The 57,671-nt window shown below is 32.3% G+C and carries 65 protein-coding genes (2 of these 65 cut by a window edge); 6 read left to right on the plus strand and 59 right to left on the minus strand.

Annotation, left to right across the window (positions count from 1 at the left end; all coding sequences use genetic code 11):
• The 4 genes from bioD to CKA54_RS07845 all read right to left on the minus strand — a co-directional run.
• Positions 1-24, minus strand: the 5' portion of a protein-coding gene (gene bioD, locus CKA54_RS03685) for a dethiobiotin synthase (protein WP_120760092.1). Its footprint begins 549 nt before the window's first position; the window shows 24 of its 573 coding nt (coding positions 1-24); the start codon lies at positions 22-24; its stop codon lies off the left edge, out of view.
• Between the two features lie 6 nt (positions 25-30).
• Positions 31-345 (minus strand): multidrug efflux SMR transporter, encoded by a 315-nt coding sequence (locus tag CKA54_RS03690; protein ID WP_120760094.1) that lies wholly within the window; start codon positions 343-345, stop codon positions 31-33.
• A complete protein-coding gene (locus tag CKA54_RS03695) occupies positions 345-692 on the minus strand; it encodes a multidrug efflux SMR transporter (protein WP_120760096.1) in 348 nt (115 codons plus the stop codon). The genes CKA54_RS03690 and CKA54_RS03695 overlap by 1 nt, the downstream gene beginning before the upstream one ends.
• Before the next feature lie 62 nt (positions 693-754).
• On the minus strand, positions 755-2,746 hold the full coding sequence (locus tag CKA54_RS07845; protein WP_120760097.1) for a methyl-accepting chemotaxis protein: 1,992 nt from the start codon (positions 2,744-2,746) through the stop codon (positions 755-757).
• A gap of 189 nt (positions 2,747-2,935) precedes the next feature.
• Here CKA54_RS07845 and CKA54_RS03705 point away from each other — a divergent pair, with 189 nt between their 5' ends.
• The gene (locus tag CKA54_RS03705) at positions 2,936-3,970 is read left to right on the plus strand and encodes an isoaspartyl peptidase/L-asparaginase family protein (protein ID WP_120760099.1); all 1,035 of its coding nucleotides are present in this window, start codon (positions 2,936-2,938) and stop codon (positions 3,968-3,970) included.
• A 1-nt stretch (position 3,971) separates the two neighbouring features.
• Here CKA54_RS03705 and CKA54_RS03710 read toward each other — a convergent pair whose 3' ends face one another.
• The 11 genes from CKA54_RS03710 to CKA54_RS03760 form a co-directional block, all read right to left on the minus strand.
• Positions 3,972-4,394 carry a Sua5 YciO YrdC YwlC family protein gene (locus CKA54_RS03710; RefSeq protein ID WP_120760101.1) on the minus strand — a complete coding sequence of 141 codons (423 nt, stop codon included), beginning with the start codon at positions 4,392-4,394 and terminating at the stop codon, positions 3,972-3,974.
• Positions 4,391-7,654: a carbamoyl-phosphate synthase large subunit gene (gene carB, locus CKA54_RS03715; protein WP_120760102.1), complete on the minus strand. Its 3,264-nt coding sequence runs from the start codon at positions 7,652-7,654 to the stop codon at positions 4,391-4,393. The genes CKA54_RS03710 and carB overlap by 4 nt, the downstream gene beginning before the upstream one ends.
• Before the next feature lie 96 nt (positions 7,655-7,750).
• Entirely contained in the window at positions 7,751-8,722 is a 972-nt protein-coding gene (locus CKA54_RS03720) for a catalase (RefSeq protein WP_120760104.1), read from the minus strand.
• A gap of 85 nt (positions 8,723-8,807) precedes the next feature.
• Entirely contained in the window at positions 8,808-9,551 is a 744-nt protein-coding gene (gene mreC / locus CKA54_RS03725; RefSeq protein ID WP_120760106.1) for a rod shape-determining protein MreC, read from the minus strand.
• Complete coding sequence (locus tag CKA54_RS03730) at positions 9,541-10,578, minus strand: rod shape-determining protein (protein WP_039664565.1); 1,038 nt, start codon at positions 10,576-10,578, stop codon at positions 9,541-9,543. Before CKA54_RS03730 ends, mreC begins: the two co-directional genes overlap by 11 nt.
• A gap of 2 nt (positions 10,579-10,580) precedes the next feature.
• Positions 10,581-11,810, minus strand: coding sequence for an ATP-dependent Clp protease ATP-binding subunit ClpX (gene clpX, locus CKA54_RS03735; protein ID WP_039664566.1), 1,230 nt, complete (start codon positions 11,808-11,810; stop codon positions 10,581-10,583).
• Complete coding sequence (lpxA, locus tag CKA54_RS03740) at positions 11,803-12,594, minus strand: acyl-ACP--UDP-N-acetylglucosamine O-acyltransferase (protein ID WP_043020211.1); 792 nt, start codon at positions 12,592-12,594, stop codon at positions 11,803-11,805. Before lpxA ends, clpX begins: the two co-directional genes overlap by 8 nt.
• Positions 12,594-13,034 carry a 3-hydroxyacyl-ACP dehydratase FabZ gene (fabZ, locus tag CKA54_RS03745; protein ID WP_039664568.1) on the minus strand — a complete coding sequence of 147 codons (441 nt, stop codon included), beginning with the start codon at positions 13,032-13,034 and terminating at the stop codon, positions 12,594-12,596. The genes lpxA and fabZ overlap by 1 nt, the downstream gene beginning before the upstream one ends.
• A 68-nt stretch (positions 13,035-13,102) precedes the next feature.
• The gene (locus CKA54_RS03750; protein ID WP_120760108.1) at positions 13,103-14,176 is read right to left on the minus strand and encodes an epoxyqueuosine reductase QueH; all 1,074 of its coding nucleotides are present in this window, start codon (positions 14,174-14,176) and stop codon (positions 13,103-13,105) included.
• The gene (bcp, locus tag CKA54_RS03755) at positions 14,170-14,631 is read right to left on the minus strand and encodes a thioredoxin-dependent thiol peroxidase (RefSeq protein ID WP_043020213.1); all 462 of its coding nucleotides are present in this window, start codon (positions 14,629-14,631) and stop codon (positions 14,170-14,172) included. The genes CKA54_RS03750 and bcp overlap by 7 nt, the downstream gene beginning before the upstream one ends.
• On the minus strand, positions 14,628-14,834 hold the full coding sequence (locus CKA54_RS03760) for a 4-oxalocrotonate tautomerase family protein (protein ID WP_043020214.1): 207 nt from the start codon (positions 14,832-14,834) through the stop codon (positions 14,628-14,630). The genes bcp and CKA54_RS03760 overlap by 4 nt, the downstream gene beginning before the upstream one ends.
• A gap of 99 nt (positions 14,835-14,933) precedes the next feature.
• Here CKA54_RS03760 and ilvE point away from each other — a divergent pair, with 99 nt between their 5' ends.
• Genes ilvE through CKA54_RS03780 form a run of 4 tightly spaced genes read left to right on the plus strand, consistent with a single transcriptional unit; the run spans position 14,934 to position 18,019 of the window.
• A complete protein-coding gene (gene ilvE, locus CKA54_RS03765; protein ID WP_120760110.1) occupies positions 14,934-15,848 on the plus strand; it encodes a branched-chain-amino-acid transaminase in 915 nt (304 codons plus the stop codon).
• Positions 15,849-15,860: 12 nt separating this feature from the next.
• Positions 15,861-16,931: a prohibitin family protein gene (locus CKA54_RS03770; protein WP_120760112.1), complete on the plus strand. Its 1,071-nt coding sequence runs from the start codon at positions 15,861-15,863 to the stop codon at positions 16,929-16,931.
• A 15-nt stretch (positions 16,932-16,946) separates the two neighbouring features.
• Positions 16,947-17,489: a DUF2393 family protein gene (locus CKA54_RS03775; RefSeq protein ID WP_120760114.1), complete on the plus strand. Its 543-nt coding sequence runs from the start codon at positions 16,947-16,949 to the stop codon at positions 17,487-17,489.
• Positions 17,489-18,019, plus strand: a complete 531-nt coding sequence (locus CKA54_RS03780; RefSeq protein WP_120760115.1) for a DUF2393 family protein — start codon at positions 17,489-17,491, stop codon at positions 18,017-18,019. The genes CKA54_RS03775 and CKA54_RS03780 overlap by 1 nt, the downstream gene beginning before the upstream one ends.
• A gap of 3 nt (positions 18,020-18,022) precedes the next feature.
• Here the strand turns inward: CKA54_RS03780 and purF are convergent, their stop codons facing one another.
• From purF to mqnP, 22 genes are all read right to left on the minus strand, one after another.
• Positions 18,023-19,363 (minus strand): amidophosphoribosyltransferase, encoded by a 1,341-nt coding sequence (gene purF, locus CKA54_RS03785; protein WP_120760117.1) that lies wholly within the window; start codon positions 19,361-19,363, stop codon positions 18,023-18,025.
• Positions 19,364-20,092, minus strand: coding sequence for a 4-hydroxy-tetrahydrodipicolinate reductase (dapB, locus tag CKA54_RS03790; RefSeq protein ID WP_070255348.1), 729 nt, complete (start codon positions 20,090-20,092; stop codon positions 19,364-19,366).
• A 70-nt stretch (positions 20,093-20,162) separates the two neighbouring features.
• Positions 20,163-20,459, minus strand: a complete 297-nt coding sequence (locus tag CKA54_RS03795; protein ID WP_039664578.1) for a DUF2874 domain-containing protein — start codon at positions 20,457-20,459, stop codon at positions 20,163-20,165.
• 66 nt (positions 20,460-20,525) lie between these two features.
• Positions 20,526-21,464 (minus strand): thioredoxin-disulfide reductase, encoded by a 939-nt coding sequence (gene trxB / locus CKA54_RS03800; RefSeq protein WP_120760119.1) that lies wholly within the window; start codon positions 21,462-21,464, stop codon positions 20,526-20,528.
• Between the two features lie 118 nt (positions 21,465-21,582).
• The gene (trxA, locus tag CKA54_RS03805) at positions 21,583-21,897 is read right to left on the minus strand and encodes a thioredoxin (RefSeq protein WP_039664580.1); all 315 of its coding nucleotides are present in this window, start codon (positions 21,895-21,897) and stop codon (positions 21,583-21,585) included.
• Between the two features lie 50 nt (positions 21,898-21,947).
• Entirely contained in the window at positions 21,948-22,286 is a 339-nt protein-coding gene (locus CKA54_RS03810) for a YraN family protein (protein WP_120760121.1), read from the minus strand.
• A complete protein-coding gene (locus CKA54_RS03815; RefSeq protein WP_120760122.1) occupies positions 22,287-23,540 on the minus strand; it encodes a homoserine dehydrogenase in 1,254 nt (417 codons plus the stop codon). It lies immediately after the preceding gene.
• Between the two features lies 1 nt (position 23,541).
• Positions 23,542-24,744 carry an LL-diaminopimelate aminotransferase gene (locus CKA54_RS03820; protein WP_120760125.1) on the minus strand — a complete coding sequence of 401 codons (1,203 nt, stop codon included), beginning with the start codon at positions 24,742-24,744 and terminating at the stop codon, positions 23,542-23,544.
• A gap of 12 nt (positions 24,745-24,756) precedes the next feature.
• Complete coding sequence (locus CKA54_RS03825) at positions 24,757-25,563, minus strand: hypothetical protein (RefSeq protein ID WP_120760126.1); 807 nt, start codon at positions 25,561-25,563, stop codon at positions 24,757-24,759.
• A complete protein-coding gene (locus CKA54_RS03830; protein WP_120760128.1) occupies positions 25,557-26,450 on the minus strand; it encodes a hypothetical protein in 894 nt (297 codons plus the stop codon). The genes CKA54_RS03825 and CKA54_RS03830 overlap by 7 nt, the downstream gene beginning before the upstream one ends.
• Positions 26,443-27,123, minus strand: coding sequence for a 23S rRNA (guanosine(2251)-2'-O)-methyltransferase RlmB (rlmB, locus tag CKA54_RS03835; protein WP_120760130.1), 681 nt, complete (start codon positions 27,121-27,123; stop codon positions 26,443-26,445). Before rlmB ends, CKA54_RS03830 begins: the two co-directional genes overlap by 8 nt.
• Positions 27,124-27,142: 19 nt before the next feature.
• Positions 27,143-27,961, minus strand: a complete 819-nt coding sequence (gene rsmI / locus CKA54_RS03840; RefSeq protein ID WP_120760132.1) for a 16S rRNA (cytidine(1402)-2'-O)-methyltransferase — start codon at positions 27,959-27,961, stop codon at positions 27,143-27,145.
• Entirely contained in the window at positions 27,961-28,161 is a 201-nt protein-coding gene (gene rpmE, locus CKA54_RS03845) for a 50S ribosomal protein L31 (RefSeq protein ID WP_039666086.1), read from the minus strand. The genes rsmI and rpmE overlap by 1 nt, the downstream gene beginning before the upstream one ends.
• 77 nt (positions 28,162-28,238) lie before the next feature.
• Positions 28,239-28,901 (minus strand): 16S rRNA (uracil(1498)-N(3))-methyltransferase, encoded by a 663-nt coding sequence (locus CKA54_RS03850; protein WP_120760134.1) that lies wholly within the window; start codon positions 28,899-28,901, stop codon positions 28,239-28,241.
• Positions 28,902-29,312 carry a hypothetical protein gene (locus CKA54_RS03855; RefSeq protein ID WP_120760136.1) on the minus strand — a complete coding sequence of 137 codons (411 nt, stop codon included), beginning with the start codon at positions 29,310-29,312 and terminating at the stop codon, positions 28,902-28,904.
• Between the two features lie 2 nt (positions 29,313-29,314).
• Entirely contained in the window at positions 29,315-29,512 is a 198-nt protein-coding gene (locus CKA54_RS03860; protein ID WP_120760137.1) for a cytochrome C, read from the minus strand.
• Complete coding sequence (locus CKA54_RS03865; protein WP_120760139.1) at positions 29,512-30,096, minus strand: 6-carboxytetrahydropterin synthase; 585 nt, start codon at positions 30,094-30,096, stop codon at positions 29,512-29,514. The genes CKA54_RS03860 and CKA54_RS03865 overlap by 1 nt, the downstream gene beginning before the upstream one ends.
• Positions 30,093-30,842: a 7-carboxy-7-deazaguanine synthase QueE gene (locus CKA54_RS03870; protein WP_120760141.1), complete on the minus strand. Its 750-nt coding sequence runs from the start codon at positions 30,840-30,842 to the stop codon at positions 30,093-30,095. Before CKA54_RS03870 ends, CKA54_RS03865 begins: the two co-directional genes overlap by 4 nt.
• A complete protein-coding gene (gene moaA, locus CKA54_RS03875; RefSeq protein ID WP_120760143.1) occupies positions 30,842-31,810 on the minus strand; it encodes a GTP 3',8-cyclase MoaA in 969 nt (322 codons plus the stop codon). The genes CKA54_RS03870 and moaA overlap by 1 nt, the downstream gene beginning before the upstream one ends.
• 9 nt (positions 31,811-31,819) lie before the next feature.
• Positions 31,820-32,341, minus strand: a complete 522-nt coding sequence (locus CKA54_RS03880; protein WP_120760145.1) for a hypothetical protein — start codon at positions 32,339-32,341, stop codon at positions 31,820-31,822.
• Positions 32,334-32,837 (minus strand): hypothetical protein, encoded by a 504-nt coding sequence (locus tag CKA54_RS03885; RefSeq protein WP_120760146.1) that lies wholly within the window; start codon positions 32,835-32,837, stop codon positions 32,334-32,336. Before CKA54_RS03885 ends, CKA54_RS03880 begins: the two co-directional genes overlap by 8 nt.
• Positions 32,828-33,703 (minus strand): menaquinone biosynthesis prenyltransferase MqnP, encoded by an 876-nt coding sequence (gene mqnP, locus CKA54_RS03890; RefSeq protein ID WP_120760148.1) that lies wholly within the window; start codon positions 33,701-33,703, stop codon positions 32,828-32,830. The genes CKA54_RS03885 and mqnP overlap by 10 nt, the downstream gene beginning before the upstream one ends.
• Positions 33,704-33,772: 69 nt before the next feature.
• Here mqnP and miaA point away from each other — a divergent pair, with 69 nt between their 5' ends.
• On the plus strand, positions 33,773-34,648 hold the full coding sequence (miaA, locus tag CKA54_RS03895) for a tRNA (adenosine(37)-N6)-dimethylallyltransferase MiaA (RefSeq protein ID WP_120760150.1): 876 nt from the start codon (positions 33,773-33,775) through the stop codon (positions 34,646-34,648).
• On the opposite strand, the gene CKA54_RS03900 is transcribed toward miaA, so the two are convergent.
• The 22 genes from CKA54_RS03900 to CKA54_RS04005 all read right to left on the minus strand — a co-directional run.
• Positions 34,639-37,002, minus strand: a complete 2,364-nt coding sequence (locus tag CKA54_RS03900; RefSeq protein WP_120760152.1) for a tetratricopeptide repeat protein — start codon at positions 37,000-37,002, stop codon at positions 34,639-34,641. The genes miaA and CKA54_RS03900 overlap by 10 nt on opposite strands.
• Positions 37,003-37,026: 24 nt before the next feature.
• Positions 37,027-38,424: an NADH-quinone oxidoreductase subunit N gene (locus CKA54_RS03905; protein ID WP_120760154.1), complete on the minus strand. Its 1,398-nt coding sequence runs from the start codon at positions 38,422-38,424 to the stop codon at positions 37,027-37,029.
• Positions 38,424-39,893 carry a NuoM family protein gene (locus tag CKA54_RS03910; protein WP_120760156.1) on the minus strand — a complete coding sequence of 490 codons (1,470 nt, stop codon included), beginning with the start codon at positions 39,891-39,893 and terminating at the stop codon, positions 38,424-38,426. The genes CKA54_RS03905 and CKA54_RS03910 overlap by 1 nt, the downstream gene beginning before the upstream one ends.
• 1 nt (position 39,894) lies before the next feature.
• On the minus strand, positions 39,895-41,697 hold the full coding sequence (nuoL, locus tag CKA54_RS03915) for an NADH-quinone oxidoreductase subunit L (protein WP_120760158.1): 1,803 nt from the start codon (positions 41,695-41,697) through the stop codon (positions 39,895-39,897).
• A complete protein-coding gene (nuoK, locus tag CKA54_RS03920; RefSeq protein WP_039664868.1) occupies positions 41,685-41,996 on the minus strand; it encodes an NADH-quinone oxidoreductase subunit NuoK in 312 nt (103 codons plus the stop codon). The genes nuoL and nuoK overlap by 13 nt, the downstream gene beginning before the upstream one ends.
• Positions 41,996-42,502, minus strand: coding sequence for an NADH-quinone oxidoreductase subunit J (locus CKA54_RS03925; protein ID WP_120760160.1), 507 nt, complete (start codon positions 42,500-42,502; stop codon positions 41,996-41,998). Before CKA54_RS03925 ends, nuoK begins: the two co-directional genes overlap by 1 nt.
• Positions 42,495-43,127: an NADH-quinone oxidoreductase subunit NuoI gene (nuoI, locus tag CKA54_RS03930; RefSeq protein WP_039664604.1), complete on the minus strand. Its 633-nt coding sequence runs from the start codon at positions 43,125-43,127 to the stop codon at positions 42,495-42,497. The genes CKA54_RS03925 and nuoI overlap by 8 nt, the downstream gene beginning before the upstream one ends.
• Positions 43,128-43,136: 9 nt before the next feature.
• On the minus strand, positions 43,137-44,135 hold the full coding sequence (gene nuoH, locus CKA54_RS03935) for an NADH-quinone oxidoreductase subunit NuoH (RefSeq protein WP_120760162.1): 999 nt from the start codon (positions 44,133-44,135) through the stop codon (positions 43,137-43,139).
• On the minus strand, positions 44,132-46,579 hold the full coding sequence (locus tag CKA54_RS03940; RefSeq protein WP_120760163.1) for an NADH-quinone oxidoreductase subunit G: 2,448 nt from the start codon (positions 46,577-46,579) through the stop codon (positions 44,132-44,134). The genes nuoH and CKA54_RS03940 overlap by 4 nt, the downstream gene beginning before the upstream one ends.
• On the minus strand, positions 46,576-47,292 hold the full coding sequence (locus CKA54_RS03945; RefSeq protein WP_120760165.1) for a hypothetical protein: 717 nt from the start codon (positions 47,290-47,292) through the stop codon (positions 46,576-46,578). The genes CKA54_RS03940 and CKA54_RS03945 overlap by 4 nt, the downstream gene beginning before the upstream one ends.
• Complete coding sequence (locus tag CKA54_RS03950; protein ID WP_043020234.1) at positions 47,289-47,516, minus strand: NADH-ubiquinone oxidoreductase subunit E family protein; 228 nt, start codon at positions 47,514-47,516, stop codon at positions 47,289-47,291. Before CKA54_RS03950 ends, CKA54_RS03945 begins: the two co-directional genes overlap by 4 nt.
• Entirely contained in the window at positions 47,513-48,739 is a 1,227-nt protein-coding gene (gene nuoD / locus CKA54_RS03955; protein ID WP_120760167.1) for an NADH dehydrogenase (quinone) subunit D, read from the minus strand. Before nuoD ends, CKA54_RS03950 begins: the two co-directional genes overlap by 4 nt.
• Position 48,740: 1 nt before the next feature.
• Positions 48,741-49,532, minus strand: a complete 792-nt coding sequence (locus tag CKA54_RS03960; protein ID WP_120760169.1) for an NADH-quinone oxidoreductase subunit C — start codon at positions 49,530-49,532, stop codon at positions 48,741-48,743.
• Positions 49,532-50,029, minus strand: coding sequence for an NADH-quinone oxidoreductase subunit B family protein (locus CKA54_RS03965; RefSeq protein ID WP_039619352.1), 498 nt, complete (start codon positions 50,027-50,029; stop codon positions 49,532-49,534). Before CKA54_RS03965 ends, CKA54_RS03960 begins: the two co-directional genes overlap by 1 nt.
• Positions 50,008-50,427 (minus strand): NAD(P)H-quinone oxidoreductase subunit 3, encoded by a 420-nt coding sequence (locus tag CKA54_RS03970; protein ID WP_120760171.1) that lies wholly within the window; start codon positions 50,425-50,427, stop codon positions 50,008-50,010. The genes CKA54_RS03965 and CKA54_RS03970 overlap by 22 nt, the downstream gene beginning before the upstream one ends.
• A 119-nt stretch (positions 50,428-50,546) precedes the next feature.
• The gene (locus CKA54_RS03975) at positions 50,547-51,215 is read right to left on the minus strand and encodes an ATP-binding cassette domain-containing protein (RefSeq protein WP_120760193.1); all 669 of its coding nucleotides are present in this window, start codon (positions 51,213-51,215) and stop codon (positions 50,547-50,549) included.
• The gene (locus tag CKA54_RS03980; RefSeq protein ID WP_120760173.1) at positions 51,199-51,972 is read right to left on the minus strand and encodes an ATP-binding cassette domain-containing protein; all 774 of its coding nucleotides are present in this window, start codon (positions 51,970-51,972) and stop codon (positions 51,199-51,201) included. The genes CKA54_RS03975 and CKA54_RS03980 overlap by 17 nt, the downstream gene beginning before the upstream one ends.
• Entirely contained in the window at positions 51,969-52,745 is a 777-nt protein-coding gene (locus CKA54_RS03985) for an ABC transporter permease (RefSeq protein WP_120760175.1), read from the minus strand. The genes CKA54_RS03980 and CKA54_RS03985 overlap by 4 nt, the downstream gene beginning before the upstream one ends.
• Entirely contained in the window at positions 52,738-53,676 is a 939-nt protein-coding gene (locus tag CKA54_RS03990) for an ABC transporter permease (protein ID WP_172586668.1), read from the minus strand. The genes CKA54_RS03985 and CKA54_RS03990 overlap by 8 nt, the downstream gene beginning before the upstream one ends.
• A gap of 11 nt (positions 53,677-53,687) precedes the next feature.
• Positions 53,688-55,223, minus strand: a complete 1,536-nt coding sequence (locus CKA54_RS03995; RefSeq protein ID WP_120760177.1) for an ABC transporter substrate-binding protein — start codon at positions 55,221-55,223, stop codon at positions 53,688-53,690.
• Between the two features lie 45 nt (positions 55,224-55,268).
• Positions 55,269-57,212, minus strand: a complete 1,944-nt coding sequence (locus CKA54_RS04000) for a BCCT family transporter (protein ID WP_120760179.1) — start codon at positions 57,210-57,212, stop codon at positions 55,269-55,271.
• Between the two features lie 205 nt (positions 57,213-57,417).
• Positions 57,418-57,671, minus strand: the end of a protein-coding gene (locus tag CKA54_RS04005) for a lactate utilization protein C (RefSeq protein ID WP_120760181.1). It continues 397 nt past the right edge of the window; 254 of the gene's 651 nt are visible here — the last part of the coding sequence; its start codon lies off the right edge, out of view; it ends in the stop codon at positions 57,418-57,420.

Raw genomic sequence — 57,671 nt, forward strand, 5'->3', positions numbered from 1 at the left:
TATACCACTAATGTATATTTTCATTTTAAACTATGAGAGTATTTTTAAACCCACAGTGCAAGCAATGATGAGAGCGATCAAAAAAAGCTTTAAAAAGCTTTTACTTTCTTTGTAAAAAAGTACTCCTATGATGACCCCACCTGCTGTTCCTGCACCTGTCCATATAGAATAAGCCACGCTCATAGCAATGTTTTGCATACTAAGGCTTAAAAAACCAAATGAAAAACCAAAACACACTATCAAAGCTAAAAGATAAAGCTTGTTTTTAGTGCTTACAAGCTGTTTCATGATAATCACACCAAAAATTTCAAAAGCAGTCGCTAAGAATAAAAAAAACCATTCCATTACTTAGTTTCCTTGCTGATGATCTTAAGGCCTATAATGCTTAAAAGCAAAATGGCTATTAAAGCAAGCTTGGTAATGGAAGTTGGTTCATTAAAAATAAACATCTCATTAAGCACCACTCCAACTGTACCAATACCCACAAAAACACTATAAGCAATACTCACTTCAAGTCTCTCGCAAGCTTTTAAAAAACATGTAAAAGATATACACACCCCAATGGCTGTTAAAGCATAATGCCAAATTTCAGTTGAGTATTTTAGCCCACTTACCCAAAAACACTCAACCAAGCCACCCAAAATCACCATAAACCAACCAAAATTAGAGCTTATTTTTGTTCGTTCTATCATAATCTACCTTTTTTCAAAACTGCAAATTATAACTAAAATTACAAAACATAAGCTCTTTGGAGTTAAATTTTTTTACTTTCAACCTCTTTGAGTATAGATTGAGAGATGTTTCCAACTGCTTTGGTAGCTTCATTTGTGAAATTTGCAATTTCTACATTTTCTTTTGTCACACTTTCTAAATTGACAATTGCATCATTAATCTGTGTAATACTTTGAGTTTGTTCTTGCATTGAACTAGATACATCATTCACACTTTGCACTAAAATATTTACATTAGCTTCAATCTCTCCTAAACTTTTTTCAGTTTTTTCGGCTAAATGACGCACCTCATCAGCTACTACCGCAAAACCTCGACCATGCTCACCCGCACGCGCAGCTTCAATAGCAGCATTTAAAGCAAGCAAATTAGTTTGATCTGCTATATCTTTAATCACATTAACAATTTCTTTGATATTATCTGCTTGTGTTGCAACCTCTTTGGTTTTATCGCCTACATTTTGCATAGAGATGTTGATCTGATCTACCGCGTGAATGGATTTTTCAAGCGACTGTGACTGAGAGTGTGTCCCATCTACTAGTTTTTGCATTGATTCTTCTAATTTTACACTTTGTAAAGTTAGTTCTTTTGCAAACGTAGAAGATGAAACAAGCATTTTTTTAATCTCTTCGCCCAGTACATTAGTAGTAACCTCTACATTACCTTTTGCGTTTTGAACCTGTGTAGAAAAATCTAACGCCTTGTAGCTATCAAGCACTCGATCAAGCTCATTGATATTTGATCCTATTTTCTCTTCTAGAATATCAAGTAATTCATTTAACACGTTTTTCAATTCCATTAGCTGAGGATTTATAGGATTATTATCAATTCTAACAGATAAATCTCCAAGCTCTATTTCTTTTAATTTTTGAACACTTTCAGCAACTGCCTCTTGATCTTTATGCAAGTTGTTTTGAGTGTTTACAATGCTTTGACTGATTTCACGCGCTATAACTGAAAATTCATCATTGCCTTTGAGACTAATTTCCATCAAATCCATTTTCTTTTTATAATTTAGACTATCAAAAAAGCTTTTTAATGTATTTTGTATAATGATGATTTTTTTTAGAAAATGATCTATCATACCACCCAAAATAGCAATAATAACGATCACAAATATCACTCCAAAAATAATCTGCGTAACAAGCAATTTATCAAAAACATCATCATAATCTTTTAAAGAATTTGCAGAACACAACATCATTTCATTGGCTGTATTTAAACACACCGCAACGCGTTGATCACCTTTTAAGGTGTATTTTATTAAATCAGTTGGTGTGTTAGGTGCTGCTTTAACTTCTTTTACAAAAGATTTAATCGCATCTGCCATTTCTTTTTCTTTATTTAAATCAATATCCCCCGAAGAATGAGCGATCAAATTTCCATTATTATTGATTAAAAAAACACTATTGCTTGGAGTTATTTTTAACCCCTCAAAAGCTTTACGCATATCATCAAGAAAAACCTCTCCTGCCAACACTCCTACAAATTTTCCATCTATTTCAAGAGGCGCAGTGATCGAAACGACCATCTTTTTTGTAACTACATCTAAAAAAGGATCAGAGATATTTATCATTTTGGTATCTTTTGTAAGTTTATACCACGCTCTTGTTCTAGCATCAAAACCATCTTTTTCTTGATTTAAAATAAAATATTTACCTTTAGAATTCATATCTACATCAATCAAGCTTCCATCTTTTTCATAACCTACATAAATAGCCGTAAAAGAATACAAGGTAAAAACATGCTCTAAAAACTTGGCAAGACCTTCCTCTCCAACATCTTTACTAGCAACAATAGCTTTTGCTATTTTATCTATATTTTCTTTTCTTGAATTAAAATAAAGCTCGATGAAACTTTTACCATTTTTCACACTTTCTTGTTTTCCGTGAGTAATGCTTTGTAAAATATCTCTTTTAGAAGAATGATAATTTATTCCTACAAAAATCCCAAAGCCTATACACAAGATCAAAGCTGTAAGCATAGAAATTCTTCTTGCGATAATCGTTTTAAACATTAAAAAACCTCCATAAAATGTAATAATTGATAAACATTGTAATGTAATTATTAAAAATTTCTTGATTTATATTAATAAAACAGAAAAAATATAAATATTTTGTTTTAAATTTTCACATTTTATTATATAAATTAATTTATATTTAATTTATATTTAATATAATAGACAGTTTTAATATAAGGAGATAATATGATTTTTTTTACATATGACAAAAAAGTACTATTAATGCTAATTAGCTTGGTATTTTTTTCATGTGTTAATATTTATGCAAAAGATTTTAAACCTATTATAGTAATTCATGGTGGAACTAGTGGCCTAGGACTCACAAAAGAAGAATTTAACAAAAGAGAAAAAGTAATGAAAGAGTCTTTAAAAGCTGGTCAAACTATACTAGAACAAGGTGGGAGTTCTGTTGATGCGGTTATAGCCGCCATTAAAGTAATGGAAGATAGCCCTGAATTTAATGCTGGCAAAGGTGCAGTTTTTACCGCTGATGGATTTAATGAGCTTGATGCATCTTTAATGGATGGAAAAAATTTAAAAGCCGGTGCTATAGCAATGGCTAGAACCATTAAAAATCCTATCGAGGCAGCAAAACTTGTCATGGAAAAAACACCCCATACTTTAATAGCCGGAGAAGGAGCTGATAAGTTAGCCAAAAAGCACGGCTTAGAAATAGTAGGACAAAAATACTTCTTTACAGAGCACAGATACAAACAACTCCAAGAAGCAAAAAAAAGCAAAGAAGTGTTGCTTGATAGCGACAAAGCTAAAGCGCACCTTGGCATAAACACTGAACCGTATTTAGGTACAGTTGGCGCGATAGCTTTAGATAAAAACGGTAACCTAGCAGCAGGCACAAGCACAGGTGGAACTACAAATAAAATGACAGGACGCATTGGAGATTCCCCTATTATAGGAGCTGGCAACTATGCAAATAACGATTCGGTTGCGATTTCTTGCACAGGAACGGGCGATATTTATATAAGAGTAGCTGCAGCCCATGAAGTTGCGGCTTTATACAAATACAAAAAACTTTCCATACAAGAAGCAGTTGAGGAAACCATCAAGCAAATAGCAAAACTTGGTGGAACAGGTGGGATCATCTCCATAGATAAAAATGGAAAAGTCGGCTATGCTTGGACTAAAGATAAACTTGGAATGTACCACGGAGAAGCAAAAATCGGTGAAGAACCAAAAGTTTTTTGGCCTTTAAAAAATTAAACTAACGCAATTTAATCTTTTTGGTGCCTCTAATTTTAAAAATTTTTGAGGCACTACTTTCAAAAAAAAACTCATCTACTTTTACATCTGCATTGCTGATAGCCCATTGATAATTAAAGCTTTTTCCATGTTCGTTTGCAGAAGTAGAATAAAGCCAGTCAAAATTTTTTAAAAAATTTGCATGGCTACAATCTTTCACAACACGTATTGCTTTAGAATTAGGATACAAAAAAGTAGTTTTTTTGGATTTTCTTACAGTATTTTTAAAGTGATTTGGCACTCTAGTGAGTTTTGCTAACTCACTCAATTTAGCCGTAGCAACCAAACAAGCTTGGTCTAGAGGCCTTTTTTTTAAAGCATTAAGGGCTTTTAAGTCTTTACTTAAAAGCCCTGCTGTTGTATCAGTTTGAGCAAGATAAATCATGCTTTTAAGTATTCTTGTAAGCTCTTTACTTCAAGACATGATTTATTTTGTATAGCTTTAATCGCTTTTGCACCTGCATAAGCCGCTCTTAAATTTGTAAAATATGGGGTTTTAAAACGCAATATATTTGCTCTAATTTTTTTAGTATCACCCTTAAAACTATGCTCATCGCTAGTATTAATAGCAAGTTGAATTTGAGAATTTTTAAATTTATCCTCTACATTTGGACGCCCTTCTGAAATTTTATGCACAAACTCACATTCCAAACCTGCTTCTTGTAAAATCTTAAAAGTTCCACTTGTAGCAATAATTTTAAATCCTAGTTTAATGTATTCACTTGCTAAATCAACTGCGTATTTTTTATCTTGTTCTCTTAAAGACAAAAAGACGTTTCCATTTTCTGGTAAGAAGTTAGATGATGCAAGCTGACTTTTTGCATAAGAATTTTCAAAATCTTTGCTAATACCCATAACTTCACCGGTTGAACGCATTTCAGGCCCAAGCTCAAGATCACTTCCGTTAAGCTTTGCAAAAGGAAATACCACTGATTTTACGCTAATGTGTTTTGGTTTTTTAGCTCTTAAAATTCCATTTTTTTCTTCTACTACTTTAAAGGTATCATAAAATTTCAAACTTTCTCTTAAATTTCCTTGCCACATCACGCGTGTTGCTACCTTAGCTAAAGGAATTCCCGTAGCCTTGCTTACAAAAGGCACAGTTCTACTAGCTCTTGGATTGACTTCTATCATATATAGCTTATTATTATGGATGGCAAATTGTATATTTAAAAGTCCTACTACACCTAAATTTAAAGCAATATCTTTTGTTTTTTGCTCAATCATCTCAAGCATAGCTTCATCGATATTTACAGCAGGTAAAGAACAAGCACTATCACCCGAGTGAATTCCCGCTTCTTCAATGTGCTCCATAATACCTGCCACATACACTTCTTTTCCATCGCTTATTGCATCCACATCAAGTTCGGTAGCATTGTCTAAAAACTGATCAATCAAAACCGGAGATTTATCACTAACATCTACTGCTTCTTGCATATATAATCTAAGCTCATTCTCATCATGTACTACACGCATTGCACGACCGCCTAAAACATAACTTGGTCTAACAAGCACAGGATAACCTATTTCTTTTGCTTTTAAAATCGCCTCTTCTACACTTACTACTGTGCCATTTTTAGGCTGATCTATGCCTAAATCTTCAATAAATTTAGCAAATTTCTTTCTATCTTCGGCTAGATCTATCACTCTTGCACTAGTTCCTATGATCTTTGCTCCAAAAGCACTCAAGCGTTTTGCAAATTTAAGCGGAGTTTGCCCACCAAAATGCACTATCACCCCATCTGGCCTTTCTTTATCAATCACCGCTCTTAAATGCTCAAAATCGATCGGTTCAAAATACAAAATATCACTGGTATCATAATCTGTTGAAACTGTCTCTGGATTACAATTATACATTATCGTTTTTACACCCATATCTTTTAAAGCAAAAGATGCATGCACGCACGCATAATCAAATTCAATACCTTGTCCTATACGATTTGGCCCACCGCCTATAATCATTACTTTTTTGTCTTTTTTGTCTTTACCATCTTTAACTTGTGTAGCTTCACTTGCATTAATACTTGAGTATAAATACGGAGTTAGTGCTTCAAATTCTCCTGCACATGTATCTACTTCGCTATATTGAGCAATGATTTTATGTTTAATTCTTGCGTAATAAATATCGTTTTGGCTTAATTCAAGATTATCTTTTTGATTTATCAAACTAGCAATTTTTTTATCCGAAAAACCTAAAGTTTTAGCCTTTCTTAATAATTGCTTGTTACTTAAGATGTCCATATCTATTTGATCTTCAAAATCCACTATTGCTTTAATTTGATTTAAAAACCAAGGATCTATTTTGCAAAGCTCATAAAGCTCTTGAGTGCTAAAACCTTCTCTGAATGCTTGTGCTATATAAAGCAAACGTTTTTCATTCGCGTGGCGAATTTTTGTCACAAGTTCGTTTTTGTCACACTCTATCACATCAAAACCACTTAAATTTCTCTCAAGCGAGCAAAGTGCTTTTTGAATACTTTCTTTAAAAGTTCTTCCTATAGCCATAACCTCGCCTACGCTCTTCATCGCAGTGCCAAGCTCGGTGCTTGCGTTTGGAAATTTTTCAAAAGTAAAACGAGGAATTTTAGTTACAATATAATCGATCACCGGCTCAAAAGAAGCAGGAGTGCCTGTGATGTCGTTTTTGATTTCATCTAAACTAAATCCAACCGCTAAAAGTGTAGCAACTTTAGCGATAGGGTATCCTGTTGCTTTACTAGCTAAAGCCGAAGATCTTGAAACACGAGGATTCATTTCAATAACTATCATTCTTCCATTGACCGGATTGATAGCAAATTGGACATTTGATCCACCTGTATCCACTCCGATTTCTCTTAAAATCGCAAAAGAAGCATTACGCATTGCTTGATATTCTTTATCAGTAAGTGTTAATGCCGGAGCTATGGTGATAGAATCTCCCGTATGAACCCCCATAGGATCAACATTTTCAATAGAACAAACGATAATGCAATTATCGTTTTTATCTCTAATAACCTCCATTTCATATTCTTTCCAACCAAGCAAACTTTCTTCGATCAAAATTTCATGGATTGGACTAAGCGCTAAAGCAGTATTTGCTAGTTCTCTAAACTCATCCATATTATACACTACACCGCTTCCTGCACCACCAAGGGTAAAAGAAGCTCTTATCATTAAAGGAAAGCCGATTTCTTCTACCGCTTTTAAAGCCTCATCATAATTGTATGCATACATAGATTTTGGCAAATCCATGCCGATTTTTTTCATACTTTCTTTAAAAATCTGTCTATCTTCACCTTTTTTTATCGCTTCAGGATTTGCACCTAAAAATTTAACCTCTCCAAGCTCACCACTTTCATAAACTTCCATAGCTACATTTAACGCCACTTGTCCACCCATAGTAGGTAAGATCGCATCGATTTTTTCTTTTTTGATTATGCTTAAAATACTTTCTTTGGTAATTGGCTCTATATAAGTTGCATCAGCAAATTCTGGATCTGTCATAATGGTAGCTGGATTGGAATTGATTAAAACCACTCTATAACCCAACTCTTTTAAGGTTTTTGCTGCTTGAGTTCCTGAGTAATCAAACTCACAAGCTTGACCTATAACGATAGGCCCACTGCCTATTAATAGTATATTTTTGATATCCGTTCTTTTTGGCATATGATTTCCTAAGCTGAATTTTTAGCCAAATTATAACAAATATAAGTTTTTTAAAAGTTGAAATTCGTAAAGAATTTAGCCCTTTAAGGGCTAAAATTACTGACGATTGCCAAAAGTTATAGCATAAGCTTCATTTCTTACATCAAACAAAGGATCTTTTGGCGGATTAACTCCTTGAGGTATATCTGAAGGAAAAAACACATCAAAATTACAATCTTCATCGCTTAATGCATCTACCTTAAAAGTTCCAACTAAACTTTCTTTATGATTACCACTCCACAATGCTGTTGTTTCATCAGTAATATCATCTTGATTTGCATATACCAAGTACATTTTATATTCTACTGGTTGGTTTAATTTTACACGATTTTGAAAATCTTCTTTTAAAAAATCACTACTTGCATTTTTTATCTGCATTTCGTTTAAGTATTTTACACCCTCACTTGGAACTAATTTCCATCTTGCTGGCAAATAATCTTCACTCCCTGCTTGTTTAAAATAAAAAGTATGTATGCTAAAAAACGGAGTATTTGCAACACTCTTGCTAATGCCTATTTTATCAGTATATGCAACAAAATTTCTATATGAATCGACTTCTTGTATCATTTTACTTATTTTTTCTTGATCAACTCTACCATTAACCGGAAGTCTCATTTCAAAAAACTGACCAAATTCTTTAGGATTTTTTGCAAAATTTATTTCTGTATTTAACATTACCATAGTCCAAGAGGCAGAGTCTTTGGGACTAGTAATTCTAATAGCCATACCTCTTGTTTTGCTTTTATCATCTTTAAAAGCTCCGCCCAAAGAATACCTTACTTGAATTGGTAATTTTTTCTGCATCAACAAAGGCACGTCAATTTCTCTATTGATTGATTGAGCTGGTTCAAAAGACCCCATAGCACAAAAACCCTTTGCGTGGTTAACTTTTGCTTTTGGATTTTTAGGATCTGCATTGAGTTGGTAAAAAATGTCTGCTATTTTTTGCGCATCATACTCTACATCATTTGCATAAACAACGCCACTTAAGCAACAAGCCACTAAACAGGTGTTAATATATTTTTTCATTAAAGCTCCTAATTTTAACTTAGGAGATATTGTAATACCCAATTATAAATAATAATTTATATCAATTAAAATAAATAATGCTTTGCTATAAATTTTCCACCATATAAAAATAACTCGGCACTTTCATTTTTACATATGGCTTAACATAAGCATTTTGGTAAGCACCCTCTTCCTCTACTTTATAAATTTCCCCCACGGGTATTCCTGAAAAGAAAATCTCATCTAAACCACTTGTATAAACTTTATCTCCGATTTTAAGCTCAAGCCATTTAGGGATATACTTAACCAAAACATAATTATTTCTACCATGAGCTATACCTGGTGCTTGCTCTTTGCCTATATACACAGAAAAAATACATTCCTCATCACCTTGCAAAAGCCCCAAAGCTCTGCCATTTTTTTCTATCACGATACCCGCTGTATAGCCATTATAAATCAAACCTTTGATTTTTCCCTTATAGTCAATATCAAGCCAAACCTTATGATAATCACTAATTTGCGCATAAGAAGTTGCCTTAACTAAACTCACATTAGGATAATAAAAACTTGAGTTTTTATCACTTAAAATATTATTTAATTCATTGGCAAAATTTTTCATATAAATGTTGTTTTTTTCAAGCTCAGCATTTCTTTCTCTTAAATGTCTAATCTCTTGAGCTTGATTGAAATGTTCATTAAATTTATTTTTTAGAAGTTCAAGACTTTGAGAGAATTGATTAACAATAGCAATATTTAAATCTAAAACATTTCGCTTTATTACATCACCATAATAAAACGAAATGAATACCAAAAAAGATAAGATTAATACGCTAAGAATTTTACTCTTCATTCGTTAGTTGATGCAATAATGAAATTTCTTCTAAAGCCTTACCCGTTCCTTTTGCAACTGCTAAAAGTGGTTCATCAGCTACATAAACTGGAAGTTTTACAATTTCTGATAGATACTTATCAAGTCCGCGTATCAAAGCTCCACCGCCAGTTAAAACAACACCATTTTCAACAATATCTGCCGCAAGATCAGGTGGCATCATTTCAAGAACAATTTTTAACGCATCAGCAATTTCTTTTAAGTGCTCACGCATTGCCTCTCTTACATCTTCACTTGTTAATTCAATCCTATTTAATAAACCTGTTACTTGATCGCGTCCTTTAACTACCATAGAAAGTTCTTTTGGAAGTTGCACTGCTGAACCTATGGCGATTTTAATCTCTTCGCCTGTTCTTTCACCTATAACAAGGTTATATTTTTCTTTTACATAATTTACTATACTAGTATCAAGTTTATCTCCTGCTGTGCGGATTGATTTTGATATTACAAGTCCGCCCAAAGAAGTTACTCCAATCTCTGTTGTACCCCCGCCAATATCAACCACCAAGCTTCCTTGAGGCTCTCTAACTGGTAAATTTGCACCAATAGCTGCAGCCATAGGTTCTTCGATCAAAAACACCTCTCTAGCGCCCGCACTTAAAGCACTTTCTCTTACAGCTTTTCTCTCAACCTGAGTTAGACCATAAGGCACTGAAATGATAATTCTAGGTCTTAAGAAAGATTTTCTTCTATGAGTTTTTTCTATAAAATAACGGATCATTTTTTCAGTCATATCAAAATCAGCAATCACACCATCTTTCATAGGACGGATCGCTTCGATATTACCCGGTGTTTTACCCACCATTTCTTTAGCTTCTTTTCCCACTGCTAAAATTTTTACTCTACCATATCTTTCACGCTCTACCGCAACCACCGATGGCTCATCAATAACTATACCTTTATCTTTTACCAAAACCAAAGTATTTGCAGTACCTAAGTCAATACCCATATCACTTGAAAAAAATCCAATTATTTGATCTAAAATCATTCTCAGCCTTTAATTTTTTTATTTTTTATAAATAAAGGTTTAGCACCCTCTTTGATCACTTCTTTTGTAATGACTATGCTATATCCATGATATTCTGGCAAGTCAAACATCAAATCCACCATCATTTCTTCAATAATACTTCTTAAGCCTCTAGCACCTGTTTTACGCTCTAGCGATAGCTTAGCAATTTCTCTTAAAGCATCATCTTCAAATTTTAATTCCACATTATCAATAGCAAAAAGCTTTTGATACTGTTTAATAATGGCATTTTTTGGCTCTGTTAAAATACGCACCATACTCTCTTCATCAAGCTCTTCCAAAGAAGCTAATACATGCAATCTTCCTATAAGTTCAGGAATAAGTCCAAAATGTACCAAATCATCAGGTTCTAGTCTTTGCAGTAAGGCTTCTTTTGTATCTTTTTTATCATCAGTAAAAAAACCCATGACATTATCACCTAGTTTTCTTTTAATGATATCACCAATACCATCAAAAGCACCCCCGCAAACAAATAAAATATTGGTCGTATCAATTTGTATAAAATCTTGATTAGGATGTTTTCTACCACCCTTTGGCGGGATATTCACCAAAGAACCTTCAATGATTTTAAGTAAAGCTTGTTGCACACCTTCTCCGCTTACATCTCTTGTAATAGAGCGGTTTTCTCCCATTCTTGCAATTTTATCAATTTCATCAATAAATATAATTCCTTTTTGAGCTCTTTGTACATCACCATCTGCAGCCTGCAAAAGACGCGTTAAGATATTTTCAACATCTTCCCCTACATAACCTGCTTCTGTTAAAGAAGTTGCATCACAAATTGCAATAGGCACATCTAAAAATCTTGCCAAAGTTTGTGCTAGTAAAGTTTTCCCACTTCCAGTTGGACCCACTAGCAAGATATTAGACTTGGCTAATTCTGTATCATCATCTTCCAAATCTGATTTAAAAAGTCTTTTATAGTGATTATACACCCCTACACTAAAGATTTTTTTAGCCCTATCTTGTCCGATGACATATTTATCTAAATACGCTTTCAACTCCTTAGGGGTTATATCTTTAAAATTCTCTTTATCTACTTCTTTGTTTTTTAGTTCTTTTTCTTCTCCAAAGAAAATATTACAAGCACTTTCAGCACAGTACTCACAAATGAAAGCATTATTATAGTCATTGACCAAAATTCTTCTTTCACTTGTTTCTATTTCGTTGCAAAAACTACATCTTTTAACCATGGTTTTTTTCCTTATATATAGGAATTCCTCTTTTTGTTTCTAAAATAAAATTGCACATTTTTTTAACATTTTCACTCGAGGTATTTTCCAATAAATTTAAAGCATTGTCTTTTAAATTTCCTTGTCTGAATAAAAATTTAAAGGCCCTACTTAATACATCCACTTCATCTTTATCAAAACGTCTTCTTATACCCACCAAATTCAAGCTTCTAATACTTGCACGGTTGCCCTCAGCTAGACAAAATGGCACCACATCTTGAGAAAGCGCACTAGCGCCTGCTATCATACAACCCTCGCCCACTTTAACAAACTGATGAATAGGGGTAAGTCCACCCACTACAGTATAATCACCAAGTTCTACATGTCCTGCTAAAGTGGCATTATTTGCTAAAATAATATGATCTCCCAAAATACAATCATGTGCAATATGCGAATAAGCCATGATAAAAGCATTATCACCTATTCTTGTAAAACCATCGCCTTTAGCTGTACCCGAATTAATAGTCACAAACTCTCTAATAACCGCATTTTTTCCTATAATAACACCTGAATTAATTTCATCTTTATAGGAAATATCTTGCGGAATATCTCCCACTATAGCATAAGAAAAAACTTTTGAATTCTCACCTATAGTCACATTAGGCAAAATTCTCGCACCTTGCTTAATAACACTGTTTGCACCTATATTGGCATTTTTTCCAACATAAGCATAGGCTTCTACCACCACATCATCTGCTATAATAGCCCCATCTTCTATAACTGCACTTGGATGTATTTTGCTCATTATTTATCTACTATCATGGCTTTAAGTTCAGCTTCTGCAACTAATTGTCCATCTACAAAAGCTTTTCCTTGAAAAATCCACATATTTCCACGATTTTTAACAACACTCATTTCATAATCAAGTCTATCACCAGGACGCACAGGATTTCTGAATTTAGCATTATCAATTCCTGTAAAATAAACCACTTTTTCGCTTGGATCCACTTTATCGTCCATACTTTCAAAAGCCAATACTCCACCAGTTTGCGCCATACCTTCTAAAATCAGTACTCCTGGATAAATTGGATGGCCTGGAAAATGCCCCATAAAAACATGATCACTGATACTAATATTTTTATAACCTCTAACAACTTCTTTGTTTTTTAATTCCACGATTTTATCAACAAGTAAAAATGGATACCTATGTGGTAAAATTTTTTGAATTTGCATTACATCTATCATAAATTTAGCCTTAAAATATATTCAAAATTCAGATTTTACAAAAAAAATATTAATAAACTAATTAAGTTTTATAACTTCACTATCTTTTCTCTACTGTCAAAATAAATTTCACTTTTAGCTATAAATTCATATGACCCTTTGTTGATTTTTTCCACAATCACAAGCGGAGAAAGATCATAAGCTCCAAAGTGCTTTTGTCTTATTTTAATTTCTTGTTCCACTTTTAAGGGGTTTTGCAAAAAGTCTTCAAAATCCCTAAAACGCATTTTACACAAACTATTTAGGTAATCAAAACTCCATAGATTAATCTCATCTTTTACACTTTTATAATGCTTCAATCCTTCTTCTAAAATACTGAATTTAGTATATGAATTTTTAAAGTGCGAATAAAATAAAACATGGGCTTTTATAACTTGTTTGTTTTGTTTTATCAAAGCTCTTAACAAACGATAATTTAAAAATTTCTCTCTTTGGATTGCAAACTGAATGCCTTTTTTTTCTAAATTTTTAACTTGATTGTATAATTTGATTTTTTCTTCTATACTTGAGGGCAATACTTGTTTGTTAATAGGACTCATAAGCTCATCGATAAAAGCTTTTTGGCTTTTTTGCTTCGCAAGCGCATAAATACAACCACAATAATTTTGATGATAAAGCATATCTTGCTTAGCTAAGGCAAATTGTCTTTGCGTGCCTCCATTTTTTCTAAAATCAGGGGCTAAAAACTCTATGCCAAATTTATCACATTCTTTCTGTAGTGCTAGCTTTAATTGCTCCAAATCTTTTTTTGGAGAAGTTAAAAGGGTTGTAGTAAGCCTTTTTTCTCCTATTTTTTGAGCAAATTCAACGCTTTTTTGCATTCTAAAATCAAAACAAATTTGACATCTAGCGCCTTTTTCGGGCTCATCTTCATAACCTTTTACACTCTCAAGCCATTTTTCATATTCATACTCGCCTTTATATAGCTTAATACCTAATTTATCACAACTACGCTTAACATCTAAAAATCTAAGCTCATGCTCGCTATAAGGATGAATATTTGGATCATAAAAATATCCGATGATCTTCTCATCAGGATAAGCTTTACTTAATTCTTGTATAAAATAATGACTATCAACACTACAACAAATATGAACTAACATAATTCTTGTAACACCTTAAAAGCATGATCTTTAGCTCTTACATTTTTATATATTTTTGCAATATTTCCATCTACATCGATCACAAAAGTAGATCTTATAAGTCCTTCATATTCTTTGCCATAATTTTTCTTTAAACCCCACGCTCCATAAAGTTTGCAGATTTCTTTTTCGCTATCGCTTAATAAAATATGTTTTAAATCATATTTTTTTATAAAATTTTCATGCGACTTCACACTATCAGGACTAACACCTATAATCACAGCATTTTGTTCCAAAAAAACTTCATAATGCTGACTAAACTCGCAAGCTTGTGTAGTGCAACCTGGGGTGTTATCTTTTGGATAAAAATACAAAACAACCTTTTTTCCTAAAAAATCACTTAATGAAATTTTCACACCATCTTGATTTAAAAGCTCAAAAACCGGTGCCTTATCTCCTACTTGCAACTCTTTCATTTGTTACCTTTTGATCTTAATTTTTCTACGCTTTCTCCTCCAAAAGCAATATCATAAGGCTCAATACTTTCAAGCATAATCACTATATTTTGTTTTGGCTTATTGTATTTTGTATGCAAAAGCTCTGTGATATCTGCTATTAATTCTTCCTTTTGCTCTTTACTAAATTCTGGCTTAGCTAGCTTGATATTAATAATTGGCATACTTTTTCCTTTTTTATAAAATAAAGAATTTTACTATATTCTAGCAATTATTAGTATATTTTTGATAAAATTGATTTTATTTTCAAGAAGGACCAACTTATGATTAGGGCAAAAAAAATTTGGATGGATGGAAAAATCATTGATTTTGAAGATGCAAAAATTCATGTTTTAACACATTCATTACATTATGGAAACGCAGTTTTTGAAGGAACAAGAGCTTATAAAACGCAAAATGGATTGGCGATTTTTAGACTAAAAGAACATACCAAAAGACTTTTAGAATCCGCAAAAATCACTTTAATCAACTCTCCTTATTCGCAAGAAGAACTTGAAAATGCTCAAATTGAACTTTTAAAAGCAAATAACTTTCAAAGCAATGTATATTTGCGTCCTTTGATTTTTTTAGGAGATGGCACTATGGGAGTCTACCATGCCAATGCACCTGTTAGGGTGGCTATTGCTGCATGGGAATGGGATGCATATTTGGGCGAGGAAGGTTTAGAAAAAGGTATTAAAGTAAAAATTTCATCTTTTGCAAGAAATAGTGTAAAATCTAGCCTAGGTAAAGCAAAAGCAAGCGCAAATTACTTAAATTCCCAAATGGCTAAATTTGAAGCTATTGAAGCAGGATATGAAGAAGCTTTAATGCTAGATGAGGAAGGTTTTATAGCAGAAGGAACAGGTGAGTGTTTCTTTATGATAAAAGATGGAAAACTAATCACTCCTCCAAATGATTTTTCTTTAAAAAGCATTACGCAAGATACGGTTTTAAAAATTGCGCATGATTTAGGTATAAGCATAGTGCGTCAAAGAATTTCAAGAGATGAAGTTTATGTTGCTGATGAAGCATTTTTTACAGGAACTGCAGCAGAAATCACTCCAATTAATAATATAGACGCAAGAATTATAGGAAACGGAAAAAGAGGTGAGCTAACAACAAAGCTCCAAAATGCGTATTTTGATGTAGTTTATGGACGCAATGAAAAATACGCTTCAATGCTAACTTACATTTAATAAAGGAACTTAATGCCAGCTGATTTGAATGATTATTTTAACAAAAAAAACAATCAAAACAATAATAAGCAAAACTTGAATTTCAAAGCACCTGAATTTAACTTCAAAGGCTTTGGAAAATTTTCTCCACTTATTTATAGTGCAATTGCTATAATTTTAATTTTTGCGCTTTTTAAACCTTTTGCCATTGTTAATTCAGGTGAAATGGGGATCAAATCTACCACCGGTAAATACAGCCCTACTCCTTTAGAACCAGGACTTCACTTTTTTATGCCTATATTGCAAAAAATTACCATCGTAGACACTAGAGTTCGACAAATCAATTACGCTTCAATTGAAGGTGTAAACGAAAATTTACATATAGGCTCAGGTGTGGTTAATAAAAACAGTATTTCTGTGCTTGATTCAAGAGGTTTACCTGTATCTATTGATGTAACTGTACAATATAGACTAAACCCTTTACAAGTGCCTCAAACTATTGCAACTTGGGGATTAAACTGGGAAAATAAAATCATCGATCCAGTAGTTAGGGATGTAGTAAGAAATGTTGTAGGACAATACACCGCTGAAGAACTACCAACTAATCGTAACACCATAGCAGTGCAAATTGATCAAGGTATTAGAAAAACCATAGAAAGTCAACCAAACGAACCAGCAGAACTCCAAGCAGTACAACTTAGAGAGATTATTTTACCTATCAAAGTAAAAGAACAAATTGAAAGAGTTCAAATTGCCAAACAAGAGGCTGAAAGAACTAAATATGAAGTTGAAAGAGCCAACCAAGAAGCACTCAAAAAAGCCGCTTTAGCCGAAGGGGAAGCAAATGCTACCATTATTAGCGCTAAAGGTAGAGCAAGTGCTGTAAAAATAGAAGCCGATGCACAAGCATATTCTAATAGAGAAATCGCAAAAAGCTTAAATGCTCCTTTGCTTAGCTTAAAACAAATCGAAACTCAAAAACAATTCAACGAAGCACTTAAAGTTAACCAAGATGCTAAAATCTTCTTAACACCTGGTGGAGCAGTGCCAAATATTTGGGTTGATAGCAAAGATAGCAAAAAAACAAGCTCAATGGCAAACTAAATTAAAAGAGTGATAATGAACGTTCAACACATTCGAGAGCAAATGATTTTCTATACCACTCATTTGCACTTGATTGATTTTTTACTAATGGTTTTAGTTATATTTTTTTTCATTATCACTCTATTTATTGCTTTAATCATTAGAAATAAACCTGCTTTTGCTTTTACGGTAATTTTTTTAGGTTTTTTGTGCTCTAGTGCTATTGCATATTTAGGATATTTTTTAATCGACACCAAAGTAAGATCTAGAATCACTCATTTAGACAACGCACAATTTTTTGTGTATGATAATTCTTTAAGTGTAGATTATAGTTTAACCAATACTTCTAAAAATAATTTTAATTATTGTAAGTTAAAAGTAGAGGTATTTAAAAAAATTGATGATAATCATTCAAATTCTATAGAAAAAATTATACACACCATCAAACCACTAAGAAGTAAATCTAGCATCATAGAAAAAACAATAAAACCAGAACAAACTATCAACTTAAAAACTAAATTTTCCGATTTTAATGAAGGTCAAGATTTTGACATTCAACTTCATTCAAAGTGCTTTTAATGGGATATTTTACTATTTTTCATATTCTGGTTATTTTCATGATGCTAGCTTCCACTGCTTTGGTTTGGATCTTACTTTACATTAAAGTGCAAAACAAAAAACATATGATTATTTTTTGTGTAATTAGTTTTGTTTTAGCCTTGATTTTAACAATTTCTTTATCATTGACTATAGACCAATACACCAAAAAAGCGAGCTTAAGCAACTTTTCAACCTATAGACGCTTAGCATCTGAAAGTATTATTGTCAAAGGTAGGGTAACCAACGACACCAACTTTAAAATTTCAGAATGCTTTTTAGAGCTTAGAATTATTGATGATTATAGAAAAAAAGAGGTTGGTGGAGAAATTTTTAATCAGCAAAATTTTGACAGTATCAAAAAAGCTAACCAAGAGCAAAGAGATGTATCTTACAATATAAACATTGTTAAGTATCTTCCAGGCAATACATACAAAGACTTTTCATTTGAAGTGGCATTGCCACCCCAATTTCAAAGCTATAAAGTATTTAAACAGCTAAAATGTCGATAAGGATTATTGAATAAAATAATCCCCATCAAAACTGATCAATGAATACTTTCTTTCATTACCTATACTTGAAACCAACTCATTGATATCTAAGAAAGTTAAACTATCTGCACCTGTATACTCTCTAACTTCTTCAACATTTTTATTAGCAGAGATTAACTCTTCAAATGTTGGAGTGTCAATACCATAAATATCAGGAAATTTGATTTCTGGACATGCTATGGCTAGATGAATTTTTCTTGCTCCTGCCTGCCTTAAAAGAGCAATAATTTTTTTAGAAGTTGTACCTCTTACAACACTATCATCAATCACTACTATATCTTTACCTTCTAAAACTTTTTTCATAGGATTGAGTTTTAATTTAACTTTTAAATTTCTCATTTCTTGAGTTGGCTCTATAAAGGTTCTTCCTACATAGTGATTTCTAACTATCGCCATTTCAAGCGGGATCTTTAAATACTGTGCAAATCCTATCGCAGCGCTCACGCCACTATCTGGTACAGGCACTACAAAATCCACTTTCTCTTTAAACTTTTTAGCCAAGGCTTCACCCATTTTTTTACGTACTTCATATACGCTTTTACCTTCTATAATACTATCAGGTCTAGCAAAATAAATATACTCAAACGCACAAATTCTCGGATCAACTTGATCAAAAACCTGAATGCTTTCAATCTCATCACTACCTTGAGTAAAAATCAACATTTCGCCTGGTTTTACATCACGAATAAATTCAGCTTCTATTAAATCAAAAGCACATGTTTCACTTGCTACGATATACCCTCCATCTTTTAATCTACCTAAAGACAAAGGTCTAACCCCATAAGGATCTCTTACTACAAAAAGTTGATTTTTACTAGCCAACATAAAGCAATATGCACCTTTGCTTTGCGCTAAACTTTCTATAAATCTATCTTTTAGAGTTTCTTTTTTACTTTTGGCGATCAAATGTACTACATTTTCTGTATCCATATTAGAATGAAAAATCGCACCATTATCAATAAGCTCTTTTCTTACCGCTTCTTTGTTGATTAAATTTCCATTATGCACCAAAGAAATATCACCCAAAGAACAAGTAGCAGCAACAGGTTGTGCATCATGCAAAGAAGAATTTCCAGCCGTAGAATAACGATTATGCCCAATAGCAATGCTACCTTTGAGCTCTGCTAAAATTTGCGTGTTAAAAATTTGCCCAACCTCGCCTTTAGCTTTATGTGTTTGAATATTTAAACCATCACTTACACTAATCCCGCTTGCCTCTTGCCCACGATGTTGCATCGCAAATAAAGCATAGTAAGCCACCGTACTTGCATTTTTTGAATTAATTACTCCAACTACTGCACACATTTAAATTCCTAAACAATCATCTATATCATACAAGCCATTTTCTTGAGAAACTAGCCATTTTGCACATTTTATTGCACCTTTTGCGAAAGTAGCTCGTGATGTTGCGGTATGATTTAATTCTATAAATTCGCCTTCATTATAAAAACCAACCCTATGCGAGCCAACTATATCACCACCTCTTAAACTCATTACTGCTATCTCATCTTTACTTCTTTGTCCGATGATTCCATCTCTCCCACTCACTCTGACCTTTTCTAAGTCTAAATTTCTAGCCTTTGCAACACTTTGTGCTAAAGTCATAGCAGTACCACTAGGAGCGTCTTTTTTCTTATTATGATGCATTTCTAGTATTTCTATATCAAAATCCCTTAAGGCTTCGCTTGCCAAATAAGAAAGTTTTTTTAAAATTGCAACACCTAAAGACATGTTGGTAGCATAAAGAATAGGCATGGTAATGCTCGCACTTTGCATCAATTCATTTTGTTTAGCATCTAATCCTGTTGTGCCTATTACCAAAGGCTTGGGATTGCTTCTTGCATATAAAAGCAAATCCTCACAACCTTTTGGGGTAGAAAAGTCAATTATCACATCACATTTTGCGAAAAAATCCTCATAACTTGAGCCTTGATCAAACAAGGCACTTGACTTTGCAAACTCATCGCCTTCTAAGCAAAGCCTTATTTGTGTACCCATACGCCCACTACTTCCATGAATTCCGATATTTATCATTTAAAATCTACCTTTTTAGAATTTGGAAAATTGTAGCGTTTATTTATTTAAAAGCAAATAACACTTTTGATTAATCATCCCATTTTTGACCTAGAAAATTTCCATTCCTATCAAAAAACATTTCCATATTATTACTAAGTTTGATTTCATATCCAAAATCTTCCCAATCTACATCAACGATAAACGCACCTGGAAAAGAACTTTGAATTTTATCCATGATAGGTTTAGATAGACCATAATAATTTTGCGCATAAGGATATGCTTGTTGCATAGGCTCTTGATAATATTGCGCGTTAGGTTGATTTTGCATTGTATTTGCACTTAAAAAAGTAGCCAAAGTAGCACTTATGATTAATATTTTTTTCATTTTAGATTCTCCTTATATTTTTTTGTAGGAGAATCTTAGTTAGTTTATGTGAAATTTATGTGAAGACTAATGTAAACTTTCAATATAAGCTAAAGCACTGAGTGCTGCAACTGCACCATCACCTGCGGCGCATATTACTTGCTTAGGAGCATCTTTTCTCAAATCTCCTGCTGCGAACAATCCTGCAATATTAGTTTGCATTTTAAGATCCACATTTACTTGTCCACCTTCTTCCATTGTACATAAAAATTCACCATTATCTTGCTTTAAAATTTCATTTCTTACATTTAAACCCACAAAGGTGAAAATTCCAGGCACATCAAGTTCTCTTTTGCTGCCATCTTTCATTCCTATTTTGATCTTATTAACACCCATATTATCACCACAAACTTCATCTACTACTGCATTGGTGATTAATTCGATCTTATTGTTGTTTTTAACTTTTTCCACGGTAGAAGGAGCAGCTCTAAATTCATCTCTTCTGTGTATTAAATACACTTTTGAGCATATATTTGCTAAATACAATGCCTCTTCTAAAGCGGTATCCCCACCGCCTAAAACAGCAACTTCTTTATTTTTATAAAAAAAGCCATCGCATGTTGCACAAGTACTTACACCTTTTCCAAAAAATTCATCTTCACCTTTAAAACCCGCACGACGTGGTGTAGAACCTGTACACACAATCACAGCTTTTGCCTGCTCACTTTTTCCACCTTCTAACTTTATAGTAAAACTACCATCATCATTTCTGCTAACTTGCTCAACTCCCACCATTTCATGTTTCAAGCCAAAACGCATACATTGTTCATTCCATGGAGCCATAAAAGAAATTCCATCTAAAACCTGTGCAACACCGGGATAATTTTCGATTTCAGAGCTAGAAGTAATTTGCCCCCCAGGCATACCTTTTTCAAACATAACAACGTTTTTTAATCCACCTCTAGTAGCGTACAAACCAGCGCTTAAGCCCGCAGGACCACCACCTATAATAGCTAAGTCTAACATATTATCTTCCTTATAATTTATATTTATAAGTATTATACAAATTTTTCTTTAATTATAAATAATAAAAATTATTAAATAGTAAAAAATGTGAGAAAAAGCCACAAAAAGTGGCTTGAGATTATAAAAGTGAGTTTAGTTTATCTGCTAATGCTTGTTTTGATTGAGCGCCCACTAGCTGATCTACTACTTCGCCATCTTTAAAGAAAATAATAGTCGGGATAGATCTTACACCAAATTGAGCAGCCAAATCACCTTGCTCATCTGTATTAACTTTGCAAATTTTAGCTTTGCCATCAAAATCATTTGCAAGTTCATCAATAACTGGAGCTAGCATTCTACAAGGTCCACACCATGGAGCCCAAAAGTCTACTAACGCAACACCTTCTTTTGCTTGTGCAAAATTTTCTGCTGTTAAATCAATATATTTTCCCATTTTTTCTCCTTTATTTTTTTAAATTCTATTGAATTAGAATAAATATTCTCTTAATAGCTAATGTTCTCTAGTAGTTTTATATCATCTTTGTATACACAAAGTAAATCTAATTGAAAATTTTCTTCTCCTTTGTGTTTCATAAAGTAATATTGTATTGTTTTTACAAGTTTATGATATTTTTTCACATCTAGTCGATATGCCACTTCATAATTACCTTGTGTACTTTTTACTTCAATAAAATGTAAAATTTCATCTTTTTTAGCAATGATATCAACTTCTCCAAATTTAGAATGAAAATTTCTTTGAAGAATTTCAAAACCATGTTTTTTTAAATATTCACAAGCTAAATCTTCACCTTTTTTCCCAAAAAGATAGTGCAATAAAGCCATCTAATCTTCAATTCCCATCATAAAAACATCGCCTTGGACAAATTCTTGCTCTTGCAATTTTTGAATAAGTACTTGTATATTTTTCTCATAAGTTTGATGAGTGATGAAAAACAAAGTGCTGTAATCTTGCCTTTCTTTTTTTGGTTTTTGCAAAAAAGTATCGATGGAAATTTGGTGCTCACTCATTAATTGTGTGATTTTTGACAAAACCCCTATTTTATCCAACACTTTTAATCTTAAATAATATCTTGTATAAATTGAATCTTTTTCTAAAAGTTCATAAGAAGTATCGTTTAAATATCCAAAAATGGCACTATTTTTTTCTTTTCTTGCAATGTCAATTAAATCTGCTATAACCGCACTTGCAGTTGCTTTGCCACCAGCACCTGGGCCATAATACAAACTTTCACCTAAAATATCCCCATAAACGCTAATAGCATTCATCACACCATCAACTTTAGCTAACATTCTATCTTTGCTTAACATAGCAGGATGAGCTCTTAGCTCTATTTTTCCCTCTTTAATTTTAGCAATACCCAAATGTTTTATAGTATATTCAAATTCTTTTGCAAAATAAATATCCTCATCACCAACCTTGCTAATACCTTCGATCAAAATATCTTCAGGTTTTACTCTTAAGCCATAAGCGATATTAGCCAAAATCAAAAGTTTATGCGCTGCATCAAAACCTTCGATATCAAAAGTTGGATCCGCTTCAGCATATCCTAATTCTTGAGCTTTTTTCAAAACCTCATCAAATTGGGCATCATTTTCAGCCATTTTACTTAAAATGTAATTGCTAGTCCCATTTAAAATACCCTGAATTGAAACGATATTATTAGCGCTTAAACCCTCTTTTAAAATTTTAATGATAGGAATTCCGCCTGCCACACTAGCTTCATAACCAAAAGCTGTGTTTTGTGCTAATTTCTCAAGCTCATAGCGATGATAAGCAAGCAAAGCTTTATTGGCAGTCACAACCGCTTTTTTTCTCTGTAAAATCTTTGAAATTAATTCAAAAGGTAGCTCTATACCACCCATTAATTCTACAAAAACATCAATATCATCACGATTTAAAATTTCATCAATATCATTTACCACAGGAATTAAGGCATTTGGTTTTGCACTTCTTGCTAAAGCGACCACCGGAATAATTTCCTCATCACATCTTGCTTTGATTAATTCTTGATTTTTTAATAATGTTTCAACAACAGCACTTCCAACTGTCCCATAGCCTAAAATTGCGATTTTCATTTTATTCTCTTAAATATTTTTTGATATTTCTAGCAGCCTGACGAATGCGATTTTCATTTTCTATTAAAGCGATTCTAACATACTCATTACCTGCCTCACCAAAACCTACTCCTGGACTTACTGCAACATTTGCCTTTTGTAAAAGTTGTTTAGAAAATTCCATACTACCAAGATGAGCTTTGCTTTGCGGAAGTTTTGCCCATACAAACATACTTGCATTTGGTCTTTTTAATTCCCAACCTGCTTGATAAAATGATTCTAGCAATACTTCCAACCTTTTTGCATAAGTTGCTTTGATCTCTTCAACACAAGTTTGATCTCCATCTAAAGCAATAGTTGCGGCAACTTGTATTGGAGTATACATACCATAATCAAACCATGATTTAATTTTCTTCAAAGCACTGATTAAGCGTTTGTTTCCCACAACAAAACCTACACGCCAACCCGCCATATTATAAGATTTTGAAAGTGTATAAGTCTCTACTGCTACATCTTTAGCACCTTCAACTTCAAAAATAGAAGGGGTCTTATAAGAACCAAAAGTCAAGTCCGCATAAGCAATATCAGAAATAATATAAAATCTTTCTTTTTTTGCCATAGCTACTAATCTTTCATAAAAGCTCTTTTCCACAGTAACAGTTGTAGGATTGTGTGGAAAATTTACCACCACATATTTTGGACGTGGAATACTCTCATGCAGAGTTTTTTGCAAATTTTCAAAAAAAGTATTTTCATTTAACTCATAATTCTCATTAAAATCAAAATTCATTGTCGCTACATTGCCACCTGCAATGATAAAAGCCTGGGTATGAATAGGATAAGCAGGTGTAGGTACAATAGCCACATCGCCCGGATTAATCACTGCTCTTGCTAAATTTACAAAGCCTTCTTTAGAACCCATCGTTGCAACCACTTCACTTTCAGGATCTAAATCAACATTGTATTTTCTTTTATACCAGTTGCAAATCGCGAGTCTTAGTTTATAAATTCCACTCGAAGCAGAATAACCTGAAGTTTTGTCTTTATTTGCACTTTCACAAAGCTTATCTATGATATGCTGCGGGGTTTTTCCATCAGGATTTCCCATAGAAAAATCTATTATATCCTCCCCTGCTCTTCTTGCCGCCATTTTAATTGCATTAACTTCAGCAAAAACATAATTTGGAAGTCTTTCTATGGTATTAAAATGAATTTCATCAAACATTGTCCGTCCTTTTTAGCGTCTTAAGTAAATTTTTAAACCCCTTTTAATATTATCAAGGCTAAACATATCCCCTATAATAGCATATTTTGCTCCTAATGGGATATTAACATTAATTTCGTTTTGTTTATGTGTATTTTCTACGCCTTGAATAAAATTTAAGTTTTTATCTAAAAATTGAATTTTACAAAACCAAGAATCAAGATTATGCGCACTTAATTCCATGCTTTTTGCACCTTGTAAATCAACAATATATTCTCTCAAAGGTTTACTAAGCTGAATGATGGTATTAAGAGGAATTTGGGTATTGATTTTAGGCTTTGCTTTTGAAAAATCTAGCTCGTATTCATAGTTTAATTCAGAAATTTTAAAAATATCCTTAATAAAAACAGAACTTGATAATAAAGCTTTATAAAAAACCCCTGGATCAAGCATATATTGAGAATCTACTGCTAGTTTATAAGTGATATAATTTTCTCTTAAAGTCAACTCTGTAGGTATAAAATATACATAACCTAGCTCATTTAAAGTGTCGTTGATAGTTTTAAAAAATAAAACCGAATCAGCCTGTGCCTTAAAACTAAAGGTGAGAGTTTTTGGCTCATTTAAAATAAAATTAGCCAAAGAATTGGTTTTTAAAATTTGCGATATGGTGTAAATATCAACATTGCCATACTCATCTTTATAATCATTTCTTGCAAACAAAAGCTCCAACTGTGCGTTTTTAGAGTCATCATTAACAATATGTTGCGCTACTTCTAAGGCACTTAGCGCAAAAGCATTAAGCGTTAAAACTATAGAAAATATGAAAATTTTTACCATAATTTTCCTCTATTTTCTTTAATAAATTCAGCTTTAGTGATTTGTTTGATTTTTCCATCTTTAATCATTAAAAACTTAGATACTCCGTTTTTAAATTCTAAAGTTTTATTGTTTTCATCATTCAAGCTAAATGCAGCGTGTCCTGTAGTAATAAGCATATCCTTATCTAAAGACAATACATAATCATTTTTTATCGTCAATGAAGTTTTTCTATAGTTTTTTAAATCTATCATTCCAAGCCAAAGTTCTGCGCTAGGCTTTATCACACTTTCATTCAACAAAACTACTTCTTTATTTATTAAAGTTGAATTATCTTCAGTGCTTTTGGTGCTTTCAATTAATTTTGTATGATTTTGATCAATATCCAAATTAATAGCATTAGTTTCATTGCTTTCGTTGTTTTCTTTTGGAATAGAAATTTCATCTAAAAAGAAATTAGGCGCATGGCTTTCATTTTCATCTATTTTTTCTTCTAATATGATTTGTTCTTGGTTTAAAACATTAGTAGTATTTTCATCAAGAATGGAACTTTGAAAAAATCTCGAAACACCCCAAGCCAAAGCTACTATCAAAAGCACCACCACAATGATAACAACATACCAAACACTTGAACTTTCTTTGGTGTATGAGTTCATTCTCGGTGAAATATGTACTTGGTTTTTTCTTTCTATGCCATTTTCTTCTAAATAAGCATGATATTCTTCTAAAAAAGTGGAAAAATCAAGCTCATATTCTCTTTGTAAAATTTTTATAAAACCATTAACATTAAAACGTGATAAAGATTTAAAATCTTTATTGATGATGTACTCAAGACAAGTTAATTCTATCTGGGTTCTTTTTTGAACTTCTAATAAATTTAAATCTTCTAATTTTTTCCAACTATCCATTTTTCATCCTATCGCAAAGTATTGCAAATGCTGCACTTACATTTAAACTATCAAAATCATTGTGCATTTTTATACCCACACACTCATCACACTTTTTAAGCACCTTAGGAGCTATACCAAAACCCTCGCTCCCCATAATTAAAACCTTTTTTTCTTTTGCTTTGATGGTATGTATATCACTGCCCCCACTTGCACTAGCATAAATATAAAAGCCTTTTTGTTTTAATTCATTGATCATACTTAAAACATCATCATTTAAAACTATCTTCATATCCAACGCTGCACCGCTGCTTGCGCGAATAACCCCATCAATGGCCACACTTTTTGCCACTAAAATTACACCATCAGCACCAAGCGCATAAGCACTACGGACAATAGCACCGATATTTCCCACGTCGCTAATATTGTATAAAATAACTATAAAGTCTTTGTCTTTTAAACTTTCAAAAGAACTAAACTCATACTCGCTAATATCCATTAAAAAACCCTGATGATTTCCACCTCTTGCTAAACTTTGAGCAGTTTTAAAATCAAGTTTTTTGATTTTTTTAGATGCTTTAGCTATTTTGGAAAACTCAGCTTTTTCACATTCTTTTGCTAAATAAATTTCGTTAATTTTTTCCTTGTGTTTTTCTAAAATATAAAAAAACACTTGCTTACCATAAACTATCATTCTTCAATGATAGCTAATTTCAACTTAAAAGCAGTTTTTGATAATTTTCTTTAGGTGATTTTGCATTGATTTTTGAAAGTAATTTTGCTTTTGCTTTTAAAGGCAAATCAAGCTCATAAATATCTTGCTCACACAAGGTATTTTCATGAAATTGTTTTTCTTTAGCATTTACAACCACACACCATTCACCACGCAAATCCATTGTTTTTAAGCATTTTAAAACATCTAAAGCGCTAGATCTTAACTTGGTTTCAAATTTTTTTGTTGCTTCTTTTATGATAAAAATTTCTCGTAAAGAGTCAATTTTACTAATTTCTTCTACCAAATTTAATATTCTTGTAGGCGCTTCATATACTATACTAGGATAAGGATTAAGCATTAATCTTTCGATATCTTTTTGTCTTTGTGGATTCTTGTTGGCCAAAAAACCCATAAAAATAAATTCTTTTTGACAAAGTGCACTTGAAACCAAAGCAAGCAAGGCAGCATTAGAGCCTGGTAAAACCTCATACTGAATATGGTGTTTTATCGCATAATCGACAAGAAACTGTCCCGGGTCACTAATACCTGGCATACCCGCATCACTTAAATACGCGATATCTTGATCAAAAAAATTCTCATCTATCTTTGCTAAAAAGTCTTTCTCATTATGAGTATGCAAGGCGATATATTTATCGGGTTTAATTTCTAAACTAAATTTTTCGTTAAGAAGATGGATTAAAGATTTGCAAACTCTTGTATCTTCGCACAAAAAGAGTTTGCATTTTTGTAAAATTTCTAAAGAATGAAAAGAAATATCGTTTAAATTTCCTATGGGCGTAGGAATAAAATATAACATTATTGCATTGCGTATTTTTTCTTAAATTTCTCTACACGACCCGCAGCATCAACAATTTTTTCACTACCTGTAAAGAATGGATGGCAGTTTGAACAAATATCAACTTTAATTTCTGATTTATTTGACTTAGTAGTAAAAGAATTTCCACAAGCACAACTAACTTTGCATTCTACATATTCTGGATGAATTTCTTTTTTCATTGTTTATCCTTTTTCAAAACATTAAGGCGTAATTATATAAATATTTATATAAAAAATAGCTAAATTTAAGCGTGTTTTTAAATTATAAACTTAGAAGCAACCCCGATTAATGCTGTTTGTGCTTTAAGGATAAAATTTGCTTGCAATTTTGCCTTTTTGACTTTTTCCTCTCTTTCTTGCTGCGAAAATCCTCCTTCAGCACCCACTAAAAAAACCCATTCTTTAGGATCAAAACTCATCAAATCTTCACCATCAAAATCAATCAAAACGATATTATCATAAGCTTGCTTGAATGTTTTAAAATCATCAAAGCATTCAAGCTGCATCAAAGAAGCACGTCCACACTGCTGAGAGGATTCTATTAAAATTTTTTCCATTCTTTTAAAATCTAACTTGAAATTTTTTTGCGAGAAGTCCATATAAACCAAAGAAAGTTTCGCAACTCCAAGTTCATTTAAAAAAGGTAAGGTTTTTTCTATGGTTTTTGGATCAATCACTGCTAAAGCTAGATGAAGATAAGACTTTAGCTCCTGCTTATCTTCTTTTTTATCTTGCAAGCTTAATACACAAGATCGTCTAGAAAGCTCGATACACTGATAAGTATAAGCAAACTCATCTTTTAAATTTTTTAATGTGATACACTCACTAAGCTTTATTCTTCTAGCTTTTAAATGTAAAAAAGCTTCGTTATTTAATTCTATTTTGTCAGCACCGCTTTGTGAGTGAAATAAAAACTGCATTTAAAGATAAAACCTTTGAAGCAAATAAGGCACAAAAAGTAAGCATATACCCAAACACAAGATAAAAAAACTTAAAAATCTAAATTTGGCATAACGCTTAAATAACCTTGCTTTTTTAAATAGCACAAACTGATAAATAGCTAAAGCAAAAACTAAAATCCAACAAAGCCACATGGAAAGTATATATAAACTCAATTCAAAATGTTTTAAAGCCCAAAGCAAACTTCCAGTAAAAAGCGTGATTGCTAAAAATAAATAATAAATTGGTAAAAACAAACGAATTCTTTTTATAAATATAAACTCTTGTGAAAAGCTACTTTGAGTTAAATACAAATAAAACAACATCAAAAAGCCGTTTGCATATAAACTATACACATGCAATGCTAGAAAAAATTCATAACTTTGATCCATCACTATCCTTGTGTGTTATTTTCATCTTGAATGTCATCATCAACAGGTATAGGCAGCGTATCATCATTGATTATCACATTAGAATCACTTTGCTCTATTTGCACCTGCTCAGTTTGCACTGGTCTTTTTACGTTTGCACTCTCTTCATTTGAACATGCCATAAAAAATAATACCGGAATCATCCATAATAATTTTTTCATCACACCTCCTTTTGATTGACAAAAATAAAATTCGCATCTTGAAGCTTTTTAAAGAAATCTTTATCTTTCCATTCGTTACATATCGCCTGTGAAAACTCAATATCAGCTAAATTAATTTTTGGCAAAAACTCACTATAAGCATCTTCTCGAAAACCTTGGGCATAACCCGTTCTTGTTTCATGCACAATAATACTTTTTAAGCTTACGCCTTGTTCACCATTCATCATTTTGGTTTTTAAAAGCAAGGTGTCAATCAGCACAAAAAACACGCGTACAAAATTTTCTGCGCTGACATTCACAGGTAAACTTACCCATCTTTGAGAGTGTTTTTTCATATCTTCTAAATAAGCTTTGTCATCATCTTGATATAAAGTAATAGCATGATCAAAACTATCGATAATTTGCTTAATTTCATCTTTTAGCAAACCAAAATCATACACCATTCCAGCATTATCAAGATATTGGCTTTCAAGTAAAATTTCTACCTTGTAAGAATGTCCATGTATACTCGTTTTACATCGTTTGGAGCTACAAAATCTAACAATATGAGCATTTTCAAATTCAAACATTTTTCTAATAATCATACGCCTTCTTTATCTCCCCAAATTCTAATATGCATTCTATCAGAGTAATTATATCCATTTTTTATACAAAATTCAGCAACACTTAAGGCATTTTTAGAAATTTCTAATCCATTTGCACCCATAGGCATGCAAAAAACTTCATTTTTGCAAATTTGTAAGATTTCTTTGATTTCTTCTAGGGCTTTATTCTCCTCTAAAAAATCCCTATCTAAAACAAATTTATAAAAGCTATCTCTAGGATATTTTTTAAAAGCCTTTAAAGCTTTTTCATTAATTCTTTTTTCCTTTTTTACTCCGCTATTGCTTAACTTTACCCCTAAAGCAAAATAACACTTTTTATACAGTGGGTATTTTTCAAAATCAATTTCAATACTTGCATTGGTTTCAAAATGTACTTTAAAATCGTTTTCTAAAAGCAAATTAACAAAACACAAAAATTCTGGTTTTTGATAATTCAACAAAGGTTCTCCACCTGTAATGACAACTATAGCTTGGTGTGAATTTGCGAGTTTTACAACCTCATCAAAAAGTTCTTTTGCTTTATATGATTGATAACAAGCTTTAAATTCTTGAGTAAAAACCGCTCTAATGGTATCACACCCTAAAAGTATTTTAGAGTTTTGTTCTTTTTTCACCCCAAAGCCAATACAATTAAAATTGCACCCGGCAAATCTAACAAAAACAGCCAAATTTCCGCTATATTTTCCCTCACCTTGCAAGCTTAAAAAAGTTTCGACAACTTCCATTATCCACCTGTTTGATAAAAAGCTCTTGTTGAACTTTGATTGTTTTCGTTTTCAGCCCATCTGTTTTTTTCTGATTTGTTTTTTATCACCGTTTTTAAAACCTCACATGCTCCTGCTATGTCTTTATTGCGTATAGCTTTTTTAATGCTTAAAGCCTCATCATAGTACAAACAAGGTATCAAAAGACCTTCAGCAGAAAGTCTTATGCGATTGCAACTATCACAAAAATCATGGCTATGTGGATCAATAATACCAAATCGATACCCATCTTCAAGCTCATAAATAGTCGCAGGCGCGTTAGGGGTTTTTTGTCCTTCTTTAAAAGAATATTTTTGAGCAATAATATTTAAAATATCTGCAGATTTTAATCCTTTTAAATCTCCATAAGCATGATAGTTTTCCATAAATTCTATAAAACGAATTTGGCTTTTACGTGCTTTGGCAAATTCCAAAAGATCAATAAATTCACCATCGTTAATCCCTTTAAGCGCCACGGTATTAAATTTAACATTAAAGCCCAAATTTAAAGCCTCATCGATCCCATTTAACACATCTTTGAGTATGTTTTTTTGAGCTAACTTAAAAGCTACCTCTTCTTTTAAAGTATCTAATGAAATATTGATTCTTTTCAAACCTGCTTGTCTTAAATCTTTTGCTTGCTGTTTTAACAAAGAAGCATTGGTGGTAAGTGCTAAGTCTAAATCATGCTTATACTCACTAATCATTGCGATAAATTTATACAAATCTTTTCTTACTAAAGGCTCTCCACCTGTAATTCGAATTTTTTTAACCCCCTCATCAATACAAACTTTAACAAACATGAAAAGTTCTTCAAAAGATAAAAGGTTTTCCTTAGCACTCCATTCAAATGGAGTTTTTGGCATACAGTAAAGACAGCGAAAATTACACCTTTGCGTTACTGAAATTCTTAAATAATCAATCACTCTTCCATAACTATCTACTAACATCAAAGGCCTTTATATTAATTTATTAAATTTTAAAATCAACTCTACTCTTCCCATACCTATACGCAAATCCTTTGCGATTTGTTCTATAGATTTTTTTTGATTAAAAAGTTCGATAACCTTTTGCTCTTCATTGTCATAACTTGGACTTAATTTAGTAAAGCTTTGAGTTTTTTGTTCTAAATTCAACAAGCGATTTTTTTGCTCACTTTGAAAATCTTCTATCACTTCTTCTACTTCTTTTAAAGCACTTAAAATAGGAATAACATTTTGATTGATTTTTTGCTCTAAAACCTGCAAAAGCTCCTCTTTTAGCTCTTCTTTAATCATTTCTGTGTCAATTTCTTCTTTTTCTTGTTCTTGCTCATCTGCACTTTCTTTTTTTAAGTAATGATATTGTTTATTTAAATCTTCAATCATCTTGCCAAGTTCGTTAATCTTAGCGATATTTTCTTTTTCTTTAATCATCATATAAGCAAACATAGCAAAAATCAATAAAGCCACTATTAGCCATAACAATAAATCACTATCCATTTTCTTGCTCCTTTAAAATCTTAATCATCGCTCTTTGCATATTTGCAACAAAATTATCATACGCTAGTTCATCTTCAGCTTTTATTTGGGTAATTTTTGCTTCATTTTCACTTAATGCTTTAAAAAAAACGCTTACTTTTTGACCATTTAATTCAAACCTAGCATAGTATTCCTCATCTTGCACTAAACATTTGTCCTTAAACTGAAAATGTGCAAAATTTACCCCAACAACAAAGGCTTTATATTTTAAATCTGTAAATAATTTTGTTTTGTTAATATCGTTTTTGATCCAATACAATTCTTGCTTGATATCCATAAGCAAATCAAAAATAATCTGCTCGCCTTCACTAAATTCAACCCTTGCAGCAAGTTTTTTCCATTTACTTAAATTGACATAATTATTACTAGAAAGATACTCTTGCAAAAACTCATCATATCTTGTTTTACATTCTTCAAACTCCAACTCCAAAGAGCTTTTAAAAAAATTTATCTCCATAAAAGATCAACCCAAATAAAAATAAAAAATACTATACTCAAATAACCATTTAAAGTAAAAAACGTCTTATCGATTTTTGCGAAATTCTTTCTTACAATACGGTGCTCAAAAAATAAAATCACTGCGCTAATTATCACTCCCAAAAATGCAATATTACCTGTTGGAGCTACCCAAACAAACAACAACCAAAAAAGCACAGCTAGCACATGGCAAAATGCCGAAATAAACAAAGTCGCTTCTAGTCCAAATTTGGCAGGTATAGAATGTAGTCCTGTTTTTTTATCATACTCCATATCTTGCAAAGCATACAGCAAGTCAAATCCGGCCGTCCAAAAAGTAACACCCAAACACAAGATCACACTATAGATTTCGATTTTTCCTAAAACAACTATACTACCAGCAATAGGTGCAAGACCCAAACAAAAACCAAGTATCAAATGTGCCAAAGATGAAAATCTTTTAAAAGCTGAGTAAATAGCTAAGATAAAAAGCACCGGTAAAGATAATGCAAAAGCAAGTTTATTGATAAAATAACTCGCCAAAACAAACACAATAGCATTTAAGATAATAAACAACAAAATACTCGTTTTGCCAATACGCCCATCAATATTAGGCCTATTTGCACATCTTGGATTATTTCTATCAATATCCTCATCCATTAAACGGTTAATCGCCATTGCAAAATTTCTTGCACTTACTGCACAAATAACACCCAAAAATAAAGCTTGCAAACCAAACCATGTGCTATTTTTTGCAATAACAGAGGCCACAATCATCGATGTAAATAAAAATGGTAAAGCAAAAATCGAATGTTTAAAGACTATTAAATCCAATATATCTTTTAATTTTTCTTTTAATAAAGGCATTTTTTCTCTTTATAATATATTTTTGTTATGATTTTACTAAAATAATTTTAAATTTAGGATATTTTTACAATGTTTTTTGAATTTGCTCTCATTGGGACTACCGCAAGTGGCAAAACCGAACTTGCAAATAAACTAGCATATGAATTTAATGCGTGTGTTTTAAGCCTTGATAGTCTTTGTGTATACAAACAAATCAACATTGCTTCGGCAAAAACCGACCAAAAAACCCTAAACGAACTTGATTATTTCGGTATTAATTTGCTTGATGTGGATATGCATTTTAATATTGCTTTGTTTTATAAAGAGTACGAAAAAGCAAAAAAATTTGCACAAGATAACCAACGAATTCTTATCATAACAGGTGGGACTAGCTTTTATTTAAAAGCTTTAATGGATGGTTTGAGTGAAAATTTCAAAGAAAGCCAAAGCACTCTAAGTAATCAAGCAATTTATGAACTAATGGTGCAAATTGATCCAAATGCAAAAATAGAAAAAAACGACACCTATCGCTTAAAAAAATGGCTAGGAATTTATGAACAAACCCAAAAAATTCCTAGTGAAGTTTTAAAAGAAACACGCAAAAAGGCTCCGATTGATAAGATTGATATTTTTGAAATCAGCTGGCACAAAGATCTTTTAGAAAAACGTATTGCCAAGCGTACGCAAAATATGCTTGATGAGGGTTTGATTGATGAGGCAAAAATGCTTTTTGATCATTATGATCATGACTTAAAACCACTCAATTCCATAGGTTTAAAAGAATGTAAAGATTTTCTAGATCAAAAAATCACCCAAAAAGAGCTACTAGAACTTATCATCATCCATACAAGACAACTTGCCAAAAGACAAAGAACCTTCAATAAAAAATTTACAAAAGAAATTTTGGATTATGAAAAAGCTTATATTGATTTAAAAAATTATATTTTATCAAAGACTCATGGCTGAGTGTTCAAAACACCCATTTTGTCTTTGCATAAATTTTGCCAATTGCTTGTTGCATTAATGTCTAAACATTTTTGCAAACTTTGTCTTTGTTGATTTGTTTGATTTAAATCTTCATATACATTACTTTGCATATAAAACGCACGTGCACGCTCATCATCTTTTAAAGGATTTGCCAACAAATCTTTAAACAAAGTCAATGCTTTTTGTGCTTGATTGCTTTGTCTTAATGCTTTGATATAAATAAATTCCAAATCTGGGCTAAAAAGATTTACCCCTATTAAATTTTGATAATCAATTGCCTTTGGAGCATATGTTAAAATGCTTGTGATGAAATTATTTCTCTCACAATAACGCAAAAACTCATAATACAACTCTACCATACGATAATTCATCGGAAATTGCTCTAGTTTTTGCAATGTTCTTATCATAGCATTATAATCTTGCAATTTAAGCTCAGCAAAAAACTTAATATAATTTGCTTCAAATTTTTCATTATCGCTGATAATGGTTCTTGTGTTTAAAATATCATTAATCATCTTTATAGCATTTTGGTAGTTCTTGTCCTTTAAAGCCAAATCTGCACTTTGAAGTTTATAAAAAATGATATCATCATTTTCATTTTCAATGATATATTTTTTTGCTTCTTCCATACGCGTTGTACGCTTAAAGCACTCAAGCATTCGTTTTTTATTTTGAATTTTACTTCCTACATTATAAGCTTTAAAATCTTCATAAATTTTGACCGCATCTAAACACTCATCATTTTTTAATTTTTGATCTAAAACCAAAATCGCAGCCTGCTCTAATAATTTTTTAATTTCTTTGTTAGAATATTTTTCTATATCTTTTTGATATGCCACTACTTTTTCATAATTTTTTTCTTGAAAATACAATTCAACATTATCAAATAAAGCCTTACTAGCAATTTCACCGGCATACTTTTGCATAATCTCTTCATATCTTTGATGTAAAAAGCTTGCATTGGTATCTTTTAGATATAAGAAATTTTTATCTTGTGCTTCTTTAATTAAACTTAAAAATTCTCCTAAAGGAAATTCCTCTGCATATAAGTCAAGATATTTTTGTGCTTTTGTGTGTTCATTTGCATTAAGCAAAGACAAAGCAAGATCCTTAAGCACTCTTTCATATTCATTTTCAACCTTGCTTAAATGTGTGAAAATATACTCATAAATTTTAGAACTAATATCATACGCTCTATTGTTGCTAAATGCCCTTGCTACTAGCAAAGAATTATCCAAATCACTCATAAAAAATTGAGGATTAGAGTCTAAAATTTTACTAACAAGCTCCTTAGCCTCTTTGACATTTTGCGTTTCTAGATAATTTCTTGCCAAAAACAATGCAGCTCTACTTGCCAAATCAGCATCTGGTGTAGAGTAATACACATCTTGATAAATATTATTTGCAGTATTTTTTTTACCCAAATGATACAGGTAGTCTGCATAATCAAGTAAAGCCATAATGGTGTATTTATCACCTTTATGCTCTGTATTTAAAGTATCGATGATGTATTCGACATTTGATCTTTGCGATAAGCCCATATAAATTCTCATCATAATATACATAACTTCCGTATAATCTTTGTCGTTAATATAAGTCCTTAGCCATTTTTTTGCATCTTCTAGCATTTGCTCTAAGACCTGCTGATCTTTATCAAGCTCGTATGTAAAAAGTTTATTTTGCACTCTTAACTTGTACAACTCAAACTCATTCATAAATACACTACCTTGATAACGCTTGATAGCATTGGTTGCATCTCTTAAAACTTGATCATATTTTTTTGCTTCATATTCTTGCTTGATGTTAAAATAAGTATTAAAATCAGCACTTTTTGAAGTTTCCATAGGATTAGAATTTAAATCTAAAGCACCAATATAAGGCATAAGTGCGTTGTCAAAGTATATGTCAAAATTAAGTCCATCACTAGGTTTGAAATAACGCAAATCTTTAGTAAAAATAAATACAAAATGTTTGGATTGATCACCATTTTGGCTTTCAATTTCTTTAGCATTAAAGATGTCTTGAGAATAGCTAAACATTTTAGATAGTATTTTAGGATAAATTTTGATTGTTAAAAAAGTTTGGTGCTTTTCAAAATAAATCGAAAAGTCATCAAATTCCTTGTTTTGAAACTGCATACTGCTTACACCTAAAACATTACATTCAAAGTGTATTTTTTCAAATTCAAAAACACTTCTACATGTAAATTCTTTATTATCTTTTAGATGTAAAAGCGTAAAGGGTCGGTTATGCTCCTCCCCTTGATTAACAACAATTTCAAATGAAAACGCATAGCTTATACTGAGTAAAAATAAAAATAAAAACCTTATCATAAGCGTGATTATAGCAATATTATTTTACAAAAGCAAAAACACACATGAAAGACTTCCTACAAGACATAGACTTAAAATCACTTTTTGTTTTACATCTAAATTTCCTGCTTCTATTTCTTGTCCTTTTTTAAAGAAAATATAAATTAAAATCTTCAAATACGCATAAAGCATGATCATAGAACTTAAAGCTATGGCAAACACAAGCACATAATATCCTGAATTTAAGATAGAAGCTAAAATTAAAATTTTACCCCAAAAGATACCAAAAGGTGGTATGCCCGCTATACATAAAATAAAAATAGCTAAAACGATTGACAAAACAGGTCTTTGATCAAACAAACCCGAAAAACTCTCAAACGAACTTTTTTGAAATAAACTTAAAATCAAGAAAATTCCATAATTTACAAATGCAAAAGAAATCCAATACACAAACAAAGCAAAAATTGAAAGCAAGTAAGAAGTGCCATCTCCTTGAGAACTCACACTCATACTCGAAACAATAACAGCTAATATAAAAGAAGAATGTGTAATCGAACTATATGCAAGCATTTTCTTTGCATCTTTTTGAATTAAAGCTACGATACTAACTGCCAACATAGAAAAAATAGCTAATAATGCCACTATATATTCAAATTTCACTCCACCTCCTAAGGCAGAAAAAATTCTCAAAACCACTATGATCATGGCAATTTTTGGCACAATAGAAATAAAAGCTATAAAATTAGTATGCACTCCACAATATACATCTTTTAGCCAAAAGTGAAAAGGCGCAATAGAAAGCTTTACGCCAACTATCACCAAAAACATCACTCCTGCACAAAGCAAAATAGGATCTGAAATATATTCAGAATGCAATAAATTATCCAAATCTAAAGACTTAGTTTTTAAATACACAAAAGCGCACGCAAACACAAAAAATCCAGCCCCAACCGCAGCCAAAGTAAAATACTTAATGCTAGAACTCACAGCATTATGAGTGCCTCTTAAAGCAATGAGTGTATAAAGTGCTAAAGATGAACCTTCTAATGCCAAGAAAATAACAATTAAATTAGTGCTAGAAACCATTAAAATCAACGATGCAACCATAAATAAAAACAAAGAGAAAAATTCGGGTTTTTGCTCATCTTTATCAATCAGTAAATAAAGCATCGAGAAAGCCAAAATTACAATTTGAGCAAAAATGGCATAATTATCACTAACAAACAACCCAAAGAAAGCATGAGAATCTTTTAGCCCAAAGCCATTACAAACCAGCAAAAAGCACAAAGTACTAAGCAAAGCTATAACACTTGCTCCGATATAAAAATTTCTTGAAAGATTTTTAAACGCTCCCAGCAAAAGCAACACAATAGCCCAAAAAAGCAAAGACAACACAGGAAATAATAATACAAAATTTAATTTGTCTAAACTAAAATCACTCATTAAAAACCTCTTATACTATCTATGATCTTTTGATTTTCTATTGCAATATTTCTTGTTTGCATAATCTCAAGAACAGTATTAACATTAGAAGCAATTTGATCAAGCATTGTACTTGGTGCCACACCTAAGTAAATCACCAAGGCACTCAACACACTTAAAACAAAAATTTCACCTTTTTTTAGTACCAATTTTTCTAATTTTTCCTCACTAGCGTTAAAAAACATATTTCTATAAATATTTAACATGTAAATCGCACCTAAGATAATGACCCCGCCTGCAAACAAAGCGTACCATAAATTCACACTCGCAACACCTTGTAAGATCAAAAACTCTCCAACAAAAGAAATCGTTAAAGGTAGCGAGATAGATGAAAACAACAATACCGCGAAAAAGAAACTAAACAAAGGAGTATTTTTAGCCAAATTTTTATAAAAATCCAAATCAAAAGTATGGTATCTTTTATAAAGTATATAAGCTGCTAAAAACAAACCTCCTGTCACAATACCATGAGCAAACATATAAAATACAGAACCACTTACTCCATTATAAGTAAAAGTAATAATCCCTAAAATCACTACACCCAAATGCGAAATAGAACTATAAGCAATTAGCTCTTTTAAATCCTTAGTTCTAAAAGCAATCAAAGCTGCATATAAAATCCCAACTATACATAAAACAGCAAGTAAAGAATAATAATGATTTAAAGTATCAGGCGTTAAAGGCAAAATAAATCTTAAAAAGCCAAAAGGAGCCATTTTAAAACTAACAAGCATCACAGACACTAGCGTTGGACTTTTAGCATAAACTTTAGGTGCCCAAGTATGAAAAGGAAACAAAGGACTTTTGATCGCAAAAGCGATAAAAAATCCTAAAAAAACAAGGTTTTGTGCATTTTCAGGTATAAAAAATTCACTTTTATACCAAGCCAACAAATCAAAACTCCAATAACCAAAATTTTGATAATACAAAAATCCTACATAGATAATAGCCAAAAGCATTAACATAGAACCACAAAATGCATAAATAAAAAATTTAATCCCTGCTTTATAGTTGTTAGAATATCTTCCTATTAAATAAATAAGAGGAATAAGAGAAAATTCCCAAAACACATAAAATAACAATGCATCTAATGAAGCAAATAATCCTATAATACAAAATTGCAATAAAAATATACTTACAACAACACTTTTATCTTGTATATCCAAACACACAAAAGATAAAAAGATCATAATAGAACAAAGTAACATCAAATAAAGTGCTATAGCATCAACACCAATATGAAAATTAACAATTAAAGAATTTAAACTAAATTCATAAGCTATACCACCATGATAATTTAACAACAAAAACACATTTAAAGCTAAAATCAAAAAACTTACTAAAATAGCAAAAGACTTACTGTCTTCTTTTTGCAAAAACAAAGCCACAAAAGCTGAAAAAAATGGAAATAACATTAACAAACTAAGCATTTTACACCGCCAAAGCCAAACAAAATAAACACACAAAAGCTAAAATCGAAATTCTCAACACCAAAGAATAATCCTTACCCACGCTAAGAAATCTAGCAAAACTTCTAAGGAAAAACGCTATGCTATTAACCAAGGTGTCCAAAATTTCCTTATCGCTTTTTCTTAGAAATTCGCAAAACAATGCATATTTATCCACAACAAATTGATGATAAAATTTTGGTATATAATATTCATTCGACAAAAGCTTATATATACTTGTTTTAGAAAGTGAAGGTTTAAACCAATCCTTCCAATAAGCTATGATAGCTAAAAGCACACCCAGTATAGCCGCAGCACTTGCAAGCACCATAACCAATGGATTTTGCCCATCAATAAAAGCTAAATTTCTACCAACAAATTCCATAAAACTATGCTCAAACAATCCTGCGATAATTGCAAGCAAAGCCAAAGGACTCATTGCAAGTAAAGCAATCTTACTAGCTTCATGAGGGTGCTCTTCGTGTCTTTTTGGAGTAAAAAACACTAACATCAAAAGTCTAAAACTATAAAAAGCTGTCATAAAAGCAGCGATTAAAAGCGCTAAGAAAATTCCGTGATGATGACTAATAAAAGCAAAACCTAATATCAAATCTTTAGAGAAAAAACCTGCAAATGGATAAATTCCTGCCAAGGCTAAAGAACCTATCAGCATTAAAATCGCACTAACACGCATGCTTTTATAAAGACCACCCATTTTGCTAATATCAAGCCTATCATTCATCGCATGCATTATATTTCCTGCACCTAAGAATAACAAAGATTTAAAAAACGCGTGCGTTGCCAAGTGAAACAAAGCTATTGCGTACGCTCCAAGACCTGCCGCTACAAACATATAGCCAAGTTGCGAAAGTGTTGAATAAGCAATAATTCTTTTTAAATCTTTAGCTACCATAGCCATTGAAGCAGCAAAAAGTGCCACAAAAGCTCCTAATATAGCAACAAAATACCCCACCTCAGGAACTTGCAAGTAAAGCTCTCCTGCACGAATTACCAAATAAACCCCAGCAGTAACCATGGTTGCAGCATGAATTAGCGCAGATACCGGAGTAGGTCCCGCCATTGCATCAGCAAGCCAGGTGTGAAAAGGAAATTGTGCGGATTTACCCATAGCACCAACAAACAATAAAATCGCAATCAAAATTAAAATCGTATTGTCTTCATGTCCTAGCGATAAAAGCGCAAAAAACTCATCATACTTTAAAGAATTAAATTCGATATAAATTAAGAAAATTCCCAAAAGCAAAGCTAAATCAGCTATACGGTTCATGATAAAGGCTTCATTTGCGGCAAAAGTGTATTTTTCATTGTGATACCAAAACCCTATCAAAAGCCACGAACAAAGTCCAACACCTTCCCATCCTATAAAAAGACCTAAGAAATTATCGCTCATGATCAAAAACATCATTGAAAATACAAAAAGCCCTAGGTAACTAAAATAACGATTATATCCCTCATCATGCTCCATGTAAAAGATGCTATATAAATGCACAAAAGTTGCAACTATACTAACCACACACATCATGATCAAGGTAATAGAGTCTATTTTAAATCCAAAATTCACATCTACTAAAGATATCCATGTACCAAGCTCGAAGTTAAAATGTATTCCTTTGCCTAATAAAACGAGTGAGGAGATAGCTGAAAAAGCGATCAATAATGAAGCTATATAACCTAAAATAATCCTTTTGTCACTAAAAGCAAAAACACCTAAAATAACCGCTGAAACTAAGGGTGAAAACAGCGCCACCAAAGCTAGATTTTGCATTTTGTTTCTCCTTTTTCAGCTAAAGAGCTAAGCTCTAATGTTCCTGTTTTTCTATACCATAAAACACAAAGCGCTATCCCAACTGCAACCTCGCAAGCTGCAACCCCCATAACAAATAAAGCAAAAATCTGCCCCTCGATATCATTATGCGAAGCACCTGCTGTAACTAAAGCTAAATTAGCAGCATTTAATAAAATTTCACTTGAAATAAAAAGCATAATTAAATTTTGGCGTTTGATAATGCCTATTAGACCAATGATAAACATCAAAATAGCCACAATGTAGTATTTTTCTAACATCATTGCTCATCCTTTTTTATATTTTTTTGAGTTAATGCTATAGCGCACACCAAAGCTATCAAAAGTAAAATAGCCATAAATTCAAAAGCAAGCATATATTTTGTAAACAAAGCAAAGCCAATTTGCTCGGTAGAACTAAGATCATAAGTTTGAGTGTTTTCATTTAAGCCAAAATTATATCCCATGATGATACTAATCAATAAAACTGCACTAAAAATTACAGCAAAAATAAACACTCTTTTGCCTTTTAGACTTTCTTTTACTTTAATCGAAGCATCAAAAAACATCATCGCAAAACTATAAAGCCCTAAAATAGCTCCACTATAAACGATAATCTGAATCGCTCCAATAAATTCGGCATTCAGTAAAAAATAAAATCCGCTTAAAAAAACCATCGCAGCCGCTAAAGAACTAATAGCATAAAGCACGCTTGTGCTTAAAACGCTAATCAAGAAAAATCCCAACACCAAAACACTTAATATACAAAAAGCTATGATTTCAAACATTTTCTTCCTTTGGAGCATCTTGTTGTCTTTGCAAATCTATCTCATAATAATTTGGGGTTTTCTTTACTAAAGTATCAGCATCTTTTCTAAGACTACCACTACCTTCAAAAACAACTTGATTTTTAAGCTCATCAATAGGGGTTAAAAAGTCTTGTTTTTGACCAAAATAAGATCTTTGCTCGGCTGCATTTTCATACTCTTTACCATGTACAATAGCCAATTCAGGACAAACATCAGCACAAAAACCACAATAAATACAACGTCCTAGGTTGATACTATAATTTTCAACCTTTTTACGACCATCTTCACTTAAGCTTGTTTCCATTCTAATACAATTACTAATGCAAATTTTTTCACACAAGCCACAACCAATACAACATTCATTTTCACTTTCAATAAAACGCATTAAACGATGTACAGCGCGGTAACGATTATCTAATGAAACTTTTTCCATAGGATATTTAATTGTCGCGCTATTATTTTTCTTCAACATTTCTCTTAAAACTACAAATAACCCCACAAAAAGTTCTGTATTTAGCGAACGCTTAATTACTTGCATCAGCTTTTCATAAGCAGTTTGTGGATTTTTACGTTCAAAATCTACTTTAAAATAACCCTTTTTCATTGTTTTTCCTTATATCACAAGCACTAAAGCGCTAATTAATAAATTTAAAACCGCCAAAGGTATTAAAATCAAATAGCACATTCTCATCACTTGGTCAGGGCGTAGTTGAGGAAATGCCCCTCTAGCCCAAAAATACCAAAAGAACACAAAAGAAACCTTCAAAAGCATCATGATAGCTCCTGGTATAATCCAAAAGTCATTAAATCCACCTAAAAATAAAAGCGATATCATGATTGCGCCCGTAATCATAGCAGTATATTCACCAATAAAAAACATACCCCATCTAAGACCGCTATATTCAGTACCATATCCTGAAACAAGCTCGGTTTCATTTTCACTTAAACATAGCGGGGTTCTATTGGTTTCTATGAAAATAGCTATAACAAACAAAACAAAAGCAAGAGGCTGTTTAAAAATAAGCCAAGAAAGTATACCATCGCTTTGATAGTTATTAATATCCACCAAAGATAAGGATCCAACAAGCATTACCACACACACCAAAGAAAGCCCCGCAACACTCTCATAAGAAATGATGGACACAAGTCCTCTAGCACCACCTAGCAACGACCATTTATTATTACTTGCCAAACCACCCAAAAAAATCGCATAAAAGCTAACTCCCCCCATGCCTATAACAAAAAGCAAAGCAACATTAATATCAGCAATAATAGGGCGAATAACTCTACCAAATAAAGTAAATTCAGGAAAAATAGGGATAGCTGCGATTGCTACAAAAGCACAAATTGCTGCAATCAATGGAGCGATCAAAAATACCACTTTTTGAGCATAAGTTGGAACAATATCTTCTTTGGTAAAAAGCTTAATCATATCAGCAACCACTTGAAGCAAACCAAAAGGACCTACCATATCAGGCCCTAAACGACGATGAAACAAAGCCAAAGCTTTTCTTTCAAGATAAGTTGCCAAACCCGCCAAAGTAGCAAAAATAGCTATAACAAGCACACATTTAACAATCGTTTCTATAATAAAAAAAGTAATATCACTCATATTTTAGCTCCTGCTTTTTCAAGCCAAACTTTCACATATCGCGCATGCTTAAATAAAGATTTATAATCAATCTTACTATCATAGTCTCCTAAGTATGCAGCATTTTCTAGCAATTCATCACACTTGACACTAATAGCGACTTGAGTTTTTTCATTTTTCAAAATCACACTATCATTTTGACTTAGTTCAAATTTTTGCATTAAATCAGGAGATAAAAATAAAACCCCAACCTCGTTAAAGGCTCTATTGCTAAGCTTTGAAAACTGATAAATGCTGTTTGCATGATATAAGGTTAAATTTCCCTCATTTTGCATTTGCGCTTCTTGTGCTACTAAGACTTTTTCAAACTCAAAATGAGAAAAATCAAGCTCATAGCCTCTATGATTTATACCTCCATTATCATAGTAATTTTCCAAATCATCAAATTTGATTGCTCTAAAGCCTTTATTTTGCGGTAAAAGCTGGGTATAGTTGATCGTAAATTCTTCATCAAAACCTAGAGCATTTGCTAAATCATTTAAAAAATATCCTTTAAATTCTAAAGCTGCATTCGTAGGCACCAATCTTTTATCATAATTAACAAAACTACCTTCTTGTTGATTTAAACTAGAACTCGCAAGATCTCCTTCATAAGAAAAACTAAAATCACCTTTTTCATTATAACCTAGTGTCTTTCCTGCTTGAAGATCTTGTTTTAAATCACAAATCAAACTCACACCTAAAGTATTGGTGCAGGTTGGATTTAAAAAGACTTTAAAATCAGTATATTTTTGCACCATAGCGCAAAGCTTTGCCAACTTAGCACTTTGTTCATCATAGTAAAAATCACTTCCAACAACAAGCGTAAATTTTTGTTTTTTTGCAAGCAAATTCTCGAAAATATCCTCATCAATACCAAGAAGTTTTGCATAGCTTGATCTTTGCACTTCAATGCTTTTTTTCACCTTTTTAGGTACAAGTTTTTTCACTTCTTCTATAATGGTTTGACCATCTTCATTTTGCTTTTCTATTTTCTCTATTACTTCTTCATTGACTGTTTCTTCTATTTCTTTTGTATCTTGATAGTACGCTTTTTCTAACTCATTTTGAAGTTCAACCGGAAGCTCTTTTGCAAATTTTTGCAAAATAAACATTAAAATACTTTCATTGTCTTTAACATCATGATTGACTTGTAAGAAATTTTTAGAGTATTTGTCTATGCCTTTATCTCTTATAGGGTGAAAATAAAACCCTGCTCCTTTATTCATCACCAAAGCATTGTTGACTTTATATCCTAAAGTTGGAGCATCATAACGTAAAAATGAACCTGCGATGATTAAAAAGTCACTTTGCGTGATATCGTTTGAATTTGCGTTGTACATTGCGTTTGCGTTTTGATAAAAACAAGCTAGAAAATCTTGAAATTTTTTAGCCTCATGGTTTATAAGATGAAGATTAAATTTCTTGCTTAAATTTTGCAAAATCAAAGCTTCTTCATTAGTGATAAAGCTATTAAAAACAATATTTTTTATTTCATCATTTTTTATCATATTAACAAGTTTTTCAAAAGCTTTTTCATCTTTGGTTTGAATTTCATTTTGAGTGTTAAAACCATATCTTGCGGCTTTGTTTAAAGTAGCAAAGGCAAAGTCGTTACTTACTCTATAAATTTTCTCTTTTTGATTATTAATGCTAGTTTGTTTGATATCATAATACATCAACTCACAATCACTCGAATGTGGATTGCTAGCTGGAATTCTTTTTAACTCCCAAATATTGGATGTATACTGAAAAGCCGACCCCACCAAAGCCCCGGTAGGACATACACTTGTACACTCTCCACAAAAAGAACAATCAAGCACATCGCCATTACTTGGCGCAATTAAACTTTTTTGAAATTTAGTCCAAATTGCAAGTGCATCTTTACTCATACTCTCTTTAAAACTTGCATCAGGTGCGCTTGCTCCTCTTGGAGTAGTTTTTAAAGCACTTTCGCCTATTTTATCTTTGCATACCGTAATACATCTTTCACACACAATACATAAAGCCGGATCGTAATTAATCTCGCCCCATTTTTTATGCTCTTTATGAGTATCTTTGATCCAGTAATTTTGCACATTTACTCTTGCTTTATGCGTAAAATTTTGAAGTTCACATTCGCCGGATTTATCACATACTCCACATTGCAAAGGGTGGTTAATGCAATAAGCTTGCATGATAGCATTACGCTCATCCCATAAATTAGGCAAATCACTTTCTACAACCATACCTTCTTTTACTTTGGTATTACACGAATAAACCTTTTTACCATCAGCTTCTACCATACACATACGACATGCAAGTGTCGGGGAACAGCCATTTAAATAACAAATAGCAGGAATGAAAATATCATTTTTTCTTGCGACATTTAAAATATACTCACCTTCGTTTGCTTCGCATTCTATACCATTGATGATGACTTTCATTTTATAACCTTAATTTGAGCTTTTGAAAAAGCAAAAGTAGTACTTTCATAATCTAGCAAAGCTACCGTGCCTTTTAACTCTTGATCGATTTTTATTGTTGTTGTAATTTCTTGTTGGTTTAGTCTTATTGCTATTGTGTCTTGATCTTTAACTTTAGCAATCAAGGCAAAAGATGAAGAACAATGAAGCTCTTTGTCTTTTAAAGGTGTTTGCATAATGATAGTTCCATCAAAATTATCCAACTCTAAAAGCTCAGTAAAAGAATTTTGTACTTGCAAGTTTTCTTCATTTTCATTAGAACAAATCAGCAAAAGATTAAATTTACAGCAAAGCTTTTCTAAAAAATATTTGATATTTTCAAAATCTTTATGTTGATATAAGTTTTCATCAAAAATAATGCATTTTGCTTCTTTTAAAAAATCCAAAATTTCCAAAGCTTCTTCTTCGCCAAAACAAGATTCAGCACTCAAATATCCCTCATCAAGCTCATTAAATTCATTTTCTATACTCATCTTGCAAAGCAAAGCAAGCACAAAAGACACACTTGCGATTTCACATTTATAAAAATTTGCTTTTAAGTTTTTATCTTCTATACAAGAGATATTGTAGTTTTTACTTTGACTTAATTTAGCACAAAGCGAAGGATTTTTTAAAGAAAACAAATCCACAAAGCACAAAGCATTTAAACCTTCTTGGTATTTTGCTAATTTCATTGTCCTACCTTTTTCAATACTATAGTCCAATCCACCTGATTGAATTTTAAAGAATTCAAAAGTTCGCAATTTTGCTCTTTTACAAAGGCAAAACTTTTTTCCACATTAGAAAAGTCTCCTATCTCAAACAAAACCACCAAAACTTCACCTATATAAGCATTTTGAATGATTTGTTTTAAATCTTCAAATAAATTTTGACTTTTTCTTAAATCTACACGTCTCATCGGTCTATCTCACCTAAAACTATATTAATACTTCCTAAAATAGCCACCGCATCAGCCAAATAAGACCCTACAAGCATTTCTTCCAAAAACGCACAGTGAAAAAAGCTAGGAGTTCTAGCTCTTAGTCTATATGGCCTACCGCTACCATCTGAATGAATAAAAAACCCAAGCTCGCCTTTAGGACTTTCAGTGGGCACGTACACCTCTCCCTTGGGTGGTTTTAAACCTTGAGTTACCAAAACAAAATGTTGCATTAGTGAGTAATTTTGTGTCATGATTTGCTCTTTAGAGGCACTTACATACTCAGGGTGATTGCATAAAATTTCAGGCGGGGTATCTTGATAAAGCTTAGCACATTGGGTTAAAATTTTCAAGCTTTCTCTAAATTCTTGCATATAAACCTTATATCTTGCGTAAGAATCACCCATTTTGGCCACAGGCACACCAAAGTCTACCTCATCATAAAGCAAATACGGCTCTTCTTTTCTAATATCATAAGCAATGCCACTTCCTCTTAGCATAACCCCACTACAACCCCAACTTAAAGCTTGTTCTTTACTTACAACACCTACATTTTCAGTTCTTGCACGCCATATTCTATTATCATCAAGCAAGGCTTCATAATCTTTTATATCATTTGGAAATTTATTGCAAAATGCTAAAAGCTCATCTAAAAAACCTTCAGGCAAATCAAGCATTACCCCACCTATTCTCATAGAAGAATGTGTCAATCTTGCACCACAATACTTTTCTATCAAATCAAGCACATACTCACGCTCTCTAAAGCAGTATAAAAATACCGTCATCGCGCCAATATCAAGCGCATGTGTAGCAAGCCATAACAAATGCGAAGCAATGCGGTTTAATTCAAGCAAAATCATTCTTATCACGCTTGCTCTACGTGGGATCTCCAAACCACACAGTTTTTCTACAGCAGCCACATAAGCATAGTTGTTTGCGCTTGCTGCGATATAGTCCATTCTATCTGTTGTTGGGATAAACTCTTGATAGATCATATTTTCAGCCATTTTTTCCATACCACGGTGCATATAACCTATACAAGGAGCAGCTTTGGTGATTTCTTCTCCATCAAGCTCTAAAATAAGGCGTAAATTTCCGTGCGCGCTAGGGTGTTGAGGCCCAAGGTTAACGATCATCGTGCCATCTTCACGCTCGAAGCTTATATTTTCATAATAAGGTTTTAATTTAGTAGAAATTTGCATTTTATCTTCTCTTGTCTAAAAATTTTGCTTGCGTTCTTTTAGCTTTTTTTACAAAAGGCACGCCACCTTCTTCTTGATACTCTTGCAAGTACTTCTCTTCTCTTGGAGCTTCACCCTTGCCAACCTCATGATAAATTCTGCTAAAGTTTAGCGTGTCTTTTTCATCCACAAAACCTGGATCCCTATTTTCTTCGCCCACTACCTCGCGGTATTCTTTTCCAAAAATTTTATCTATCTCATACCATTTAGCAAATTCATCACCATGCAAAGGATAGCTTTTTAAAAAAGGATGTCCATACCAATCATCAGGCATTAAAAGTCTTTTTAAATTAGGATGGTTGATAATGAAAATTCCAAACATATCATATATTTCTCTCTCGCACCAATTAGCCCCTTTAAAAACACTCATAACGCTTTGAAGTCTTTCTTTTAAACCAACAAAGGTTTTCACTCTCACTCTTAAATTCTTCTCCATATTTAAAAGCTGATAATACACTTCAAACCCTTGTTTTTGTGCGACAAAATCAAGCGCACTTGCATCATTAAAAGCTTCATAGCCTAGTTTTTTCAAGCAACTTAAAGTAGCAACATTATCATCTTTGTTTATTTCAATCACCCAAAAATCAAGCTCGATAAAAGAATTTTTTAGTTCAAATTTTTGGCTTAAAATTTGATGGTCACTTTCAAAAACACTACCTTCTACACTTAGTTTTTTAGTCACAGGCGCGTGGTAAAATCTATCTTCATAATAATTTTTTAATTGGGCATTTTTTTTATCGCTGTATTTTCTCATTATATAAGCCTTTTTGGAGCGATTTTTCTACTCGCTTTTTCTTTGCGAATTCTTTTTTGTAAAATCATCAAAGCAAATTGAAAAGTTTCAGGCCGTGGAGCACAACCTGGCACGTAAATGTCCACCGGAATGATTCTATCAACCCCTTGGACAGTAGAATAGGTATTAAACATACCACCGGTATTTGCACAAGAACCCATAGAAATAACCCATTTAGGATCAGGCATTTGATCGTAAAGTCTTCTTGTAAATTCGGCGTGTTTTTTACTTAAAGTGCCTGCTATAATCATCACTTCAGACTGTCTTGGACTTGCTCTAAAAATCGTTCCAAATCTATCAAAATCATATCTTGCGCCACCTGCTGCCATCATCTCAATAGCACAACAGGCAAGCCCATAAGATAACGCCCATAAAGAATTACTTCTTCCCCATTGGACTAGTTTATCAACCGTAGTTAAAACAACTGGCGCATTGCTCATTTTTTGATACTCTGCCATGCGAATGCTCCTTTTTTATAAGCGTATAAAAAGCCTATTGCAAGTAATAAAATAAAAACAAACACTTCCACTAAAGCAAATAAAGACAAACCGTATTTTGAAAGCTCTGCGGTTAAATCTTTAAAAATCACCGCCCAAGGAAATAAAAACACCACTTCAATATCAAGTAAAATAAAAATCAAAGCAAAAACAAAAAATTGAGAATTGATTTTATTTGCTTGTTTTGAAGCCATAGGTCCGCACTCATAAATTCCTAATCCTAGTTTTTTTCTATTATGAGAGGCAAGCTTGGAGCCTATTTTTGAAGAAATATATACCAAAGTAAAGAATATCACACTTGCGATAATAAGCATCGCAAAGATACCAAAATACTGATGCTCTATGGTTGCGTGCGTCATAGTAAAACCTTTTATTCATACATAGTTAAATTTTATTTTACTTTAACTTAGCTATATAAAAACTTATTATCAAAAAAATAAATTTTTGAGTATTTCAAAAAGAAACAATTTTTATCTTTTTACAAAAGCACCTTCTTGTGATACAAGCCTTGCAAGGTTTTTTCCTGATGAGAAATAAATATATAAGTAATATCATGTGTATTTTGAAAATAACGCAAATAATTTAATATGTTGTGTGCAGTTGGGATATCTAGCGCCGTTGTGATTTCATCTAAAATTAGCAATTGTGGTTTTAAAAGCAAAGCCCTTATTAGACCTAATCTTTGGCTTTGTCCGCCACTTAGCTTAGAAGAGTTTAAATTTAAAATATCTTTTTCAAGTTCAAAAATATCAAAAAGCTCAAAAAGCGCTTCAAAATCAGGCGAAATCTTGAAGTTATCATATACATCAAGCAAAAGTTTTTTAACGCTTTTATAAGGATTTAAAGCGAGTTTTTGATCTTGAAAGATGTATTGAATTTTTTGGCGTAATTTTCTTTGCTTATCAAAGTCTAAACTAAGTATATTTTTGCCATTAAACAAAACCTCGCCAGAATTTGCATTCTCAAGCATACAAAGAATTTTAGCTAGTGTGCTTTTACCACTACCACTTTCGCCACAAAGTAATAAATTTTCGTTTTTATGTAAAGAAAAACCAACATCTTTAAAAACGAAAATTTCTTCCTCTTTTAAATACCAATGTTTTTTAAAACGATAAGATTTACTTAAATTTTTAACTTCTAAAAGCATTTTCATTCTCAAAAAAACTAAATAATTCTTTAGCAAAAGCACCCTGTGGATTACTTAAAAAATCTTTCACAGGCATTTGATAAAGCAAAGTTTTATCTTCCATAATGGCCACCTCATCGCAAAGTTCTTTAGCTAAATGTATATCATGGGTTATAAAAATGAGATTTTTAAATTGTGATTTTAAGTCTTTTAAGATTGCGATGATTTTTTCTTCATTTGCCTTATCTAGTGAACTTGTGATCTCATCACACAACAAATACTGCGCCCCGCTAAGCAAAGCTAATGCTATTTGAACACGCCTTGCCATGCCACCGCTTAGCTGATATATAAAAGAATGCCACAAAAGATCATGATTTTTAAGTCCTAAACATTCAAAATAAAAAAAAGCTTTTTCTTTGATTTCTTTTGTGCTTAAACTCGTATGAGTTTTTAAAACTATATTAAAATAATTCCCTATATCTACAAGCGGATAAAAACTCCCATAAACATCTTGAAAAAGCAAGCTAGCCTTTGATCTTAATACATTCAGTTCTTTTTCTTTTAAATTTAATACATCTTGATCGTCAAGATAAAGTTTTTCAGCGTGCAATAAATAACGTTTATCAAAAAGTCTAATCATACTTTTTAAAAATAAACTTTTTCCCGATCCACTTTTGCCCATAATAGCTAAAGCTTTGCCATCTTCTAGTTCTAACTTTACATCTTTTAATAAAACTTGATCTTTAAAGCTAAGGTTTAGACAAGATACTTCTATCATGCTTTATTCTCTTCTTGCAAATCATTGCCCAAAGCAAGCAAAGGCAAAATAAGTATCAGTATAAAAGCCACAGGGAAAAATATCATCCACCAAAAACCCAAAAAAACCGCTTTGCTTGCTTCATTAAGCATATTTCCCAAGCTTGGAGTCCAAAGCTCTACCCCTAAACCAAAAAAACTCAAAGTAGCCTCGCTTGTAATCGCATGAGCGATATTTAAAACAAAAAGCACAAAAAGCAAATTCCAACAAGCAGGCAAAAGCTCACTAAATAAAGCCTTCATCTTACTAGAACCTAGTACGATAGCATTTTGATAAAATTCAAGTTTTTGAAATTTATTTAGTTGGGTATCAAGCACTTTTGCTACAAAGGAAAAATGCCCCAAAGCAATGATAAAAATCATACTCCACAAAGATCCTGCCAAAAAGCTTTGAAAAAACATAATCACAAGCAAAGAAGGTAAAGCTAAAAGCATATCAAGTACCCTTGCAAAAAACGCATATGCAAAAAATCTTGTTAAAAACACATAAACACAAGCAAAAAACACACTAAAAAATGCCGCCATTATCCCTACAAACAAAGAAACACGCAAAGCATATAAAATACGCGTAAAAATATCTCTACCAAGTAAATCTGTACCAAAGATATACGCTAAATTCGGCGCCATTTTAGCCTTGCTTAAATCCACATAATTGGGATCATAAGGACTTAACAAAGGTGCAAAAAGTGCCAAAGCCACACTTAACAATATCGCTACTACACACAACCTACGCATTTGCAAACCTTGGATTGATCATTTTGCAAACTATCTCTACAAGTAAATTTACAAACACCACAATAATAATACTAAAAACCACCACAGCCAAAACCACTGGATAATCTTTAAACAATATACTTTTAATCACTAAATTTCCTATGCCCTCATAGGAAAAAACACTCTCGATAATATAAGTCCCCATTAAAAAACTTACAAAAGAAGCTCCAAAATATGCGAGTATAGGTACCATCGCATCTTTTAACACAAAATGCAAATAAATTCTTCTTTTACTTAACCCTCTTGCAAAAGCACTCTCTATGAAGCTTTGATTGAAACTATCAATCAAACTTGTTCTTATAAAACGCACAAAAACCGCTAAATGAGAAAGCACCAAAGCACATACAGGCAAAAACAAATGCCACAAGCGATTAAACACATCATCTTCAAAACCAATATCTGCAATCGCAGAACTTGGAAAAAGTTTAAAAAATACCGCAAACACTAAAATCAGTATCAAAGATAAAGAAAAAGCAGGTAAAGCAAAAAAACTCATCGTTAAAAAAGTAATGCCCTTATCTAAAAAACTATCTTTATAAATCACACACAAAAGCGCCAAAAACAAAGACAAAATAAAAAGCACGCTAAAAGCTAAGCCTCCAAGTATGAGTGTATAAGGGAGTTTTTCTTTTAAAATTTCGCTTACTTTTTCTCCGCTGATCAAAGAGTAGGAAAAGTCGCCTTTTAAAGCCTTAAAAGCCCAATTTTCATACTGCTCTAACAAAGGTTTGTCTAAATTTAAATTACGCTCGATTTCTTCTTTTATCTTTAAGCTAGTACCTTGTGGCACACTAGCAAATACCACACTTCCTTTAGCATGATAAACCATCACAAAACAAAGAAAGCTTGCAAAAACTATCAAAAAAAACGCCCATAAAAGGCGTTTTAAAATGAGTTTTAGCACTAATTTTTGCTCCACTCATAAGCATTCCACGTAAAGCCCACTCCATGATGACCTAAAATATGTGGTTTTATACCATGGATATTTTTGGCAAAAACTAAAGGATAATCAATATAAGCGATAAACAAAAACGCAGGATCTTCATATAAAGCGTGGATAAATTCTTGATAATATTTTTTTCTTTCATTTATATCAAGTGAGTTTCTAGCTTTTTTTAAAGCCTCATCAACTTTAGCATTGTGATAATGTCCAAAATTCCACCCACTTGAATTCAAAGCACTATCTTGAGAACTCTCAAAAACCCTAAAGGTGTGAAAATCAGGATCATAAGGACTGCCCCAACCCACCAAAAAGCTATCAATTTTCGTATAGTCAAAACTTCCACTTGGCTTAGCTACTGCTTTTGCTTTTATACCAAGCTTTAAAAACTCACTTTGTAAGATATTCACCAAAGCTACTCTTAAAGGATCTTCACTCATAGCATACATTTCAAAACTTAGCTCTTTGCCGTCTTTTTCTAAAATGCCATTTTTGTTTTTTACAAAACCTGCTCTAGCTAAAAGCTCATTTGCTTTCTTTACATCATAAGTATAACTTGCAAATTTTTTAGGGCCCGCCCATGACTTCTCTAAAGGGTGGCTAGCTACCTTTCCAAAAGAATGCAAAAGAGAATTTATAATAGCTTGCTTATCGATAGCATAATTCAACGCCAAACGCACATTTTGATCTTTTAAAAATTCATGATCAAAGTTAAACATTAAAGCACGGTAATCAGCCGAAGGCTCTACAAGCATTTTAAAATTTGGATCGTTTTTAAAATCAGAAGCCAAAGCAAAATCCACCAAAGCCACATCAATAGAACCATTTTTAAGTTCAATCGCGCTAATACTTGGATCTTTAATATGTTTTAATATAAGCTTTGGTGTTTTTACCTTTGCTAAATGGTAGTTTTCATTTGCTTCTAAGATCATGTACTGACCTTGCTTCCACTGTTTTAACTTATAAGCACCCGTTCCTATGGGCATTTGATTAAATTTAGTGGTGTTTAAATTTTCTTTTTCAAGCAAGTGTTTTGGCAAAATACCCACACTTAAAGCATCTAAAAAAGCGGGGAAAGGCTTTGAAAGAGTGATGATTAGATGATAATCATCGATGATTTTTACTGCTTTAACTGCGTCAAAATTTACCTTTGAAGGAGAATTGAGTTTTTCATCTTTTAAGGCATTTATGCTAAATTCTACATCTTTGGCACTAAATTTCACCCCATCATGCCACGATACATCTTTTCTTAACTCAAACTCATATGTCAAGCCATCTTTGCTAACCTTCCAAGCACTAGCAAGATCAGGCGCTAACTTCATATTTTCATCAAAACGTGTCAATCCTGAAAACACAAGTGCAATCGCCACATCATGATCCTCACTAAAAAGCGGATTGATACGCTCTGGTTCATTTTCTACCGCGATGATGATCGTATCATTTGGCGTAGCGGCAAAAAGATTGAACGCACAAAAAAACATAAACAAAAAACGTAACATTCTTAACCTTTCTCATACAAAGATAAAATGTAATTATAACGCTTTTTAATCATAAGCTTTGGTAAAAATTTCATTTTTATCATCAAATAAAAGCTGCAAATATCGTTCGTATTGTTTTAGTATATCCACGATGATTTCTTGTTCGTTTAAATACTCTATATTGTAGCCATTACGCGAATCTGCAAAAAAAGTTTGCGGCTCGAAAATAAACTCTTTAGAGTAAGTTGGCATAAATTTATCATCGATTATGCTTTGGCTTGCTTGTTTTTTTACCACTTGTACCCCATAAATAAAGTCTTTAGCAAATTCTTTTTTGATGGTCAAACTAATGCTTGATTTTTCTTGAATGATTTGCGTTTTTAAACCATAATCTTTTAAGCTTTGGCTTAATTCTTCCATGGCATTTTTAACTTGAATGCTTAAAAATCTTTGTATGTCTTGTTCTTTGCTTTGTTTTAAAATTCTTGCAAGTCTTTCTTGCCAAAAGTCTCCTGAAAAATACACGCTACTTTGGCTTAACTTCGTTAAAGAGTAGTTTACATCTACGATTAAACCTTTTAGTAGCGAAAAACACATCAAGCACAGTAAAAACGCAAAAGGCAACGCTACGATCATTGTGATATTTAAGATCGCACCCAAGCCACCTGAATAAAGCAAAGAAGTAGCCAATAATGCAAGCACAAAACCCCAAAGAATGTTTTGCCATTTATAAGGCTCACTTGCCCCGCCACTACTTAAAGAATTTAACACAAATATCCCGCTATCTGCTGAAGTGATAAAAAATAAAGCTAAAACCAAAAGCGCAAGCAAAGAACTAAGATAAGAAAAAGAAAAATTATGCAAAAAATAAAACAACAAACTTTCAGGAGTGGAAGTATACGGGCTTAAAACATCGTTAAGATTTAATGCGCTATTGCCAAAAATACTAAACCAAAGTATATTCAAGCTCGTTGGCACCACAAGTACACCAAAGATAAATTCCCGTATCGTTCTACCGCGAGAAATTTTAGCGATGAAAAATCCCACAAAAGGCGCCCAACTAAGCCACCAAGCCCAGTAATAAATAGTCCAGTTATTAAACCATTCAATATGCTCTTTTTCATAATAATAAGTCTTAAAACTCAAAGCGATTAAATTTTGCAAATAATTGCCAATATTAGAAGTAAACTGCGAAAGAATTTCTACTGTCTCGGTTGAAAAAAGTACAAAGAGCATTAAACATACTGCCAAAACCAAATTTGCTTCACTTAAAATTTTCAAACCCTTTGTCAAACCACTAATCGAAGAAAGTGTCGCCAAAGAAATGATAATGATAATAATCACACTTTGTTCTAAAAAGCTTTGTTCGCTCAAAATTCCTAAATTTAAAAAACCCGCATTCAATTGTGAAGCACTATAACCAAGCGTAGTACTAATACCAAAAACCGTTACGATCAAAGCCAAAACATCGACCAAATTTCCCCAAAAACCATAAATTTTTTCTTTCAATAACGGATAAAACGCACTACGCAAACTTAATGGCATTTTATATCTAAAACCAAAATACGCCATAGCTAAAGCACACACTCCATAAACTGCCCACGGGTGAATACCCCAGTGAAAAATCGTATGCAACATCGCATCTTCATCACTTGTTTGCAATGCTTTTTTATGTATGAGAGGTTCAGCCACACCAAAGTACATAAGCCCCACACCCATACCCGTAGCAAAAAGCATAGCAAGCCATGATGTAAATTTAAAACGAGGTTTTTCATCATCATCACCCAGCTTAATATCGCCAAATTTTGAAAGTGCAAGCGCTAGCATAAAACACACGAAAAAACTTACACTCAAGATGTAAAACCATGAAAAATTTGCAAAAATACCACTTTTAATGTGATTGATAAAATCATTTGTCACCTTAGGCAAAAAAATACAGCTAAGACTTAAAATGATAATCACGCTAATACTTGGTATAAACACTGCTTTTTTAAAACTTGTTTTTATCATGAAACTCCTTTTTTGTTGTTTTGATTTATTAGCGTCTTTTTTTACTATGTCAAAAAACATCTTAAATACTACTAAATTTAAAAATAGCCACCATTACGCTAAAATTGTTATTTGCTTACATATCTTGCAGTTTGTGTTGATTTTGCAGTTAAAATGATTTTTGTTCCAATCAATCAAGAATTTACACTAAGTGTAAATTCTATGATCAATAAAGCACGATATGGACTTTTTGAGAGCCATGCACCCCAAAAACCGTTATAAGTTCGATATCTGCGGTTCTTGAAGGACCTGCGATAAATAAAATATTACTCGGTAAAATCGCATTTTCTTTTTTGACTAAATTTAAAGCCTCGCTGATACTTTTAACTATATTTTCCTTTTTTAACAAAACAATACAAAGCATAGGAGCTAAAGAAAGCATTCTTGGTTGATCTTTACTTGATAACACCAAAGCTACTC

The sequence above is a fragment of the Campylobacter sp. P255 genome, from assembly GCF_003627915.1.
Taxonomy (GTDB): domain Bacteria; phylum Campylobacterota; class Campylobacteria; order Campylobacterales; family Campylobacteraceae; genus Campylobacter_D.

Bases quoted from the DNA above. Each gene is read 5' to 3' on its own strand.
- CKA54_RS03925 (WP_120760160.1), bottom strand. From the start codon at position 42,502: ATGTTTGAAATCATAGCTTTTTGTATATTAAGTGTTTTGGTGTTGGGA.
- nuoL (WP_120760158.1), bottom strand. From the start codon at position 41,697: ATGCAAAATCTAGCTTTGGTGGCGCTGTTTTCACCCTTAGTTTCAGCG.
- CKA54_RS03720 (WP_120760104.1), bottom strand. From the start codon at position 8,722: ATGAAAAAATATATTAACACCTGTTTAGTGGCTTGTTGCTTAAGTGGC.
- CKA54_RS03710 (WP_120760101.1), bottom strand. From the start codon at position 4,394: ATGATTTATCTTGCTCAAACTGATACAACAGCAGGGCTTTTAAGTAAA.
- clpX (WP_039664566.1), bottom strand. From the start codon at position 11,810: ATGGTTAAAAGATGTAGTTTTTGCAACGAAATAGAAACAAGTGAAAGA.
- CKA54_RS03830 (WP_120760128.1), bottom strand. From the start codon at position 26,450: ATGGATAGTTGGAAAAAATTAGAAGATTTAAATTTATTAGAAGTTCAA.
- CKA54_RS03995 (WP_120760177.1), bottom strand. From the start codon at position 55,223: ATGTTACGTTTTTTGTTTATGTTTTTTTGTGCGTTCAATCTTTTTGCC.
- mreC (WP_120760106.1), bottom strand. From the start codon at position 9,551: ATGAAGAGTAAAATTCTTAGCGTATTAATCTTATCTTTTTTGGTATTC.
- purF (WP_120760117.1), bottom strand. From the start codon at position 19,363: ATGTGTGCAGTAGTTGGAGTAATTAATTCAAAAAATGCAAGTACGGTG.
- CKA54_RS03690 (WP_120760094.1), bottom strand. From the start codon at position 345: ATGGAATGGTTTTTTTTATTCTTAGCGACTGCTTTTGAAATTTTTGGT.
- CKA54_RS03855 (WP_120760136.1), bottom strand. From the start codon at position 29,312: ATGGATCAAAGTTATGAATTTTTTCTAGCATTGCATGTGTATAGTTTA.
- CKA54_RS03795 (WP_039664578.1), bottom strand. From the start codon at position 20,459: ATGAAAAAAATATTAATCATAAGTGCTACTTTGGCTACTTTTTTAAGT.
- CKA54_RS03810 (WP_120760121.1), bottom strand. From the start codon at position 22,286: ATGGCTTTATTGCACTATCTTTTTGGGAAAAAAGGTGAAGATTTAGCT.
- rlmB (WP_120760130.1), bottom strand. From the start codon at position 27,123: ATGATAGTTTATGGTAAGCAAGTGTTTTTTTATATTTTAGAAAAACAC.
- CKA54_RS03850 (WP_120760134.1), bottom strand. From the start codon at position 28,901: ATGCAGTTTTTATTTCACTCACAAAGCGGTGCTGACAAAATAGAATTA.
- CKA54_RS03865 (WP_120760139.1), bottom strand. From the start codon at position 30,096: ATGATTATTAGAAAAATGTTTGAATTTGAAAATGCTCATATTGTTAGA.
- bcp (WP_043020213.1), bottom strand. From the start codon at position 14,631: ATGAAAGAGTTGCAAGTAGGAGATAAGGCACCGGTTTTTGAGCTTTTA.
- CKA54_RS03750 (WP_120760108.1), bottom strand. From the start codon at position 14,176: ATGTTAGTTCATATTTGTTGTAGTGTTGATAGTCATTATTTTATACAA.
- CKA54_RS04000 (WP_120760179.1), bottom strand. From the start codon at position 57,212: ATGATAAAAACAAGTTTTAAAAAAGCAGTGTTTATACCAAGTATTAGC.
- CKA54_RS03695 (WP_120760096.1), bottom strand. From the start codon at position 692: ATGATAGAACGAACAAAAATAAGCTCTAATTTTGGTTGGTTTATGGTG.
- CKA54_RS03780 (WP_120760115.1), top strand. From the start codon at position 17,489: ATGGGATATTTTACTATTTTTCATATTCTGGTTATTTTCATGATGCTA.
- moaA (WP_120760143.1), bottom strand. From the start codon at position 31,810: ATGTTAGTAGATAGTTATGGAAGAGTGATTGATTATTTAAGAATTTCA.
- nuoD (WP_120760167.1), bottom strand. From the start codon at position 48,739: ATGCAAATTTCTACTAAATTAAAACCTTATTATGAAAATATAAGCTTC.
- CKA54_RS07845 (WP_120760097.1), bottom strand. From the start codon at position 2,746: ATGTTTAAAACGATTATCGCAAGAAGAATTTCTATGCTTACAGCTTTG.
- carB (WP_120760102.1), bottom strand. From the start codon at position 7,654: ATGCCAAAAAGAACGGATATCAAAAATATACTATTAATAGGCAGTGGG.
- CKA54_RS03945 (WP_120760165.1), bottom strand. From the start codon at position 47,292: ATGAAATTAGCAAAATACCAAGAAGGTTTAAATGCTTTGTGCTTTGTG.
- CKA54_RS03860 (WP_120760137.1), bottom strand. From the start codon at position 29,512: ATGAAAAAATTATTATGGATGATTCCGGTATTATTTTTTATGGCATGT.
- CKA54_RS03905 (WP_120760154.1), bottom strand. From the start codon at position 38,424: ATGAGTGATTTTAGTTTAGACAAATTAAATTTTGTATTATTATTTCCT.
- CKA54_RS03940 (WP_120760163.1), bottom strand. From the start codon at position 46,579: ATGAAAGTCATCATCAATGGTATAGAATGCGAAGCAAACGAAGGTGAG.
- nuoK (WP_039664868.1), bottom strand. From the start codon at position 41,996: ATGTTAGAAAAATACTACATTGTGGCTATTTTGATGTTTATCATTGGT.
- trxA (WP_039664580.1), bottom strand. From the start codon at position 21,897: ATGGGAAAATATATTGATTTAACAGCAGAAAATTTTGCACAAGCAAAA.
- fabZ (WP_039664568.1), bottom strand. From the start codon at position 13,034: ATGATAGATGTAATGCAAATTCAAAAAATTTTACCACATAGGTATCCA.
- CKA54_RS03760 (WP_043020214.1), bottom strand. From the start codon at position 14,834: ATGCCAATTATTAATATCAAGCTAGCTAAGCCAGAATTTAGTAAAGAG.
- CKA54_RS03775 (WP_120760114.1), top strand. From the start codon at position 16,947: ATGAACGTTCAACACATTCGAGAGCAAATGATTTTCTATACCACTCAT.
- CKA54_RS03950 (WP_043020234.1), bottom strand. From the start codon at position 47,516: ATGAGACGTGTAGATTTAAGAAAAAGTCAAAATTTATTTGAAGATTTA.
- lpxA (WP_043020211.1), bottom strand. From the start codon at position 12,594: ATGAGCAAAATACATCCAAGTGCAGTTATAGAAGATGGGGCTATTATA.
- CKA54_RS03730 (WP_039664565.1), bottom strand. From the start codon at position 10,578: ATGATTTTAGATCAAATAATTGGATTTTTTTCAAGTGATATGGGTATT.
- CKA54_RS03900 (WP_120760152.1), bottom strand. From the start codon at position 37,002: ATGATAAGGTTTTTATTTTTATTTTTACTCAGTATAAGCTATGCGTTT.
- CKA54_RS03705 (WP_120760099.1), top strand. From the start codon at position 2,936: ATGATTTTTTTTACATATGACAAAAAAGTACTATTAATGCTAATTAGC.
- CKA54_RS03975 (WP_120760193.1), bottom strand. From the start codon at position 51,215: ATGCTTTTAGAAGTTAAAAATTTAAGTAAATCTTATCGTTTTAAAAAA.
- CKA54_RS03870 (WP_120760141.1), bottom strand. From the start codon at position 30,842: ATGGAAGTTGTCGAAACTTTTTTAAGCTTGCAAGGTGAGGGAAAATAT.
- CKA54_RS03770 (WP_120760112.1), top strand. From the start codon at position 15,861: ATGCCAGCTGATTTGAATGATTATTTTAACAAAAAAAACAATCAAAAC.
- CKA54_RS03970 (WP_120760171.1), bottom strand. From the start codon at position 50,427: ATGACGCACGCAACCATAGAGCATCAGTATTTTGGTATCTTTGCGATG.
- mqnP (WP_120760148.1), bottom strand. From the start codon at position 33,703: ATGCCTTTATTAAAAGAAAAATTAAAAGATATATTGGATTTAATAGTC.
- dapB (WP_070255348.1), bottom strand. From the start codon at position 20,092: ATGATAAATATCGGAATTCATGGAAGTAGTGGGCGTATGGGTACACAA.
- CKA54_RS03980 (WP_120760173.1), bottom strand. From the start codon at position 51,972: ATGATAGAAGTATCTTGTCTAAACCTTAGCTTTAAAGATCAAGTTTTA.
- CKA54_RS03960 (WP_120760169.1), bottom strand. From the start codon at position 49,532: ATGAGAAAATACAGCGATAAAAAAAATGCCCAATTAAAAAATTATTAT.
- trxB (WP_120760119.1), bottom strand. From the start codon at position 21,464: ATGTTAGACTTAGCTATTATAGGTGGTGGTCCTGCGGGCTTAAGCGCT.
- nuoH (WP_120760162.1), bottom strand. From the start codon at position 44,135: ATGAGTGATATTACTTTTTTTATTATAGAAACGATTGTTAAATGTGTG.
- nuoI (WP_039664604.1), bottom strand. From the start codon at position 43,127: ATGAAAAAGGGTTATTTTAAAGTAGATTTTGAACGTAAAAATCCACAA.
- rpmE (WP_039666086.1), bottom strand. From the start codon at position 28,161: ATGAAAAAAGAAATTCATCCAGAATATGTAGAATGCAAAGTTAGTTGT.
- CKA54_RS03985 (WP_120760175.1), bottom strand. From the start codon at position 52,745: ATGCGTAGGTTGTGTGTAGTAGCGATATTGTTAAGTGTGGCTTTGGCA.
- rsmI (WP_120760132.1), bottom strand. From the start codon at position 27,961: ATGTTATATTTTATTCCTACGCCCATAGGAAATTTAAACGATATTTCT.
- CKA54_RS03820 (WP_120760125.1), bottom strand. From the start codon at position 24,744: ATGTTTGATGAAATTCATTTTAATACCATAGAAAGACTTCCAAATTAT.
- CKA54_RS03910 (WP_120760156.1), bottom strand. From the start codon at position 39,893: ATGCTTAGTTTGTTAATGTTATTTCCATTTTTTTCAGCTTTTGTGGCT.
- CKA54_RS03965 (WP_039619352.1), bottom strand. From the start codon at position 50,029: ATGGCAGAGTATCAAAAAATGAGCAATGCGCCAGTTGTTTTAACTACG.
- CKA54_RS03880 (WP_120760145.1), bottom strand. From the start codon at position 32,341: ATGGATAGTGATTTATTGTTATGGCTAATAGTGGCTTTATTGATTTTT.
- CKA54_RS03815 (WP_120760122.1), bottom strand. From the start codon at position 23,540: ATGAAAATCGCAATTTTAGGCTATGGGACAGTTGGAAGTGCTGTTGTT.
- miaA (WP_120760150.1), top strand. From the start codon at position 33,773: ATGTTTTTTGAATTTGCTCTCATTGGGACTACCGCAAGTGGCAAAACC.
- CKA54_RS03825 (WP_120760126.1), bottom strand. From the start codon at position 25,563: ATGGTAAAAATTTTCATATTTTCTATAGTTTTAACGCTTAATGCTTTT.
- ilvE (WP_120760110.1), top strand. From the start codon at position 14,934: ATGATTAGGGCAAAAAAAATTTGGATGGATGGAAAAATCATTGATTTT.
- CKA54_RS03885 (WP_120760146.1), bottom strand. From the start codon at position 32,837: ATGGAGATAAATTTTTTTAAAAGCTCTTTGGAGTTGGAGTTTGAAGAA.